General features: G+C 33.3%; 59 protein-coding genes (2 of these 59 only partly in view). 34 read left to right on the forward strand and 25 right to left on the reverse strand.

Features of this window, described 5'->3' with window-relative positions:
- Window positions 1–1,453: the 5' portion of a tetratricopeptide repeat-containing sensor histidine kinase gene (locus ACQ654_RS14675; protein WP_430411092.1), read on the reverse strand. Its footprint begins 521 nt before the window's first position; 1,453 of the gene's 1,974 nt are visible here — the first part of the coding sequence; its start codon is at window positions 1,451–1,453; its stop codon lies beyond the left edge, outside the window.
- 6 nt (window positions 1,454–1,459) lie between these two features.
- Window positions 1,460–2,050, reverse strand: coding sequence for a carboxymuconolactone decarboxylase family protein (locus tag ACQ654_RS14680; RefSeq protein ID WP_430411093.1), 591 nt, complete (start codon window positions 2,048–2,050; stop codon window positions 1,460–1,462).
- Between the two features lie 216 nt (window positions 2,051–2,266).
- Between ACQ654_RS14680 and ACQ654_RS14685 the strand changes: the two genes are divergently transcribed.
- The 6 genes from ACQ654_RS14685 to ACQ654_RS14710 all read left to right on the forward strand — a co-directional run bounded on the left by ACQ654_RS14685 (window position 2,267) and on the right by ACQ654_RS14710 (window position 9,747).
- Window positions 2,267–2,689 (forward strand): OsmC family protein, encoded by a 423-nt coding sequence (locus tag ACQ654_RS14685; protein ID WP_430411094.1) that lies wholly within the window; start codon window positions 2,267–2,269, stop codon window positions 2,687–2,689.
- 144 nt (window positions 2,690–2,833) lie between these two features.
- On the forward strand, window positions 2,834–4,522 hold the full coding sequence (gene recJ / locus ACQ654_RS14690) for a single-stranded-DNA-specific exonuclease RecJ (RefSeq protein WP_430411095.1): 1,689 nt from the start codon (window positions 2,834–2,836) through the stop codon (window positions 4,520–4,522).
- 140 nt (window positions 4,523–4,662) lie between these two features.
- Window positions 4,663–5,769 (forward strand): OmpA family protein, encoded by a 1,107-nt coding sequence (locus ACQ654_RS14695; RefSeq protein ID WP_430411096.1) that lies wholly within the window; start codon window positions 4,663–4,665, stop codon window positions 5,767–5,769.
- Window positions 5,770–5,915: 146 nt separating this feature from the next.
- Window positions 5,916–7,973: a glycoside hydrolase family 97 protein gene (locus ACQ654_RS14700; RefSeq protein ID WP_430411097.1), complete on the forward strand. Its 2,058-nt coding sequence runs from the start codon at window positions 5,916–5,918 to the stop codon at window positions 7,971–7,973.
- A 79-nt stretch (window positions 7,974–8,052) separates the two neighbouring features.
- On the forward strand, window positions 8,053–9,321 hold the full coding sequence (locus ACQ654_RS14705; protein WP_430411098.1) for an MFS transporter: 1,269 nt from the start codon (window positions 8,053–8,055) through the stop codon (window positions 9,319–9,321).
- Between the two features lie 72 nt (window positions 9,322–9,393).
- Window positions 9,394–9,747: a DUF6686 family protein gene (locus ACQ654_RS14710; protein ID WP_430411099.1), complete on the forward strand. Its 354-nt coding sequence runs from the start codon at window positions 9,394–9,396 to the stop codon at window positions 9,745–9,747.
- 220 nt (window positions 9,748–9,967) lie between these two features.
- On the opposite strand, the gene ACQ654_RS14715 is transcribed toward ACQ654_RS14710, so the two are convergent.
- Complete coding sequence (locus tag ACQ654_RS14715) at window positions 9,968–10,732, reverse strand: UDP-2,3-diacylglucosamine diphosphatase (protein ID WP_430411100.1); 765 nt, start codon at window positions 10,730–10,732, stop codon at window positions 9,968–9,970.
- 202 nt (window positions 10,733–10,934) lie between these two features.
- Between ACQ654_RS14715 and ACQ654_RS14720 the strand changes: the two genes are divergently transcribed.
- Window positions 10,935–11,123 (forward strand): hypothetical protein, encoded by a 189-nt coding sequence (locus tag ACQ654_RS14720; protein ID WP_430411101.1) that lies wholly within the window; start codon window positions 10,935–10,937, stop codon window positions 11,121–11,123.
- Window positions 11,124–11,223: 100 nt separating this feature from the next.
- Here the strand turns inward: ACQ654_RS14720 and ACQ654_RS14725 are convergent, their stop codons facing one another.
- The 4 genes from ACQ654_RS14725 to ACQ654_RS14740 all read right to left on the reverse strand — a co-directional run bounded on the left by ACQ654_RS14725 (window position 11,224) and on the right by ACQ654_RS14740 (window position 14,889).
- On the reverse strand, window positions 11,224–11,673 hold the full coding sequence (locus ACQ654_RS14725; RefSeq protein ID WP_430411102.1) for a 6-pyruvoyl trahydropterin synthase family protein: 450 nt from the start codon (window positions 11,671–11,673) through the stop codon (window positions 11,224–11,226).
- A 269-nt stretch (window positions 11,674–11,942) separates the two neighbouring features.
- Window positions 11,943–12,710 carry an enoyl-CoA hydratase/isomerase family protein gene (locus tag ACQ654_RS14730; RefSeq protein WP_430411103.1) on the reverse strand — a complete coding sequence of 256 codons (768 nt, stop codon included), beginning with the start codon at window positions 12,708–12,710 and terminating at the stop codon, window positions 11,943–11,945.
- 341 nt (window positions 12,711–13,051) lie between these two features.
- Complete coding sequence (locus tag ACQ654_RS14735; protein WP_430411104.1) at window positions 13,052–14,383, reverse strand: MATE family efflux transporter; 1,332 nt, start codon at window positions 14,381–14,383, stop codon at window positions 13,052–13,054.
- Window positions 14,380–14,889, reverse strand: a complete 510-nt coding sequence (locus ACQ654_RS14740) for a GNAT family N-acetyltransferase (RefSeq protein WP_430411105.1) — start codon at window positions 14,887–14,889, stop codon at window positions 14,380–14,382. Before ACQ654_RS14740 ends, ACQ654_RS14735 begins: the two co-directional genes overlap by 4 nt.
- Window positions 14,890–14,989: 100 nt before the next feature.
- On the opposite strand from ACQ654_RS14740, the gene ACQ654_RS14745 reads away from it, so the two are divergent.
- Both ACQ654_RS14745 and ACQ654_RS14750 read left to right on the forward strand, forming a co-directional pair.
- Entirely contained in the window at window positions 14,990–15,784 is a 795-nt protein-coding gene (locus tag ACQ654_RS14745; protein WP_430411106.1) for a universal stress protein, read from the forward strand.
- A 138-nt stretch (window positions 15,785–15,922) separates the two neighbouring features.
- Complete coding sequence (locus ACQ654_RS14750) at window positions 15,923–16,102, forward strand: hypothetical protein (protein WP_430411107.1); 180 nt, start codon at window positions 15,923–15,925, stop codon at window positions 16,100–16,102.
- A 263-nt stretch (window positions 16,103–16,365) separates the two neighbouring features.
- On the opposite strand, the gene ACQ654_RS14755 is transcribed toward ACQ654_RS14750, so the two are convergent.
- The 7 genes from ACQ654_RS14755 to ACQ654_RS14785 all read right to left on the reverse strand — a co-directional run bounded on the left by ACQ654_RS14755 (window position 16,366) and on the right by ACQ654_RS14785 (window position 26,886).
- Window positions 16,366–17,214: an alpha/beta hydrolase family protein gene (locus ACQ654_RS14755; RefSeq protein WP_430411108.1), complete on the reverse strand. Its 849-nt coding sequence runs from the start codon at window positions 17,212–17,214 to the stop codon at window positions 16,366–16,368.
- A gap of 2 nt (window positions 17,215–17,216) precedes the next feature.
- The gene (locus ACQ654_RS14760) at window positions 17,217–19,982 is read right to left on the reverse strand and encodes a PD-(D/E)XK nuclease family protein (protein WP_430411109.1); all 2,766 of its coding nucleotides are present in this window, start codon (window positions 19,980–19,982) and stop codon (window positions 17,217–17,219) included.
- Window positions 19,983–20,055: 73 nt separating this feature from the next.
- Window positions 20,056–21,423 carry an OmpA family protein gene (locus ACQ654_RS14765; RefSeq protein WP_430411110.1) on the reverse strand — a complete coding sequence of 456 codons (1,368 nt, stop codon included), beginning with the start codon at window positions 21,421–21,423 and terminating at the stop codon, window positions 20,056–20,058.
- A gap of 121 nt (window positions 21,424–21,544) precedes the next feature.
- The gene (gene kbl, locus ACQ654_RS14770; protein ID WP_430411111.1) at window positions 21,545–22,738 is read right to left on the reverse strand and encodes a glycine C-acetyltransferase; all 1,194 of its coding nucleotides are present in this window, start codon (window positions 22,736–22,738) and stop codon (window positions 21,545–21,547) included.
- Window positions 22,739–22,864: 126 nt separating this feature from the next.
- Entirely contained in the window at window positions 22,865–26,011 is a 3,147-nt protein-coding gene (locus ACQ654_RS14775; RefSeq protein WP_430411112.1) for a UvrD-helicase domain-containing protein, read from the reverse strand.
- 109 nt (window positions 26,012–26,120) lie between these two features.
- On the reverse strand, window positions 26,121–26,417 hold the full coding sequence (locus ACQ654_RS14780; RefSeq protein WP_430411113.1) for a hypothetical protein: 297 nt from the start codon (window positions 26,415–26,417) through the stop codon (window positions 26,121–26,123).
- A gap of 229 nt (window positions 26,418–26,646) precedes the next feature.
- Window positions 26,647–26,886: a hypothetical protein gene (locus tag ACQ654_RS14785; protein ID WP_430411114.1), complete on the reverse strand. Its 240-nt coding sequence runs from the start codon at window positions 26,884–26,886 to the stop codon at window positions 26,647–26,649.
- 326 nt (window positions 26,887–27,212) lie between these two features.
- On the opposite strand from ACQ654_RS14785, the gene ACQ654_RS14790 reads away from it, so the two are divergent.
- The gene (locus tag ACQ654_RS14790; RefSeq protein ID WP_430411115.1) at window positions 27,213–27,821 is read left to right on the forward strand and encodes a superoxide dismutase; all 609 of its coding nucleotides are present in this window, start codon (window positions 27,213–27,215) and stop codon (window positions 27,819–27,821) included.
- Window positions 27,822–28,397: 576 nt separating this feature from the next.
- Here ACQ654_RS14790 and ACQ654_RS14795 read toward each other — a convergent pair.
- The 5 genes from ACQ654_RS14795 to ACQ654_RS14815 all read right to left on the reverse strand — a co-directional run bounded on the left by ACQ654_RS14795 (window position 28,398) and on the right by ACQ654_RS14815 (window position 33,110).
- Window positions 28,398–30,296, reverse strand: coding sequence for an amidophosphoribosyltransferase (locus ACQ654_RS14795; protein WP_430413029.1), 1,899 nt, complete (start codon window positions 30,294–30,296; stop codon window positions 28,398–28,400).
- A gap of 69 nt (window positions 30,297–30,365) precedes the next feature.
- Window positions 30,366–31,292: a PfkB family carbohydrate kinase gene (locus ACQ654_RS14800; RefSeq protein WP_430411116.1), complete on the reverse strand. Its 927-nt coding sequence runs from the start codon at window positions 31,290–31,292 to the stop codon at window positions 30,366–30,368.
- Between the two features lie 112 nt (window positions 31,293–31,404).
- Window positions 31,405–31,995, reverse strand: coding sequence for an START domain-containing protein (locus ACQ654_RS14805; RefSeq protein ID WP_430411117.1), 591 nt, complete (start codon window positions 31,993–31,995; stop codon window positions 31,405–31,407).
- A gap of 57 nt (window positions 31,996–32,052) precedes the next feature.
- A complete protein-coding gene (gene rnhA, locus ACQ654_RS14810; RefSeq protein WP_430411118.1) occupies window positions 32,053–32,529 on the reverse strand; it encodes a ribonuclease HI in 477 nt (158 codons plus the stop codon).
- The gene (locus tag ACQ654_RS14815; protein WP_430411119.1) at window positions 32,529–33,110 is read right to left on the reverse strand and encodes a phosphoribosylglycinamide formyltransferase; all 582 of its coding nucleotides are present in this window, start codon (window positions 33,108–33,110) and stop codon (window positions 32,529–32,531) included. The genes rnhA and ACQ654_RS14815 overlap by 1 nt, the downstream gene beginning before the upstream one ends.
- Before the next feature lie 188 nt (window positions 33,111–33,298).
- Between ACQ654_RS14815 and ACQ654_RS14820 the strand changes: the two genes are divergently transcribed.
- The 13 genes from ACQ654_RS14820 to ACQ654_RS14880 all read left to right on the forward strand — a co-directional run bounded on the left by ACQ654_RS14820 (window position 33,299) and on the right by ACQ654_RS14880 (window position 42,677).
- A complete protein-coding gene (locus ACQ654_RS14820; RefSeq protein WP_114901751.1) occupies window positions 33,299–33,535 on the forward strand; it encodes an acyl carrier protein in 237 nt (78 codons plus the stop codon).
- Between the two features lie 105 nt (window positions 33,536–33,640).
- Window positions 33,641–34,891 carry a beta-ketoacyl-ACP synthase II gene (fabF, locus tag ACQ654_RS14825; RefSeq protein WP_430411120.1) on the forward strand — a complete coding sequence of 417 codons (1,251 nt, stop codon included), beginning with the start codon at window positions 33,641–33,643 and terminating at the stop codon, window positions 34,889–34,891.
- 10 nt (window positions 34,892–34,901) lie between these two features.
- Window positions 34,902–35,636 carry a ribonuclease III gene (gene rnc, locus ACQ654_RS14830; RefSeq protein ID WP_430411121.1) on the forward strand — a complete coding sequence of 245 codons (735 nt, stop codon included), beginning with the start codon at window positions 34,902–34,904 and terminating at the stop codon, window positions 35,634–35,636.
- 184 nt (window positions 35,637–35,820) lie between these two features.
- Window positions 35,821–36,306: an IPExxxVDY family protein gene (locus tag ACQ654_RS14835; protein WP_430411122.1), complete on the forward strand. Its 486-nt coding sequence runs from the start codon at window positions 35,821–35,823 to the stop codon at window positions 36,304–36,306.
- On the forward strand, window positions 36,306–37,736 hold the full coding sequence (gene pyk / locus ACQ654_RS14840) for a pyruvate kinase (RefSeq protein ID WP_430411123.1): 1,431 nt from the start codon (window positions 36,306–36,308) through the stop codon (window positions 37,734–37,736). The genes ACQ654_RS14835 and pyk overlap by 1 nt, the downstream gene beginning before the upstream one ends.
- Before the next feature lie 93 nt (window positions 37,737–37,829).
- A complete protein-coding gene (locus ACQ654_RS14845; RefSeq protein ID WP_430411124.1) occupies window positions 37,830–38,453 on the forward strand; it encodes a hypothetical protein in 624 nt (207 codons plus the stop codon).
- A 202-nt stretch (window positions 38,454–38,655) separates the two neighbouring features.
- Window positions 38,656–38,871, forward strand: coding sequence for a hypothetical protein (locus ACQ654_RS14850; RefSeq protein ID WP_430411125.1), 216 nt, complete (start codon window positions 38,656–38,658; stop codon window positions 38,869–38,871).
- A 220-nt stretch (window positions 38,872–39,091) separates the two neighbouring features.
- A complete protein-coding gene (locus ACQ654_RS14855) occupies window positions 39,092–39,331 on the forward strand; it encodes a hypothetical protein (protein ID WP_430411126.1) in 240 nt (79 codons plus the stop codon).
- Window positions 39,332–39,363: 32 nt separating this feature from the next.
- A complete protein-coding gene (locus tag ACQ654_RS14860) occupies window positions 39,364–39,573 on the forward strand; it encodes a hypothetical protein (RefSeq protein WP_430411127.1) in 210 nt (69 codons plus the stop codon).
- A 6-nt stretch (window positions 39,574–39,579) separates the two neighbouring features.
- Window positions 39,580–40,509 carry a hypothetical protein gene (locus tag ACQ654_RS14865; protein WP_430411128.1) on the forward strand — a complete coding sequence of 310 codons (930 nt, stop codon included), beginning with the start codon at window positions 39,580–39,582 and terminating at the stop codon, window positions 40,507–40,509.
- Window positions 40,499–40,666 carry a hypothetical protein gene (locus ACQ654_RS14870; RefSeq protein WP_430411129.1) on the forward strand — a complete coding sequence of 56 codons (168 nt, stop codon included), beginning with the start codon at window positions 40,499–40,501 and terminating at the stop codon, window positions 40,664–40,666. The genes ACQ654_RS14865 and ACQ654_RS14870 overlap by 11 nt, the downstream gene beginning before the upstream one ends.
- 2 nt (window positions 40,667–40,668) lie before the next feature.
- Window positions 40,669–41,760, forward strand: a complete 1,092-nt coding sequence (gene gwsS / locus ACQ654_RS14875) for a grasp-with-spasm system SPASM domain peptide maturase (protein ID WP_430411130.1) — start codon at window positions 40,669–40,671, stop codon at window positions 41,758–41,760.
- A 401-nt stretch (window positions 41,761–42,161) separates the two neighbouring features.
- On the forward strand, window positions 42,162–42,677 hold the full coding sequence (locus tag ACQ654_RS14880) for a DinB family protein (protein ID WP_430411131.1): 516 nt from the start codon (window positions 42,162–42,164) through the stop codon (window positions 42,675–42,677).
- Between the two features lie 129 nt (window positions 42,678–42,806).
- On the opposite strand, the gene dinB is transcribed toward ACQ654_RS14880, so the two are convergent.
- Window positions 42,807–43,919, reverse strand: coding sequence for a DNA polymerase IV (dinB, locus tag ACQ654_RS14885; RefSeq protein WP_430411132.1), 1,113 nt, complete (start codon window positions 43,917–43,919; stop codon window positions 42,807–42,809).
- A 274-nt stretch (window positions 43,920–44,193) separates the two neighbouring features.
- Between dinB and ACQ654_RS14890 the strand changes: the two genes are divergently transcribed.
- The 8 genes from ACQ654_RS14890 to prfH all read left to right on the forward strand — a co-directional run bounded on the left by ACQ654_RS14890 (window position 44,194) and on the right by prfH (window position 51,608).
- The gene (locus ACQ654_RS14890) at window positions 44,194–44,670 is read left to right on the forward strand and encodes a CYTH domain-containing protein (protein ID WP_430411133.1); all 477 of its coding nucleotides are present in this window, start codon (window positions 44,194–44,196) and stop codon (window positions 44,668–44,670) included.
- Window positions 44,663–45,151: a YciI family protein gene (locus ACQ654_RS14895; RefSeq protein WP_430411134.1), complete on the forward strand. Its 489-nt coding sequence runs from the start codon at window positions 44,663–44,665 to the stop codon at window positions 45,149–45,151. Before ACQ654_RS14890 ends, ACQ654_RS14895 begins: the two co-directional genes overlap by 8 nt.
- Window positions 45,152–45,193: 42 nt before the next feature.
- Window positions 45,194–45,772, forward strand: a complete 579-nt coding sequence (locus ACQ654_RS14900) for a hypothetical protein (RefSeq protein WP_430411135.1) — start codon at window positions 45,194–45,196, stop codon at window positions 45,770–45,772.
- A 28-nt stretch (window positions 45,773–45,800) separates the two neighbouring features.
- Window positions 45,801–46,661, forward strand: a complete 861-nt coding sequence (locus tag ACQ654_RS14905; protein ID WP_430411136.1) for an endonuclease/exonuclease/phosphatase family protein — start codon at window positions 45,801–45,803, stop codon at window positions 46,659–46,661.
- 775 nt (window positions 46,662–47,436) lie between these two features.
- Window positions 47,437–48,744 (forward strand): PcfJ domain-containing protein, encoded by a 1,308-nt coding sequence (locus ACQ654_RS14910; protein WP_430411137.1) that lies wholly within the window; start codon window positions 47,437–47,439, stop codon window positions 48,742–48,744.
- Window positions 48,745–48,754: 10 nt separating this feature from the next.
- The gene (locus ACQ654_RS14915) at window positions 48,755–50,152 is read left to right on the forward strand and encodes an RtcB family protein (protein ID WP_430411138.1); all 1,398 of its coding nucleotides are present in this window, start codon (window positions 48,755–48,757) and stop codon (window positions 50,150–50,152) included.
- A 291-nt stretch (window positions 50,153–50,443) separates the two neighbouring features.
- A complete protein-coding gene (locus ACQ654_RS14920; RefSeq protein ID WP_430411139.1) occupies window positions 50,444–50,998 on the forward strand; it encodes a tetratricopeptide repeat protein in 555 nt (184 codons plus the stop codon).
- Window positions 50,999–51,011: 13 nt separating this feature from the next.
- Window positions 51,012–51,608, forward strand: a complete 597-nt coding sequence (gene prfH / locus ACQ654_RS14925) for a peptide chain release factor H (protein WP_430411140.1) — start codon at window positions 51,012–51,014, stop codon at window positions 51,606–51,608.
- A gap of 44 nt (window positions 51,609–51,652) precedes the next feature.
- On the opposite strand, the gene ACQ654_RS14930 is transcribed toward prfH, so the two are convergent.
- Together ACQ654_RS14930 and ACQ654_RS14935 are read right to left on the reverse strand one after the other, a co-directional pair.
- The gene (locus ACQ654_RS14930; protein ID WP_430411141.1) at window positions 51,653–51,820 is read right to left on the reverse strand and encodes a hypothetical protein; all 168 of its coding nucleotides are present in this window, start codon (window positions 51,818–51,820) and stop codon (window positions 51,653–51,655) included.
- 229 nt (window positions 51,821–52,049) lie between these two features.
- Complete coding sequence (locus ACQ654_RS14935; RefSeq protein ID WP_430411142.1) at window positions 52,050–53,162, reverse strand: TolB family protein; 1,113 nt, start codon at window positions 53,160–53,162, stop codon at window positions 52,050–52,052.
- 44 nt (window positions 53,163–53,206) lie between these two features.
- On the opposite strand from ACQ654_RS14935, the gene ACQ654_RS14940 reads away from it, so the two are divergent.
- The 3 genes from ACQ654_RS14940 to ACQ654_RS14950 all read left to right on the forward strand — a co-directional run bounded on the left by ACQ654_RS14940 (window position 53,207) and on the right by ACQ654_RS14950 (window position 55,211).
- A complete protein-coding gene (locus tag ACQ654_RS14940) occupies window positions 53,207–54,460 on the forward strand; it encodes a M28 family peptidase (RefSeq protein WP_430411143.1) in 1,254 nt (417 codons plus the stop codon).
- 107 nt (window positions 54,461–54,567) lie between these two features.
- Window positions 54,568–54,813, forward strand: a complete 246-nt coding sequence (locus ACQ654_RS14945; protein WP_430411144.1) for a hypothetical protein — start codon at window positions 54,568–54,570, stop codon at window positions 54,811–54,813.
- A gap of 203 nt (window positions 54,814–55,016) precedes the next feature.
- On the forward strand, window positions 55,017–55,211 hold the full coding sequence (locus ACQ654_RS14950) for a hypothetical protein (RefSeq protein ID WP_430411145.1): 195 nt from the start codon (window positions 55,017–55,019) through the stop codon (window positions 55,209–55,211).
- Window positions 55,212–55,413: 202 nt separating this feature from the next.
- Here the strand turns inward: ACQ654_RS14950 and ACQ654_RS14955 are convergent, their stop codons facing one another.
- The 3 genes from ACQ654_RS14955 to pbpC form a co-directional block, all read right to left on the reverse strand.
- Window positions 55,414–55,653 carry a hypothetical protein gene (locus ACQ654_RS14955; protein WP_430411146.1) on the reverse strand — a complete coding sequence of 80 codons (240 nt, stop codon included), beginning with the start codon at window positions 55,651–55,653 and terminating at the stop codon, window positions 55,414–55,416.
- 76 nt (window positions 55,654–55,729) lie between these two features.
- The gene (locus ACQ654_RS14960) at window positions 55,730–57,436 is read right to left on the reverse strand and encodes a helix-turn-helix domain-containing protein (RefSeq protein ID WP_430411147.1); all 1,707 of its coding nucleotides are present in this window, start codon (window positions 57,434–57,436) and stop codon (window positions 55,730–55,732) included.
- A gap of 77 nt (window positions 57,437–57,513) precedes the next feature.
- Window positions 57,514–57,671, reverse strand: partial view of a penicillin-binding protein 1C gene (gene pbpC / locus ACQ654_RS14965; protein WP_430411148.1) — the end only. The gene runs 2,197 nt beyond the window's last position; the window shows 158 of its 2,355 coding nt (coding positions 2,198–2,355); the start codon falls outside the window, past its right edge; its stop codon occupies window positions 57,514–57,516.

Consider the following 57,671-nt stretch of genomic DNA (forward strand, 5'->3'; position numbering starts at 1 on the left):
CTTCATCTCGATCTCCTTTTAAAATTAATGATTGAATAGAATTCATAGCATTAAACATAAAATGAGGATTCATTTGTGCTTTTAACGCTTTTAATTCACTATTGCGATACAACTTTTCTAACTCCAACTTTTTGTTTGCTTGATGCAATTCTAAGGCAATAATCTGTTGTTTCTTTTTCGCTTTAAAGAAGATAATATATAAACTTAAAGAAACCAGAATTAAACCTGCAATCGTAATTCCATAAAAAAGATAGTTTTTGTTTGTTGCAGCATTAATCTGCGCAATTTCTTTTTCTTTTAGTGCATTTTTAGTGCGCAATTCGTTTTTTTCAACTTCATACTTTACTTCGATTTCAGAAACTGCTTTCTGTTGTTCCAATCCAAGAATACTGTCTTTTAAACGGTGTAATTTTTTAGAAACTTCAAACGCTTTTTCAAACCGATTCGATTGTACATAAAGTTCAGAAAGCATGCTATAATTATGTTCTAACGAATAGCTATTTTTTGTAGATTGAAGCAACGCATTCGCTTTCAATAAATGATATTCTGCTTGTGTAAAATTTCCTAGTTTGGTAAAAACATTTCCGATATTATTATGACTTTTAATAATACCTGATGGTTTTTTTAATGCTTCAAATAATTGCAATGCTTTTGTGAAATATGCTTTTGCTTTGGTAAAATCGTTGTTTTGTTCGTGCAAAGCACCAATATTAATATAGGTATTTGCCAAACTACTTTTTCTGTTCGACCCTTTTAGAAACTTCTCTGATTTTTCAGCATAAAAAAGTGCAGAATCTAGTTTTTTAATTTTCGTGTAAGAAGCAGACAAGTTGGTATAAGCCGCATTTACAATACTTTTATTTTTATATGATAACGAATCGTTTAAAACCTGTCTGTAAATAGTAATTCCTTTCTCATATTCTTTAATAGACGTGTATAATGCGCCCAAATTTATTTTTCCAACAATAGCATTTAACTGCATTCTTGGAGATTTTCGCTTTTCATAAAAAGCAATTCCATCTACAAAAAACTGTATGGCGTTTTCATAACTACCTTGCGCTTTTTTCAGGTTTCCCATACTATAAGAAACACCATGAAAATTGATAGAATCTTGAATTGATAAAAAAAGCGTGCGTGATTTTTCATAATAAAAGAGCGCAGAATCTAAGTTTCCTTTATTCTTATAATACAACCCTAATTCTTTAAAAAAAATCCCTTGATTTTGAGGTCTAGCTAGTTTCTCAGACAATGTAAGTCCTTGCGAAATATACTTAAAATGTTGTTCGGCACTACTGCGTCTGTATTGCACCATAATCTTCTGAAGCAACGCTATTTTTAACGTATCAACAGTGGTTTGTTGTAGTTCATTTTGAAGACTGTCCAATTGTTTTTGTGCATACAAATTGGGTATGCACAAAACAACTAGGATGATAATTTTCAATACAGATTTCATAAAAACTTACACGTGTTTTCCTTTTTCCCAACCGTGTTTTCCTAAATATTGATCTCCACTTTCTACAGCGCCTTCTTCAATAGAAGTTCCCATACTGTCGTTCCAACGGTTTAAGTATCCAAACAATGAAATAACACCTAACATTTCTACAATTTCACCTTCGTTCCAGTGTTTGTATAATTCTGCTTTAATGTCTTCATTCACAGCATTAGGAATGATAGAAGCTGCTAATGAAAAATCTAATGCGGCACGTTCAGCATCCGAAAATGCAGGATGTGTTTTATATTCCCAAATATTATCTAACTGTTCTTGCTCTGCTCCATAACGTTCGGCGGCTCTAATAGCGTGTGCTTGGCAATAACGACAACCTGTTGCGTTACTACTTACCCAAGCAATCATTCGTTTTAAAGCAGACGTTACACGACCTTCATTTGCCATTACGGCTTTATTTAAGTTGATAAATGCTTTTGAAATGGCGGGTCTGCGTTGCATTGTCAAAACAGAGTTTGGGCAAAACCCAAGTGTTTCATTAAAAAATTCTGCTAATTCTTTGGTTTCCGAATCATGATCAGGATTCAATGGCGTTACTAATGGCATAATCGTATATTTTTAAATTAATTACTTGTATTTTTGAATTCTGTAATCGTTTTTAATTACAGCATACGAATTTAAGCAAATAAAAATAGTAAATAAACTAAAGATTCCGCTTTTCAGCAGGATTAGTTCAACGTACAATTTTGAATGCACTTTAGATACTGAATCAAGTTCAGCAAAAGCTTCTCAAAATTGAGTTTCACTAAAAAACCTTCAAATATGGCACATAAAATAACGACACAATGGAAAGGAAATATGTTGTTCGAATCGGACAATCCAACTGGACAAACACTCTTAATGGACACTTCACCTGAAAATGGTGGAAATAACGAAGGATTAGGTCCAAAAGCAATGATGTTATCGTCGTTGGCTGGTTGTTCTGGTTTGGATGTGGTTTCTATTATGAATAAAATGAAAGTTACAGTTGACGAATTTAAAATGGAAGTTGCTGGCGAACTCACAGACGAACATCCAAAATATTACCATACTGTAACGGTTGAATATCATTTTTATGGTAACGATTTAGAAGAAAAAAAGATTCAAAAAGCAGTAGATTTATCTGTTGAGAAATATTGTGGTGTGATGGAAATGTTCCGTCGTTTTGCAAAAGTGGAAACCAATACGTATTTTCACAGTTCTTAATTCGTAGTATAATTTTCCTCAGTTAGTTTAGAAAAAACATCACACATTTTGATTCTCGCACATTGAGCGAAGCCGAAATGTAAGGAATAATACTTCTTGAAACTTAATAAACACTAAAGAAGTAACCAGTTAATTATACACACCATGCGTTGGACATTAAAACCAAAACCAGAAGCACACAAAATAAAACACTTAATGGAAGTGTTGCAAGTAAATGAAGTAGTAGCAACACTTTTATTGCAACGTGGAATAGAAACCTATGAAGACGCCAAAACCTTTTTTCGTCCTTCATTAAAAGATATTCACGATCCGTTTTTAATGAAAGATATGGAGCTCGCTGTCGCGCGAATTGACAAAGCAATCACCAATGATGAAAATATTATGGTGTATGGCGATTATGATGTGGACGGAACAACTTCGGTGGCGTTGGTTTCTTCGTATCTAAAAACGATTTACCCAAACGTAGCAACCTACATTCCAGATCGATATGAAGAAGGATATGGATTGTCATTTCAAGGAATTGATTATGCGGAAGACAATGATATTTCATTAATAATTACGCTCGATTGTGGAATAAAAGCCATTGATAAAGTTGAATATGCTTCCGAAAAACAAATAGACATCATCATTTGCGATCATCACCGACCTGGAAACGAATTGCCAAAAGCAGTCGCGGTTTTAGATCCGAAACGAAATGATTGCAACTATCCATATGACGAATTGTGCGGTTGCGGAGTTGGTTTCAAATTAATTCAAGCATTAAGTTCCAAAAGAGGTCAAACAGTAACAGATTTATTTCCATATTTAGATTTAGTGGCGACGGCAATTGCGGCAGATATTGTTCCAGTAACAGGAGAAAATAGAACCTTGGCACATTTTGGAATGCAAGTCATCAACTCGGCACCAAGAGCTGGAATCAAAGCGATCATCAATCAACTAAAAAAAGATGTATTAACCATTACAGATGTCGTTTTTGTCATTGCACCACGAATAAATGCAGCTGGAAGAATCAGTCAAGGATTGCATGCTGTTGAATTATTGACGGAAGAAAACTTAGACATTGCCACACAATATGCGGCTTCCATTGAAGCGTTCAACATGGAACGCCGTGAATTGGATCAAGAAATTACCAAAGAAGCATTTCAACAAATAGAAAAATTAGAAGAGCAAGAACGTTTTACAACGGTTGTGTACGATGAAAAGTGGCACAAAGGCGTTATTGGAATTGTCGCTTCCCGATTGATAGAAACCTATTATCGTCCAACGTTGGTATTTACCAAAAGTGGCGAAAAACTAGCCGCTTCTGCGCGATCTGTAAAAGGTTTTGATGTGTACAATGCTTTAGAACAATGCAAAGAACATATTACGCAATTTGGCGGACATAAATATGCAGCAGGATTAACGTTGAAAGAAGAAAACTATCAAGCATTTAAAGATGCGTTTGAAGAAGTAGTAAAAAGTACCATTGATAAAAATTTGTTGACGCCAGAAATTCTAATCGATAAAGAAATCACCCTCAAAGAAATCACCCCAAAATTCTATAGAATCTTAAAGCAGTTTTCACCATTTGGTCCGCAAAACATGAGCCCAATTTTTATGAGTACACAATTAAAGGACACAGGTTGGGCAAAATGTGTCGGCGCTGAAAAAGATCATATACGCTTGAATGCTGTTCAAAAACGCTCAAAACCAATTGCTGGAATCGGATTCAATTTAGGAGACAAACTTCCAATGATTCAAAACAAACAGCTTTTTGATGCTGTGTATTCTGTAGATGAAAATATATGGAACGGAAATGTAACCTTACAATTGCGACTTAGAGATATTAAGTAGTATATAATTATCTTCTAACAATCTCTTGCGCTTTCGTAGTCATTCTGAACTTGATTCAGAATCTCAATTACGTATGGTGAAACCCTGAATCAAGTTTAAGGCGATAAATACTAAGTTCATTTTAACAACGTTTAATTGAAATGAAAACCATCGTCCAACTGTTTATTCTTCTTGCATCATCAATCCTGTTTTCACAAAATTTAGTGCTGAATCCAAGTTTTGAAGACTGTTCACATTGCGAACGATCGATGGGACAATTTGACAAAAATGTAACCAATTGGAGTACGCCAAATGGCGGAACAACAGATTATTTCAATTATAAAGGCAAAAAAAGCTACAATCATTACAACGGTTATCAGAAATCACGAACGGGAATTGCGCATGCGGGAATTTATGTGTTTACAGATAAAAATTATCGAGAATACGTTCAAGGAACACTAAAACAAACACTTGAAAAAGGGAAGAAATACACGGTTACTTTTTATGTGAGTTTAGCTGAAAAATCTACAAAAGCCACTACAGATATAAACATTCTATTTACAGAAGAAAAACTGATAAAATGTTATCGTTACAACTATTGTGAGAAACAAATTAGACCTAAAAAAGCAACCGATAAAAAGTACAAGAAAGTTGAAATTAACACCGAACGTTACTATCAGGAAAAACTTGGTTGGACAGAAATCACCTTTGTGTATGAAGCTTCAGGTTTTGAAAATTATTTTTCGATTGGAAACTTCAATTCAAATTGGAAAACGAATAAAATACAAATGCAACGCGCACAAGAATACGAGTTTGCCTATTACTACATAGATGATATTTCTATTGAATCGTTAGAGAAAAAAATAATACAGGAAGAAGCTGAAAATGAAGTAGATATAGCAATTGAAGAAACACTTGAAGAAGCTGAAATTTACACATTCAAAAATGTACTTTTCGAATTTGACAAAGCAATTTTAGTAGAAACATCAGTTAAAGAACTTGATGAACTCTATGCATATTTAGAAAAAAGACCATTGTTAACCGTCGAAATTTACGGACATACAGACGCTATCGGAACTTTAAAAAGAAATAAAGAACTGTCTTTTGAACGTGCAAAAGCAGTAGCTGACTATCTAGTTTTAAAAGGGTTAAACGTTTCGCGAATCAATTGGTTCGGCTTTGGAAGTACAAAACCGCTAATGCCAAATGATACCGAAGCGCAACGAAAGAAAAACAGACGCGTAGAATTCAAATTAAGTTCACAATAATATATTTTTAACTTCTTCATTTATAGCTAAAATTTAAACTAGGCTATAACTTATCAACACGAAAACGGTTTCGTAATTTTTTTTACACTGAAAACAGTACTTTTAAAAAGAAATCAATCGTAATAACCATGAAAACCGTTTTTAAAATGTTCCTTTTAGTAGGAATTTGTTGTGTATATTCTTGTGCAAAAGAAGTGAAAAATGTTACTATTTCTTCTCCAAATGAAGAACTGAATGTTGCTTTTTTCTTATTACACGATGGAACTCCATGTTACAAAGTGCTTCACAATACCAAAACCGTCATTGATACTTCTACTTTAGGTTTCGAATTGAAAGCTGTTTCTCCGTTAGATAGAAATTTTAAAATACTAAAAACAACTACAAATTCGGTTGATGAAACGTGGAATATGCCTTGGGGCGAACAAGAAAATGTACGAAATCAGTATAACGAACTCAAAATTGAACTTCAAGAAAAAGAGGCATTACAACGAAAGTTGAATCTTGTCTTTAAAGTATATGATGATGGAATTGGGTTTCGCTATGAATTTCCTGAACAAGAACACTTAAAAGAAGTAATCATTACCGATGAAAACACTGAATTTCAATTGACTGGCGATCATACTTCTTGGTGGATTCCTGGCGATTGGGATATTTATGAACACTTATATACAACATCAAAAATTTCTAAAATTGATGCGTTAAGCAAAGCAAATCATGGAAGTTTAGCACAAACCTATATTCCTGAAAATGCTGTAAACACACCATTTACCATGCGAACAGCAGACGGTTTGCACATCAGTATTCATGAAGCGGCATTGCTCGATTATTCAGGTATGACGTTAAAAGTAGATACAGAAAACTTATCATTACAAAGCGAATTGGTAGGTTCGGAACGTACAACATATAAAGTAAAACGAACCACGCCATTTACAACTCCTTGGCGAACGATTCAAATTACAGAAAAAGCAACAGAATTAATTGATTCTAAACTAATTGTAAACTTAAATGAACCTTCTAAAATTGAGGATATTTCTTGGTTCAAACCAATGAAATACACAGGGATTTGGTGGGAAATGCACTTAGGAAAATCCTCTTGGGACAAAGCGGCTGGGAAACATGGAGCAACTACCGAAAACGCAAAAGCATTCATAGACTTTTCAGCTAAAAACAATATCGGCGGCGTGTTGATTGAAGGTTGGAATACAGGTTGGGAACATTGGATTGGATTTGAAGATCGTGAAGGAGTTTTTGATTTTATCACTCCATACGACGATTATGATTTAGAAGAAGTTGTGCGTTATGCCAACGAAAAAGGTGTAGAAATTATTATGCATCACGAAACTTCTGCGGCAATTGGAACGTATGATAAACAAATGGATAAAGCATACAAACTCATGCAAGATTTAGGAATTCATTCGGTAAAATCGGGCTATGTTGGAAAAATTATCCCGAAAGGAGAATATCATCACGGACAATGGATGGTAAACCATTACAACAATGCAGTTATGAAAGCAGTTGATTATGAAGTTGCCGTGAATGCGCATGAGCCAATTAAAGCAACAGGTTTGCGCAGAACGTATCCAAATATTATTTCGCGTGAAGGTTTGCGTGGACAAGAATTTAATGCTTGGGCGGCCGATGGCGGAAATCCATCAGAACACTTACCAATTGTAGCATTTACCCGAATGTTAGCTGGCCCGGTAGATTATACACCAGGAATTTTTAATATAAAATTGACTCCGTACAAAGAGAACAATCAAGTAAATACAACCATTTCGCAACAATTAGCATTATACGTGGTGATTTACAGTCCAATACAAATGGCGGCAGATTTGATAGAAAATTATGAAGGAAATCCTGCATTGCAATTCATCAAAGATGTTGGTGTCGATTGGAAACAGACGAAAGTATTGAATGGTGAAGTTGGTGATTTTGTTACGATTGCTCGTGAAGAACGCAATACAGGAAACTGGTTTTTAGGAAGCATTACGGATGAAAATTCACGTGAATTAAACGTTTCGTTAGATTTTCTAGCACCAAATACAACCTACACAGCAACCATTTATAAAGATGCTGCAGACGCACATTGGAATGATAATCCGACGGCAATTACTATTGAAACGATGGAAGTAACTTCCGAAAACACAGTAAAATTAAAACTTGCCGCTGGTGGCGGAACAGCAATCAGTTTTATCAAAAAATAAATTTACAAAACATAGAATACTTTACATTCGTGTGAAGGATTGTTTTTTATAGCTTATTTTTGAAAGGAAATTAAACTACGTGCAAAAACAAGATCCATACGCCGCATTGCGATTTAAAGAATTCAACATCTTTTTATTAGTCAGATTTTTTCTAGTATTTGCATGGTCTATGCAGTTTATTGTGATCGAATGGGAAGTATATTCCATTACCAAAGATCCTTGGTCTTTGGGTTTAATTGGTTTAATGGAAGTCATTCCAGCAGTTTCCATGGCATTATTTGCAGGACACATTGTAGATCAGCGTGAAAAACGAACGTTGCTATCAACCTGTATTGCATTTTTCTCAATAATTAGTTTTGCATTATTTCTATTAACATCACCTGAAATTACTGCCGAATGGTCACAAAATTCTGTCTTGTACAGTATTTATGCGCTGGTCTTTTTTGGTGGTTTTTTACGTTCGTTTTTTGGACCAACCATCTTTTCACTGATCGCGTTAATTGTTCCGAAAAAAATATATCCTAATGCGGCTACCTGGAGTAGTTCAACATGGCAAACGGCTACGATTTTAGGGCCAGCTTTCGCTGGATTTACCATCAATTGGATTGGCGTTCATTGGTCGTTATGTATCATTTTTGCATTGGTTACCTTATCGTTTATGATCCTTTTCTTAATTCCGAAGAAACCAATATTGAATCCAAAAATTGGAGAAAATGTATGGAAAAGTTTAGGAGAAGGAATTGATTTTGTACGCAATGAAAAAGCTGTTTTGGGTGCGCTTACGCTAGATATGATTGCCGTTTTGTTTGGTGGCGCAGTAGCTTTATTACCAATATTTGCACAAGATATCTTAAAAGTCGGGTCAGAAGGTTTTGGAATGTTGCGTGCCGCGCCAGCAGTTGGAGCGGTATTAACAATGTTGATTACGGCATATATTCCCATTAGTAAAAAAGCTGGACTCAAGTTATTAGGTGCGATTTTCGGATTTGGAATTTGTATCATCATCTTTGGACTCTCAACAATATTCTGGGTTTCATTAGTTGCGCTCTTCTTTAGTGGTGTATTTGATGGTGTTTCCATGGTTATCCGTCAAACTATTTTACAACTAAAAACACCTGATGAAATGCGTGGACGTGTTGCTTCGGTAAACTCAATGTTTGTAGGTTCGTCCAACGAATTGGGTGCGTTTGAAAGCGGTTTAACAGCAAAACTCATGGGAACAGTTACCGCAGTGGTTTTTGGCGGAACAATGACGTTAATAACTGTGATTACAACTGGATTGGTTTCACCGTCATTTAGAAACTTAGATTTAACAAAAGATGTGGAAGCGCATCAAGAAGAATCTTAACATAAATTCAATCTAAATTTATTTAGACTAATTATAAATAATTGTATATTTGATTTTTCAAATGCAAAAATCATGAGCGATATACATAAAATTTATCACAACGATATTGGAATTTCTTTTCAGTGGAAGCAAGATGTACAAAAAAACAATCCGAAGTTTCAAGTTATTTTTAGAGATACAGGCTTTTATTTGACAATTGAAGAGATTGAAAAATTTTCCAAGTTTGTAACACAAGCTGTCAATCGTGGTTGTTGTAAGGATTGCAAAGCAAAAAACAATTGCCGTTCTATTCTATTAAAAACGCCTGCAAAAACCGTCGATTTAGCCGTTTCCGAAAAGGAATTAGAAACTATTTCTGATTTGATGAAAGGAACATTATTTCAAATAAAACTCGATGATTATTTGAATGATGTATGTCGGAATTAATTTGTTGGACTTCTTCGGTTTTTAGAACTTTTCTTATGATGTTAACTATTGACTCTTTAATACGTCATTACGAGGAAATATGATGAAGTAATCTTCTAGTTTGAAGGTGAATAGCTTCACTTTGCTTGCTGTGACGGTTTGAGAAACAGCGTTAACCTTAAGTATAAAAAAAAGTTCTAAAAGGCAAAGCCGAATCTAATAGCAAAGCAATCTAAGAAGTCTAAAAATCCAATTCATATTTCTTCAGCGAAAGCGTTTTTCCGTCAAATTCAGCATACGTGTAATACTGAATCCAATCTCCTAAGTTTACATATTTACTTTGCTCATTGAGGTCAATTTCTAACGGTAAGTGACGATGTCCAAATATAAAATAATTGTAGTGTTTGGTTTCTAGCTTTCGTTTGCAATATTGTACCAACCACTCGTTTTCTTCTCCTAAAAATGTGGCATCATCATCACCAGAAATTAGTTTGTTTTTGACAGATAAATATTGTGCAATTCGCACACCAATATCAGGATGCAACCAACGAAAACACCATTTGAAGAAAGGATTGGTAAACACTTTTTTCATGCGTTTGTAACCTTTGTCTCCAGGACCTAATCCGTCACCGTGACCAATAAAAAAAGTAGTATTGTTAAATGTGAATTCTTTTGGTTTGTGATAAACAGGAATGTTAAGTTCTTTCTCAAAATAATCATCCATCCATAAATCGTGATTTCCCACAAAAAAATAAATTGGAATGCCTTTATCGCGCAATTCTGCAAGTTTCCCAAGCGTACGCACAAATCCTTTTGGAACAACCGTTTTGTATTCAAACCAAAAATCAAACAAATCTCCAAGAAGGAAAATAGCGGCTGCATCATGCTCAATTTCATTTAGCCAAGCAACAAATTTTTTTTCTCTTGGAAAACTAGTTTCCGCCGTTGGCGCGCCTAAGTGATTGTCAGAAGAGAAGTATATTTTTTTTCCTTCGGGAATGTTCATGGTGTAAATATAAGAATTCTGTTATTCTTGCAATTCACATTCAGCATTATTCAAATTAAAATTTAGTTTGATGAAAAATAGACCATGTATCAAATGGAATAAAATAGCAGTTTTCTATCGTTTAAATGTTAATTAAGGTATTACCGTAAACAGTTGAGGATTAGTTTTTATAATTTCTTATTTAAACAAAATATTTTATATCATGAAAAAAAGAAATTTAAAATCGCTAAAGCTGAACAAAAAGTCTGTTTCTAACCTTTCTTTATCCAATGTAAAAGGTGGACTTCCATATGTTACATTTGGAGTGCCTTGCAATACTGACGAATACTGGTGTCACTCAAATCTTTGGGCATGTCCAACATATCCTTTGGTTTGTGGACCAGAACTATAAATTATAGTAAAACAGCGAACCTTGGTTCGCTGTTTTTATGCTTTTCAATAAATATTAGTGTCAATGTGAGATACTCAATCAAGTTCAATACTTCGTTGCGCTAGTTATCACTTGCAAACCATTCTGCGCAAGACGAATCGGTTTCTTGTAAACGCAATGAAAATAGTTGAATATTTTCTGGAAGTCTATTTTTTATTTTTGCCGCAAAATCAATCACCATATTTTCGCTCGTTGGTTGATAATCTGCTAATATTACATTGTGTCCTTCACTACGCATTACTAAAGCTAACGATTTGTGTGGCGTATTTTGGTTAAATACAATGGCATGATCAAATACATCAACAACTTCTTCTTTTACAATCTTTTTCAGATCGCTAAAGTCAATTACCATTCCCCATTTTACATTGGTATTGTCTGTAATAGGTGTTCCAATTACGGTTACCGAAAGTTTATAACTGTGTCCGTGTACGTTTTTACATTTCCCGTCATAGCCATATAAAGCATGACCAGTTTCAAAATTAAATTGCTTTGTGATGCGAATTTTGCTCATTTTCATTTTCAATTAATGCGCAAAGATAGGGTATTTTAGCTTTTTTAATTCCTGTGTAGGCAGGAATCTACAATCTTGTCTTAAAAATCTAAAAATTAGGCTTTTCTGTTTAATTAAACATTAAATTTCGTTGAACATAATGTGTGTTTGGTATTGAAAAATTGAAAGATTGAAGGATTTTGTCATGAATTCAGGAATGTTTTTCTGAAGTTTTGAATAACAAATTCAATACGCTAACAATCTAAGTTAGTCCAAGAAGTCTAACGAATCTAATTTTTAAACTTCGCTAATGCCTTTTTAGTAAAGTCTGATAAAACGAGTGTTCCTGAAAGTTCAGCACGTTCGGCTAAAAGTTTGTCCCAGTTTTCGGTGTCTTCCCACAATATTTTTTTCATGCCAGCCAATGCATCCGGATTGTACGAAGCGAGTTTTGCTGCAAAAATTTCGAGTTCTTTGTCGAGTTCTTGTTGGGTTTCAAATACTTTGGCAAACAACCCTTTTTCTTTTGCCCAATAGGCAGTTTTCCATTCGCTTGGCGCGAGACTTAACTCTGAGAAACCAGCTTTTCCAATTCGGTTTTGAACCGCAGGCGCAATGACAAACGGACCAATTCCAATAGTTAATTCTGAAAGTTTTATAGAAGCCGCTTCTGTTGCAAAAGCGTAATCACAGGCAGAAATTAACCCAACACCGCCACCAACAGCTTTTCCTTGTACACGACCAACAATTAACTTTCCGCATGTCCGCATGGCGTTGATTACGTTGGCAAAACCACTGAAAAATGTTTTTCCATCTTCCAAGTTATCAATAGCGACCAATTCATCAAAAGAAGCGCCAGCACAAAATGCACGATCGCCTTCACTTTTAAGAATAATTACATTAACAGTATCATTTTCTGCTAAAGAATGCAACTCTTTCGTTAATCGATCTAAGAGTTCGCTTGGAAAAGAATTACTTGCAGGATGTCCAAATTCTATCGTTGCAATATTGTTTTGAATATTTGTGTAGAGACTTCCGTTGGTTCTGGTTGTGGTCATGATGATGAGGTTTTGTGTGCTACAAAAGTAGGCTATTTGTTCATTTTTTTATAAAAATAATTTCAAAGAGTATTCTTGAAATTCTTAAGCAAGTTTTTGATAAAGAAGATAATTTTTTTACTTCTAATTTTCATTTTCTTTGCTCGCACAAAGAAAACGAAACAAAAGAAAGTGCGCCTTTTTCAGAGGTATTTTTAGCCGAAAAGGCTAAAACCACAACTATTTTTCTAAATTTTTTCCAAGGCTTCAAAAATTCTTAACGAAAAATAATTGTTATACTTCGGAAAAGGATAGGTTTCAAAGTACATTTTGAGAAAGTAGACCTAACAGTCTAAATAAGTTTATTTTCTAATCTTAGGAATGAATTCTTTTCGGAATACAAATATTAAAGGAAATCCGCGTGCTACAATCCAAAGTGTGAAGGCAATCCAAACTGCGTAGAGTTTTAAATTTAAATAGTCAAGAATAAGAATGGTTGGAATAAACACCAGAAATGTAGCTACTAATAATACGTTCCGTAAGGTTGCCATTTTCCCCAACCCTTTGAAGATTCCGTCAAATACAAAAGCGATTGCACAAAGTGGTTGCATGGCAAGAATTAAACCAAAAATGGTATAAAATTCATCTAAAACGGCTTGTTCTTTTGTAAATAATCGTCCAATAGGATAATATAATATTCCGCCAATAATTAGCATTCCAACACCAACAATAATGGCATATTTGGTCAACTTTGTACTGAGTTTTACGAGTTCTTCATAGTTTTTTTCTCCATAAAGTTTTCCAGATAAAATGTTTCCAGCACTGGAATATCCGTCAATAAAAAACGCACCAAAGAACCAAATATTTAACAGTATTGTATATGCCGCACTATATTTTGCACCATAGGCCGCCGCAAACGAAGTTCCAAAGTATAAAGCAACATTGAGTGCAATAGTTCTGATAATTAGATTCAGAATCATGATTGCCATTTTGGGTAATTCTTTGTGTAATGGTAAGTGTATTTTTAGTGGAATTTGTGTTTTTTTCAACAGAAATATAACCGCTAATATTGCCATAATTAGTTGCGAAAGTAAACTCGCATAGGCCGCACCATCAACATACATAGCCGGAATGTAACCTTTTACACCATATACAAATGCAATGTCTAACACAACATTTAGTAATGCGCCAGTAATGGCAATTATCATTGGTATAAGTGTGTTTTGCAAACCTCTAAATATACCAAAAATGGCAAAGGTTAAGAGTGTAAACGGCAATCCAAAAATTCGAATTCGGTAATACGAACTACTGTACTCTAAAATGATGCCTTTTGCGTTGTAAAAGTTGAGAATGTGTTCCGCAAACGGATAGGTAATAAGTATTAATATAAAACTAATAGCTAAAATGATAGCAATAGCTTGTGCTGGCAACGTTTTGATTTCGTCTAGCTTGTTGGCACCTAAATATTGTGAAATTAACGCAGAAATTGCACTTCGTGTTTGTCCAAAAACCCACACTAACATCGAAATAAATGCACCTGCAATTCCGACAGCACTTAAGGCTTCGGTAGCATTTACGTCAATATTTCCAACAATAGCGGTGTCGGTAATTGATAACAAAGGTTCGGCAATTCCGGCAATGAGTGCAGGAACGGCGAGTTTATTAATGTCTGAGTTGGTTATCTGTGTTTTCAAAGGATGCGTTCGTAACAGTAAAAAGGATATACACTTTGTTTTGGAAAGTATATATTCTCTAATTTTTTATAACCGCGAAGTTCGTAAAACTTTTGATTTCTATGGTTCTTACTAAACGTATCTAATCTTATGGAACGATAATTATTTTCTATGGCATAGTTTTCTGCAAAGTCCATTAAGCATTGCGCGTATCCTTTTCCTTGGTGTTTTGGATCAACTGCCAACCGATGAATGTATAGGTTTGTACCATCTGGCGAAAGCCAATTAACAGTTTTATATTCTTCGTCCATTAGATTGGAAATCACCACACAACCGACAATTTCATTGATATACACTAACACATATAATTCGTTTCTATGAATATCATTTTCAAAAGCGGCACAATTGGGATAGTTTTCATTCCATTGAAATATATTATTCTTAATCATGTGTTTTGCGCATGCTTTGGTAATGTTGAGTAATGCGTCAATATCAGTTAAAGTTGCTGTGCGAATTTGTAAGCTCATAGCAGTTTGTGATGTAATTTGTAGTTTTTAAAGATATTTTAAAATAATGAAAAACGACCTTTGAATTAAAAAATGATTATTTTTGCAGAAATTTAAGATAATGAAAAATATATTAGTTCCTATCGGAGATTCTAGCAATGCGAAGAATACATTGCAGTATGCAATTGATTTTGCAACAGCTATTGACGCAAAAGTATTTGTGTTTAGAGCCTTTAAAGTGCTTTCGAAAGCAGGAACAATTTTGAATGTTGATGAAATTGTCGGACGTGAAACGGCAAGTAATGTAAAGGAAGTTGTAGCAAGTGTTGATTTGAAAAATGTAGATGTTTCTATTATTTCTGCAAAAGGAAACGTAGTTGATAGCATCAATTCTATTGATAAAGAATTGGGAATTGATTTGATTATTGTTGGTCCTCGAAGCAATTCTATTAAAGAAGAAGTATTTTTAGGAAGTACTACAGGAAGTATTATAAAGAAAACGAATATTTCGGTGTTGGTTGTGCCAGAAGGGTATGTTTTTAGACCAATTAAAAGAGTATTGACAGCAATAAAATCTGGAGTGATAAAACACAAAGATATTTTGGTGCCTTTAGAAAAAATCTTAGTTGCTTTTGATGCTAAAATGCGTTTGTTGCAAATTAAAACACTCGAATTTTTACCAGAAGATTTAGAGTTTCACTCTGAATTAGCCGCAATAACTTCAAGTTACAAGAGTTCTGAAAATGCAACGTTGTTTCAAGGTGTTTTAGAGCATTTGAATGAAAATAATCCTGATTTAATTTGTGTTTTTAGACGTAAACGTGGATTTTTCAAGAAATTGTGGGAACAAAGTTCTATAAAGAAAATAGATTTTGAAAGTCGTTTGCCTTTGTTAGTTTTAAAAGGAACAAACTAGAAAAACGATTGTATTCAATATATAAAGTCATTCAGCATCAGTTGAATGGCTTTTTTTGTAATATCTGATATTATGGGAATACCGTATAACTTCCATTAATAATTTTGTATTTTTAGATTGTAACTAAAATACTTTATTATGAAAAAAAGAACACTAAAGAGTTTACACTTAAACAAAAAAGTCATCAGTAATCTAAAGGTTGAAACTGTAAAAGGGCAACTGAGAAGAGGTTCGGACAATCCCGATTGTAGCGGTGATACAGCAATGGTATATACATGTCACCCAGAAACGTGTAATCCACAAGAACAAGAACGCTAAAGTATTAATTAAACTCTTTTATTATGCTAGAAAAATTAACACAATATGAAGTTCAGCACACTAATGAGATTAGTGGCGGACTCACTACGGTAGAATATATTATTATTTTGTAAACTTGGAAATAGGTTCTCTAAGAAATTAAATTTTCGTCAAACCGAACTTGATTCGGTTTCTCATTATCATTGAAAATCAATTGTATGAGATTCTGGATCAAGTCCAGAATGACGCTTTTAAAGCTTTTTAGAGAACTTTTTTATGCTTTTTTAGTTTGAAATAAAGTTGATAGTAGTTTGTACAACTTCCTGCAAATCTTTTGGTAATGTTGCATGTTCCCAAGGATGTCGCGCACCAAAAACATGATCGGCATGTTCAATAAGATACAATTTACTATTCGGACTCCATTGATGTACAAGTTTTGCTTCTTCTACGGAAACCGCAGGATCAGTTGTTCCATGAATGATTAAGTGCGGAATTTTTACATTTTTTGTTGCTCGCTCTATATCTAAACGTGTTTTATTTGCTTGAAAGTCTTCAAAAAACTGATAATAATGCGGCATTTCTTGCTTCGTTCGTCCATTAATTACATAATACACTCCTGAGTTTTTCCAATCGTCTAATTTTTCCCCTTTCGGGAAACGTGATGCGTAATCTGAAACGCCAGCCCAAGATATGACGTTGCTTATTTTAGAAGATTCTTCTGCTTTTATTGTAGCAATTCCGCCGCCACGTGAATGTCCAATAAGCGAAATATTGTGCAGTGTACATTCTCCACGAAAGTGGAAATCATCTTTTGATAAATGTAAAATGATATCTTCTAAATCGATTAATTCTTTGGTATAATTGTTTTCACCAAACGCTTTTAAATCTGGAAAATCAATTGGTTGTTCCATCGTTCCGCCATTGTGTGAGAAGTTGAATTTTACAAAAAAGTATCCAGCTGCTGCAAATGTTTCTGCAACTAAATCCCAAGCGCCCCAATCTTTAAAACCTTTATAACCATGACAAAAAACAACAATAGGCTTTTGTGTGTTGTCTTTCTTAAAAAAGTAATCGACAAGTATATCTTTTTCATGTTCACGCGTTAAAACGTTGTTTTTGAGCTTTTGTATCATGTTTAGACTTCTTTTTCGGTAAATGGAATGGTTTGATTGCAAATTTCAAAAATCAGTCGTTTGAGTTCTACTATAAAATCGTCCAACGTTTCCGAAGTTACCAATTGATTTTTGGTGCGACTTCCAGGTTTGTCTTTGGTCCCAAATTTTAGAAATCCGCTTTGTAAATTTTTAAACGAGATGATTCCTGCTTCCGTATCTTGCTGAAATGCCTGTTTTTGATAAATCATGTACGCATATGCTAAAACTTGAAAACTTTTGCTGAATTTGTAATCTTGCGTAAGCAAATCCCAATCAACAATTTCCACATCACTTTGCGATACTTTTCCAGTTTTGTAATCAATAATGCGCAACACGCCATCGAGTTCGTCCACACGATCTACTTTTCCACCAATATATACTGGAAAATCAAGTTCTGGAATGTCAATTTTAGCTTGTAATGTTTGCTCTATTTGTAGAATCCGTAAAGTTTTGCCTGTTTTTAAAGTTTGTAATTCTTGATTTAAAAAGTTGGTTACATAGCGTTTGGCAACATTAAAAATGATGAGGTTTTTTCCCCGATGAATATTTCCTTCACCATAGGTTTTTTTAAAGTTATCCGAAACCAATTGTTCAACGCTTGCAAACATTGCTTTGATGTCTTCCACAACTATAATTTTGCCTTCAAACGGTTTGTATAAAAGCTCTAAAGTATCATGCACAACCGTTCCAAGTGTGTTTGCGGCAACGGTTTCTTCTACAGCTTCGTATTCTTGAATTCCAAGAATTTTTTGATAGTAAAAGTCTATCGGATTTCGAATGTATGAAGTTAACGCAGAAGGCGAAAATCCTTTGTTTGCAATGTCTTTGATACGTTTTAGAATGTGTGCTTCTTTTTGAACTATTTGAAGTTTAGGTGTAATTTTTGGCACATTTGGAATAACTACATGTTGCGAAATCGTATGATTTGGCATTGCATAGGTTTCTAATTGCATTAAAAAACGACTTTTTTCGCCACCATTTAAGCCGTCAGCTTCTGTATTGTATAGTAAATAGACGTTTTCAGCTCTGTGCAATAGACGGTAGAAGTGATAGGTGTAAATTGCGTCTTTTTCTTTGTATGTTGGGAGATTGAATTGTTTTTTTAGATCGAACGGAATAAACGAATTGTTGCTTTTTCCTGATGGAAGAATTCCTTCATTTACGGATGAAAGAATCACGGTTTTGAAATCGAGCACACGTGTTTCTAACATTCCCATTAATTGCAAACCTTGAAGCGGTTCACCTTTAAAATCAAGTGTTTCTGTGCTAATTACTTCTTTATACAACGCCAATAACGACTTGATGTCTGTGATGTAATTGTGTTGTTTGGTCAATAATTGCAATTGATTGAATACTTCATTAAAACGATATAAATATTCTAGCGCGAGTAAATGTTTTTCGCGTTCATCAATTAGGCTAGTTTTTAATCGTCTAATAAGCGTAATACAGTTTTGAATTGCAGTTTTTGGCTTGTTATTCCAATAGGTAAATAAAATTGATGCAACATCTTGAATATCTTTCGGAAAGCGTTCTACAACTGTTTCCGTAGGTACATAAATAATATTATTTGATTGAATATAATGAATGATATCTGTTGCTACATTTTTATTTTTTTGCTGAAATAAAGGGCGCAAGTTGGTATCTGAAAGTACATTAATGACACTTTTATAGTAAAAAGCATTATTTCGATGATGTTCTTGTAAGATGTATAAATTATTGAACGTAGTTGCTAACGGGATGTCTTTTAGCGGAAAACCCATCGTAATATTGAGTTTTTCTATTTCCTTTGGCAACGAATTTAAACATGGAATTAGTAATTGTTCGTCCCCTAAAACGACTGCAACATCTTGTAAATTTTCATCATGTTGTTGTATTTTTTGAAGAATTTCGCCAATGTGTTTCGCTTGTGTTACATTTTTCGGCGCACCAATGATTTCAATATTCTTTTTATTAGAAAAATTATTGGCAATCCAAGAGAAAGCATTTTTCTTAAAATAATTCCAATCGTATCGATGACGTCGTAAAAACAAGCTTGCATCGTGTTCAGGATCTTCAAAAAAGATATGATCAGTATCCCATAAAATTTCTGCTAAACCAACTTCTAAAAATTCTTGAATAATTTTTTCTTCGGCAGTATTCAGTGCATTGAAACCAATGAAATAGTGTTTTTTGTTTTCGTTTTTCTGTAGATAAAATTCTAAACTATCAACTGCTTCTCGGTATACCAAACCTTGATAGGCAATTCCTTTTTGAGTTATTTTTTCGGTTAAGCCATCATAATATTCTTGGAGCTTGTTCCAAAAAGTTAAATAGTTTTTGACTAGAGTTGTGGGTTCTTTTTCTAACGACCAATGATTAATTTCTTGAATCGCACCTAAATAATTGAAGATATCCTTTTGCGGAATTAAATACCGATCAATTTCATTAAAATCTTGTAATAGTATTTGTGCCCATTTGGAAAAAGAATCAAAAGGCTCTTGCGCATCTTTTGGTGTAAGTTCTTTGTATACCGTGTAAAATTCAAAAAGTAATTCGGTATTACTTACGGAAGTATATCCTGAAATTTCTTCTACTAATTCTTCAATACTAAGAATTTCGGGAGCAAAAGAGGTTTTTTTAATTTGTTGTGAGAGTTCGTGTTTTAGGAAGACACCTGCTCTTTTGCTAGGTAATACCAAGGTAAGATTGCTAATGTTGGTATTATTTTCTAAAATGTAACTAACAACATGCGAAAGGAATGACTTCATGTTGTAAAAATAAAAAAACGCCTCGATATATCGAGGCGTTTTCTATGAAGTTATTTTTTTGAACTTAAATTAATTATCTAACTAATTTAATTTCTACTCTTCTGTTTTGTGCTCTACCTTTTCTTGTTCTGTTAGAAGCGATAGGCTTATCTTCTCCGTATCCTGTAGCTGTAAACTTGTTACCTACTTTACTTCTTAGGTAAGTTACAACTGCATTAGCTCTAGCTTCAGATAATTTTTGGTTTAAAGCGTCAGAACCAACACTATCAGTATGACCACCGATTGTAAATTCTTCTTTCGGGAAACCTTTGATTAAATTAGCAATTCTATCTAAGATAGCATACGTTTCAGCTTTGAAAGAATCTTTTCCTGAGTTGAAGTATACAGTTCTAGCTAAGTTGTCTAATTCTGTAATTTCAGTAACAGTCATTCTAGCTATTGGAGGACATCCTTGGTTTTCAGCAACACCTGCTACGTCTGGACATCTATCATCTTTGTCTAATACTCCGTCACCGTCTCTATCAGTCCATGGGCATCCTTTGTTTGCAGATGGGCCAGCTTCTGTTGGGCAGTTATCTTTAGCATCAGTGATTCCGTCACCGTCAGTATCAGGGCATCCGTTCATTGCAGCAGAACCTGCAACAGTTGGACAATCATCCTTTGCATCAGCGATTCCGTCACCGTCAGTATCAGGACATCCGTTTAATGCAGCTAAACCTGCAGTATCAGGACAGTCATCTTTACTGTCTTCGATTCCGTCACCGTCAGTATCAGGACATCCGTTGAATTCTGGTAAACCTTTAACATCTGGACAAGCGTCGTCTTTGTCAAAAATTCCATCTTCATCAGTATCTTTTCCACCAAACTTGATAGCAACTCCAACTGAATGTTGGAAATGTGGATTTAAGTAATCTTCGAAAGCGTGCTTATACGTAGATTGTACGTTTAAAGCTAAATTATCGGTAAACCAGTAGTTAAAACCAATTCCACCATTTAATGTTCCAGCTCCGATATCATCAATCCAAGTGTAACCACCACCAACTTCTAAATACGGGTCAAAATTCCCCATGTTGTAAAGTTCATTAAGGTTATACTTAATCGTTCCATCGAATCCGTAGTATGTTAAATCATCTCTCGACTGATCTCCATAATTTTCGATCTTGTTAACTGACCCTCTAACTCCTACTGAGAATCCGTCACCTACATATTTAGAAACGCTAATTGTTGATAATGTAGGTAAAATGTTGTAATGATTTACATTGAAGTATTCATCAAACCATTTCCCTGTAAGCCCTGCAGCTTCCATATCGTTTGTAGGAAAGAAATCTACAGCATTAATACCGACATTGATCTGCCAAGGGTTATTACTGTCTTGCGCTTTTACGTTGCTGAATCCTACTACAAGCAACAAAGCAACTAAAAATCTGCTAAGATGTTTCATGTTTTAATTATTTAATTTTAAGTGTTAATTAAAGGACAAATGTAAGTTGTTAATACTTATTAACAAAGACAAATATATTAATTTTTTTAAAATCGTTAACATTTAAATCGATTTTAAATATTTAAATTACTTTTAACTCTTTCCCAATTTCTGTAAAAGCGGCAATTGCTTTGTCCAAATGTGCTTTGGTATGCGCGGCTGATAATTGCACTCTAATTCTTGCTTTTCCTCTTGGAACTACTGGGAAAAAGAACCCTATTACATAGATTCCTTTTTCTAATAATTTGTCCGCCATTATTTGCGAAAGCTTTGCATCATATAACATTACTGGTACAATTGCAGAATCTCCATCAACAATATCAAATCCAGCATCTTTGATTCCTTTTTTGAAATATTCAGTGTTAGCGGCTAGTTTGTCTCGTAAGGTTGTATCACTGTCTAACATTTCAAATACCTTGATAGAAGCACCAACTATTGCAGGCGCTAATGAGTTAGAAAATAAATATGGTCTTGAGCGTTGACGTAATATTTCAATGATTTCTTTTTTACCAGTTGTATATCCGCCCATAGCGCCACCCATAGCTTTTCCAAGCGTTCCTGTAATGATATCAATTTTCCCCATTACATTTTTTTCTTCAAGCGTTCCACGACCCGTTTCACCAATAAAACCTGTTGCATGACATTCATCAATCATTATCATAGCGTCATATTTTTCCGCTAAGATAGCAATTTCATCTAATGGCGCCACCAATCCGTCCATAGAGAAAACTCCGTCCGTAACAACAATTTTGAAACGTGCTCCATCAGCATTTGCTTGTTGCAACTGCTTTTCCAAATCGGCCATGTCATTATTTTGATAACGATAACGCGCCGCTTTACACAAACGAACACCATCAATTATAGAAGCATGGTTTAACGAATCTGAGATTATTGCATCTTCTTTTGTTAGTAATGGCTCAAAAACACCACCATTGGCGTCAAAAGCTGCGGCATATAGTATGGTATCTTCTGTTCCGTAATAATCCGCTATTTTTTGTTCTAGTTTTTTGTGAATATCCTGTGTTCCGCAAATAAAACGAACTGACGACATTCCAAAACCATGCGTGTCCATTGTATCTTTTGCCGCCTGAATTACATCTGGATGTGATGATAACCCTAAGTAATTGTTTGCACAAAAATTGATAACAGATTCGCCTGTATTTATAGTAATTTCAGCACCTTGCGCTGAAGTAATGATGCGTTCTTTTTTGTAAAGTCCGGCATCTTTAATTTCTTGAAGTTCTTTTTCTAAGTGTTGTTGTATACTTCCGTACATGGTTGTTTAATTTTTGACAAAAATAGTTACGATTTTTGAGTTATACCATTAATCTTTTGAATTTACTGCAATAAAACACCTTTTTCATCTTTACTTTTTAGCATAAATTCAAAAAAACATTCAGTATTATATATATTTCACAACGATTTCCTCGTTGATATATAGCAAAATTTTATGTGTAACATTGAAATCCATTTCTACCAACGTATCCGCATATTCATATACTTGTTCTGTATAAAACGGATTGTGCATTCCTGTTTTGTAATCAATTATAGTTGTTTCGTTGTTTGGATTGACTATAATTCTATCTGGACGCAATATTTTACCCGATTTTGAAATGATGTCTTTTTCATTGTAAATAGTAGCATCTTGATTAAAATAGTGTGATATTTCAGGATGATGCACTACTTGATGAATACTTTCCGATAGTTTTTCGCGCTGTTGCGCATCAATAATTCCTTTAGAAATATATTCGTCTAACACAAATTCAATGTCTGACGGATATTTTATTTGTGCCAACACATCATGAATTAAGTTTCCTTTTTCAATGGCTTGTTCTTGCGTTGTATCCCACAATAAACCTTGTTTTGTGAGTAAATGCAAGTTGTGATCTTCCTTTGCTGTGCTTATAAATTGTTTTTGTAATATGGTATTTATTTCCTCAGATGTGTTCGCTTTCGCTAGATTTTCCTCAGACGCACCAAATGTATAGGTTGTTAATTCATCATTCCAATGTTGATTTTCTTTTAAGTAATTGATAAATATGCCCGAAAACGTCTGTAAACGCTCATTTCCGTTGCGATCTACTTCTTTTTTCGTAATGATGTGCAATTGTTGCACGGCGCGCGTAAATGCTACGTATAAAATGTTGAAGTTGTCTAATTCCAATTGCGATTGACGGTTTTGATACAATTGCTCACCCAAATCTCCATATTCTTGAATGGTACTGTTAAAATTGAGATACGCTTCTTCAAAACCATTAAAATCATCTTTTGCAATAGGAAACCAGAGTTTTGGTTCAATTTCTTTGTAAATATCTGTGTTGGCAAACGGAAACAATACCACAGGAAATTCCAAACCTTTTGATTTGTGAATGGTCATAATCTGAACCGCATTTTCCGAACCTGAAGCTACAATGCTTAAATGATTTTTTTTCTTTTCCCAATGTTCTAAAAAACCAGCAAAACCAAGTTGTTTCTTTTGTGTGTATTCCAATACAAAATCTAAGAAAAATTGTAAATATGCATCTGATTTGTTTGTTAAATTAAACGCTCTGATACAATATTCTGCGGCTTCGTATAATGATAATTGCAAGAAATACGTAAAGTCAAAATTGAATTGTTTTAAACTTGAAAATAGAATTTCTGCGTCAAGCGCGACATGTTTTTTTAGGAACTCATGCGTATTTTCAATTTCGAGTTTTTCTGTTGCCAGGTAATTTAATAGATGCAGTTTTACTTCATTGTTTTTAGGTTGAATTGCCAAGCGAAGTATATCAATGATAAATTGAACTTCTCGCGAACGTTTTATGAGTAAAGTTTCCGATGAAATGATTGGTATTTGATGCGTTGATAAAATATCTGCAATGGCAATTCCTTCCGATTTTCTTCGCGTGAGCACACAAATATCTCTGTATGCAAATCCTTTTGTTTGTAGATCACGGATTTTTTCAATGATTTTTTCAGGAATAATCTCAAATTCTTCTTCGACTGTTTTGGCCTCTATAAAATTGAACGATATAAAACCACCTTTTTTATCGTTTGTCAATTGTGTACTTCCATTTTTGTAGATAGCCGCAAATTCCTCTTGATGAAAGAATTTTGCAATGTGTTGAAAGAAACTATTGTTAAAGTTGATGATTTCGTCGTAACTACGATAGTTTCTAGGCAAATTTTGCGGATCTTTTTCTACAAAAAACGGATTTACTTCTTTGTTCAATCCTATAAATTGTTCCGCTTTTCCACCACGCCAACGATAGATAGATTGTTTTGCATCACCAACAATGGTTAACGAACCACTTTTGTTGTCAGACGTTTCCGTTTGTAATTTGTTAGAAATTAACGGAATCAAGTTTTCCCATTGCATAATGGACGTATCTTGAAATTCGTCAATGAAGTAATGTTTGTATTTTTCACCCAACCGCTCATAAATAAATGGCGCAGGTTCATCTTTTATTGTTTCACTGATTAAGGTATTGAATTCAGAAATTAGCAATAAATTCTGTTCTTCTTTTATGATTTCCAATTCGTTTTGAATCGCGTTAAGTACAGAAAGTGGTGTTGCATTTTTATAGAAATTTTTCAGAAAACTCAATTCATAAATGTTTGCTTTACAACTGTGATACACTTCAGTAAGTTGTGGCAATAACGCATCAATTGTTGCGGCTTTTGTAGCATCTAATGCTTTTTTATAAATACTTCCATTTTCTAAATCTTCGGCAAGTTTGTTTCCGTACAATCGTTTTTCATCAAAATCCTTAGCTGCAATTTTCTGAAAATGATTTGGTAACGTTTTGCGTAAAAAGTCATTAAACTCCAATCCTGCACTTTGAATCAATTCCAACACAGCATTTCCAGCGTTGGATAATTCTTCAGAAGTTGCTTTTATTTTGGTTTTGAGTAGTTTTTTGAGTTCGCTAAAATCTTCGAGCGTTTTATGTTTTAGCCTGTAAAGGTGTGGTTTTTCGTTTTCATTCAGCAACAGCTTTGCAATTTTATTTAAATCGAATGCAATGTCCCAACTTTTATCATCATCCGCTTTTTCCAATGCATAAGCTATTAAAACCTCAGAAATCAGTTTGTCTTCACCAGCTTTTGAAATTAACTGATCAACGGCTTCATTTAGTAAAGAATCTGTGTCGAGTTCAACTTCAAAATTTAACGGAAGTTTCAAGTCGTATGCAAATGTTCGGATGACACTGTGCGTAAATTTATCAATCGTTGCAACTTCAAAAAAGGCATAATTGTGCAAAATACTTTTCAGTACTTCTTTTGCTTTTTGTTGTAGTTGAGCAGGATGCAATTTTAAATCGTTCACCAATTCCACAAACATTGGCGCATTCACGCTTTCTGCATCAAAGGCAAATGCATTTAAGTTTTCAATAATACGTGCTTTCATTTCGGCAACAGCCTTATTGGTAAACGTAACAGCCAAAATTTGTTTGTACGTATCTTTTTGTACAGAAGAAAGTAAGATGCGCAAATAATCTTTGACAAGTGTATATGTTTTTCCTGATCCGGCGGAAGCATTGTAAATGATGAATGGTGTAGACACAGAAAGAAGTTTAGTGATGCTTACAAATATAGTTTAAAAACAAAGTGGCTACAAAACAAAAATCCAGCTTCATGACAAAGCTGGATTTTTTTACAATTTCATTGTATGCTTAGCACACATATCCTGGGCAAGAAATTCCACCAGAAGGATCAGTTCCTCCAGTTCCTCCTGTGCCTCCAGTTCCGCAATTGTTTACTGTACAATTATTGAACGAAACGTTATTACATGTTCTGAATTGTGTACAGTTTTCTGTAAGTCCACAACCTGCATAGCAAGTTTCTAATAATGATAAGTCAATTGGCTCGCAGAAAAATCTAGATCCACCACCAACAACTAGGTCTTTTCCTAAGTTAGAAACTTGTGTTTTCTTCAATTGTAATTTTTTGATAAAATTCTTTTTTTTCATGATTTAAAAAGTTTTGATTAAACATTATATATAATAGAGTATCAGGTGATTAAATTGTTACCCTATGATAAAGAAACGGAAAGGTTTTTGAAAGGATATAATGTAATTTGTAGTATTTTTATAATTCAATGTATAGGTTTAATAAAACAAATAACACTATAAAACAAAAACCCAGCTTCATGACAAAGCTGGATTTTTTATTAATTATGTTCCACTAATATTTCCTTAATTAATCTATATGGCAAATAAAAGTACATACGTTCGAGCATCTATCACTACACGTTCTTGTTATGCATTCGTCAGTAAGACACGTGGCAATTGTAATTTCATTACAAGTTCTGAATTCTGTACATCTTGCTGTTAGTATGGGTTGTGTATCATTTAATCCTCCAATAATTTTATTTGTGGAAAGATTAGAGATTTGTGCTTTTTTTAATTGTAATTTTTTGTTTAGATTCTTTTTTTTCATGGTTTAAAAAGTTTTGTTTAATATATGTGTAATAATATCAAGTGGTTAAATTGACACTCAGTTATAAAGAAACAAAAACTATTTAATAAAACACGAGGTTTTTGTAGTATTTTTATTTTCTCAAACGTAAGGTTATCAAAATATAATAGACCAGTAATAGCTTTTCATTGAAGATTTTACAATCAGAAAATATGGATGATCTGTTTTTAGCATAGATTAATTTTATATGAATATTATCAGAATCTGTTTTAATCGTTTCATTATGTGGCAATAGATGGTTATTTTTGGGGAAATAAAACAATGTTTAATCAATAAATACAGATATAATGGCTTTTGAATTACCAAAATTATCATACGCATACGATGCTTTAGAACCAAATATTGACGCAAGAACAATGGAAATCCACCATTCAAAGCATCACAATGGATATACTACAAAATTAAATACAGCAATTGAAGGAACAGATTTAGAAGGAAAATCAATTGAAGATATTCTTACAAATCTTGACATGAGCAATGCTGGAGTTCGTAATAACGGAGGCGGATTTTACAATCACAGTCTTTTTTGGGAAGTAATGAATCCAGAAGATAGAGGTTATCTTTCAGGAGAATTAAAAGATGCTATTGAAGCGGCTTTTGGTTCAAAAGATGCTTTTATGGAAGCATTCAGTAAGGCAGCAGCAACACAGTTTGGTTCAGGTTGGGCTTGGTTATGTGTTCATAAAGGTGGAAAAGTAGAAGTATGTTCTACGCCAAATCAAGACAATCCATTAATGCCAGGCGTTGGTTGTGGAGGAACACCAATTTTAGGATTGGATGTTTGGGAACACGCATACTACTTAAACTATCAAAACAGACGTCCTGATTATATTAATGCATTTTTTAATGTAATTAACTGGAATGAAGTTGAAAAGCGTTACGCGGCTAGCAAATAAGAAGAATTTATTTCTTTTATACGATACAACACGAAAGGCGAACAGGAATGTTCGTCTTTTTTAGTTTTATAATTTTATGAAAAAAAATTATGAAACTATCCCGTTGCAGAACAGAATCTTACGAAAGAGTCAAGATTTTTAGAATTAGGAATCAGGAAGTTTTTCCGATGTCATTTTTGCAGAGGTAGAAATTTAGAGTGTTTCAAACTGAATCAAGTTCAGTTTCCCTCAAGAGTGAGAACTAATTTAAACTTCACAATTTAAACTTTTTAATGAATAAGATAGCTTCTAACTGCGTAGCGGTCTAACAGCAAAGCGATTTATTTAAAAAACTATTGCGCATAAAAAAAGGTGGAATAAACCACCTTTTTTTGCCCCAAATCTTACCATGAACTTAACCTACTTATGCTATGGCATTGCTAATGTAAGTAGAGTCGTTAAATCTTACCTAATAAATCAGACCAAATACCTCTTTTTTAGACCAAGTGTGTATTTTAACTTTTATTTATGATTTAATAATCAGTAAGATAAAATTTCTTACACAAAAACCATCTTTTTTTATTGGGTTTAAAAAGCTTAATATGCACGCTCTTTATTTCCTTCATAAAAATTAATAAAAGCACGATTTACAACACGATTTCCTCCATCCGTTGGATAGTTTCCTGTAAAGTACCAATCACCTAAATTATTTGGGCATGCTTTATTGAGATTGGCAACATTTTGGAAAATCACGTTTACTTCTGCATTTACAACATCTGTTTTGATCAGTTCACTTATTTTTTCTGAAATTTCTTCATCTGTAAAAGGATCATAAATCTCTTTCACAAAGTTTTTCACATCAATATCTTTTAAATTTTCTTGTGCTTTACACTTTTTATAAACTTCTTCGACCAAGTCATACTTGTTTTGGTCTTTTAAAAGTGATAAGGTAGCTCTAAAGGCAATCAAATCTTCCATTCGAGCCATATCAATACCGTAACAATCCGGATAGCGTATTTGTGGCGCAGAAGACACGACAACAATTTTCTTTGGATGCAAACGATCCATCATTTTAATGATACTTTTCTTAAGTGTTGTTCCGCGCACAATACTATCATCAATAATAACTAAGTTATCTTCAGGTTGTATCACACCATACGTTACATCGTATACGTGTGCAACCAAATCATCACGACTGCTATCTTCGGTAATAAATGTTCGAAGTTTTACATCTTTAATCGCAATTTTTTCAACTCTTGGTCGTTCCGAAAGAATTTCACGTACTTTTTCTGCAGATAACGAACGTTGTCCATTTAAGATTTCGTTGGTTTTTCGCTCGTTTAAATATTCTTCTACAGCTTCTGTAAGGCCAAAAAAGGACGTCTCGGCTGTGTTTGGAATAAACGAGAATACAGTATTTCTTATATCGTCATCAATTGCTTTTAACACATTTGGCAACAATAATTTTCCTAACATTTTTCGCTCTTTATAAATTTCTGCGTCGCTTCCGCGCGAAAAATAAATACGTTCAAAAGAGCAAGCTTTGCGTTCTAAAGGTGCTAAAATTTCTTTGGTTTGAACCGTTCCATCTTTTTTGATAATTAATGCATTTCCAGGATCAATTTCTTTAACATCATCAAATTCCACATTAAAAACGGTTTGAATCACAGGACGTTCCGAAGTTACTACAACAATTTCATCATCTTGATAGTAATATGCTGGACGAATTCCTGCTGGATCTCTTAATACAAACGAATCTCCATGACCTAACAATCCTGCCATTGCATAACCACCATCCCAATTTTTAGCAGATTTTCTTAAAATTTTCGCAATATTTAATCGTGCCGCAATTTGTGGAGAAGCTTCTTGTTTGTTGTAACCTTCTTCTTTTAGTTTTTTGTATAATTTTGCAACAGCATCATCTAAAAAGTGACCAATTTTTTCCATAATAGTAATGGTATCGGCTTTTTCTTTTGGGTGTTGCCCAATTTTGATTAGGTTGTCAAAAAGCTCATTTACGTTGGTCATGTTGAAGTTTCCGGCAACAATCAAATTACGATGCATCCAATTGTTTTGTCTTAAAAACGGATGTACACTTTCAATACTATTTTTACCAAAAGTACCATAGCGTACATGTCCTAAAAACAATTCGCCAACATATGGCAATTCTGCTTTTTGACGTGCAACATCATCATTTAATTCAGGTTTTTCCTCTAAAATATCGTTGATGCGTTCGTTTACTTGTGCAAAAATATCTTGAATTGGTTGTTGTTGGTTAGAGCGTACTCTACTAATGTAGCGTTCTCCTGGGTTCATATCGAGCTTTATTGTTGCCAATCCAGCACCATCTTGCCCTCTATTGTGTTGTTTTTCCATTAGTAAATACATTTTATTAATTCCATAAAATGCTGTACCATATTTTTCTTTATAGTACTCTAATGGCTTTAACAGCCTTAAAAGTGCAATACCGCACTCGTGTTTCAAAGCGTCACTCATTGTTGTAGTTTGTTGTGTTGTTGTTTCGTATTGTAACAAAAAAAAGCGCTCAGTTATGAGCGCGTTTTTTTAGTTTACTTCTATTTCAAACTGAGTCAGTTGTTTAAACTGCTTCAGGCGTTCTGTGATTTCTTTTTTGGTGAGCGATTCCATTCGTTGTGTTCCAAATTTTTCTACGCAAAAGGAAGCTAAGTTTGAACCATATATAATGGCGTTCTTCATACTTTCAAACGAAATATCTTCGTGTTTAGCAATGTAGCCCGAAAAACCTCCTGCAAATGTATCTCCAGCTCCAGTAGGATCAAAAACTTCTTCTAGTGGTAATGCTGGAGCAAAGAAGATGTCTCCATCATTAAAAATTAAAGCACCGTGCTCTCCTTTTTTAATCACTACATATTTAGGACCCATTTCATGAATCTTCTGTGCAGCTTTTACCAAAGAGTATTCGCCAGATAATTGACGCGCTTCTTCATCATTAATTGTAATAACGTCTACTTTTTTGATAACGGCTAATAAGTCGTCCCATGCGCAATCCATCCAAAAGTTCATTGTATCCAATACAATTAATTTTGGTTTCGTTGTCATTTGATTAATTACGCTCATTTGAACACCAGGATGTAAGTTTCCTAACATTACAATTTCGGCATCTTTATAATTTTCTGGAACAACTGGATTGAAATCTGCCAATACATTTAACTCTGTAGCCAACGTATCTCTTGAATTCATATCATTGTGATATTTTCCACTCCAAAAGAATGTTTTTCCTCCTTTTACAATTTCTATTCCTGAAATATCAATATTTCTAGCGGCTAACATGTCTAAGTATTCTTGTGGAAAATCTTCTCCAACAACAGAAACAATAGCTGCATCTACATCAAAATTTGCAGCAGATAGTCCAATATAAGTAGCCGCGCCACCTAAGATTTTATCTGTTTTTCCAAATGGTGTTTCAATAGCATCAAAAGCAACCGTTCCAACAATTAATAATTTGCTCATTTCTCTAATTAAAATTTTTGCAAACTTACATAAAATTTTCCCAAGAAAATAGTGTAAAGAAGCAGATATGAGTTTTCGAGTTTTTTTTAGTCTAACACATTGAAATAGAATGCTATTGTAGACGCTCGCGTAAGGCAACAAAGTTGTTGTAAGGTGCTTTTGCTATGGTACTATTTATAAACCAACTAGGTAAGTTTCCGCTAGGGTCGCCATGCATTTGGTGTGTAATTTTTACCATCGTATCTTTTTGTTCAAGCAACCAATAGCCTTCAAAAGTGGTAATGCGTAAATAATCTTCTTGAATTTCATACTGATCAGAAGCTGCTATAATATCAATACGCAGCACATCTTTAGAAATTCTATGTAGTGAAAGCGAAATTACAACATCTCTGTTGCGTAAAGGCCAAGGAAGATCGAGTGCCATCCAAATAAGATATTCACTTTCCGAAGTTTTTTTAAGAAGTTTGCTGTCAATAGCTTTGTAATTCCATACATGTAGTTGATCGCCGTCAGTAATAATACTTTTTACTTTATCTAAAGAGGTTTCGACAACCATTTCAACTTTATATGCTTTTATCTTGCTAGAATCTATAGATTTTGTGTAAATCTGTATATCATCTTTATCTTTTTTTAGCGACCATTCTTTTTGGGCAAAAAGTGGTGTAAAAAATAAGAAGCTAAAAATAGCAATGTAGATTTTCATGTTTGATTTTGAGGGAATTATAATGCAAAAATACAAATATGGTACCAAAAAAGCTATTTATAATAATTTATTGCGTTCATTTTCAAAAAACGAATCAATTTTCAACTTTTCTTTTTTGGAAGCATCTACAGCCAAAAAGTCGCAACGTTCGTTTTGCATATGGTTGTTGTGTCCTTTAATCCATTGGAAACTTACAATATGTCTTCGGTATATTTTAAGGAAACGAATCCATAAATCTGTATTTTTCTTTCCAGAAAATCCTTTTTTCTCCCAACCAAAAACCCATTTTTTCTCCACAGAATCTACAACATATTTAGAATCGGTAAATACTTTTGCGTCGGTATGCATGTATTTTAGTTTTTCTAAGGCTACAATAACGGCTAGCAATTCCATTCGATTGTTGGTTGTCATTCTATAACCTTCAGAAAATTCTTTTCGGTATGGTTTTCCAACCCATTCCATTACAATTCCGTAGCCGCCAGGTCCTGGGTTTCCTCTAGAAGAACCGTCTGTATATATATGTACGTCTGCCATTATTCAGCATTTAAATTTGAAGTTAACACCTTTTCAATGATAGCTGGAAAGTGTTTATATTCTAGCTGATGCACCTTTTTCGCAACGGTTTCTGGTGTGTCAATTTCGTTTAAATTGGTCTTCGCTTGAAAAATAATAGCACCTTCATCATAATTTTCATTGACAAAATGTATGGTAATGCCACTTTCTTTTTCTTTATTTGCAACGACAGCATCATGTACATGTGATCCGTACATTCCTTTTCCTCCATATTTTGGTAGTAAGGCTGGATGGATATTAACGACTCTATTGGGGAATGCAGCAAGGATATGTTCAGGAAATTTCCATAGAAACCCAGCAAGGACAATTAAATCAATATGTGCACTTTGCAATAGATTTAGCACATCATTACTGTGATATAGCGCAGTTCTGTTAAAGCTAAAAGCGCTGATTTTCAGTTTTTTAGCTCGGTCTAAAACTTTGGCATGCTGATTGTTAGTCAGAACTTGAACAACGGAAGCGTTATTTCGTTCTTGAAAATATTGAATAATATTTTCTGCATTAGTTCCGGAACCCGAAGCAAAAATTGCAATACGCTTCATAAAAAGAATGGAATTTTAGTGACTGTTGTTTCGACAAAAAAAAGAATAATTATTAACAAAATGAAGGTAAAAGCAAATTACTTATTCTAAAATTTTAGTAAATTAGATCACATTTTTCAAACAAAATGTTGTTTTAAATTAAAGTTTTTTATTTTTGCCAACAATTAAATTTTAAAAACTATAAGATTATGTCAGACATTGCATCAAGAGTAAAAGCGATTATCGTAGACAAATTAGGTGTAGATGAGAACGAAGTAGTTCCAGAAGGAAGCTTTACTAACGACTTAGGAGCAGATTCACTAGACACAGTAGAATTGATTATGGAATTCGAAAAAGAATTTGATATTCAAATTCCGGATGATCAAGCAGAAAACATTGCTACTGTTGGTCAAGCTATCTCTTACATTGAAGAAGCAAAAAAGTAAGGAAAGAATAAAATTTCATATTTAAAAGACATTAGAATGCATATTTTGCATTCTAATGTTTTGTTAAAGAGATTTCTTCTTAATTTTTAAACTAACTTATTAAAGATGGAATTAAAGCGAGTTGTAGTTACAGGTTTGGGAGCATTGACTCCAATCGGAAATACTATAGATGAATATTGGAATGCGCTTCTTGCAGGTAAAAGCGGAGCCGCTCCAGTTACACATTTTGATGCCGAAAAATTTAAAACAAAATTCGCTTGTGAGGTAAAGAACTTTACGGTTACAGATTTCATTGATAGAAAGAGTGCCAGAAAAATGGACAAGTTTTCGCAATATGCAATGGTAGCTTCTGATGAAGCAATTGCAGATTCAAAACTTGATCTAGATCGTATTAATAAGCTTAGAGTAGGAGTTATTTGGGGAGCCGGAATTGGAGGTTTAGAAACATTCCAAGAAGAAGTTATCAATTTTGCTAACGGTGACGGAACTCCAAAATTTAATCCTTTCTTTATTCCAAAAATGATTGCAGATATTGCGCCTGGTAATATTTCCATTAAATATGGATTTATGGGACCAAACTATACAACTGTATCTGCTTGTGCATCATCAGCAAACGCTATGATTGATGCTCTAAACAATATTCGATTAGGACATTGTGATGTTATTGTAACTGGTGGAAGTGAAGCTGCTGTTACTATTGCTGGAATGGGCGGATTTAACGCCATGCATGCCATGTCAACTCGCAATGACGATCCGCAAAGTGCCTCAAGACCATTTGACGCAACCAGAGATGGTTTTGTACTTGGAGAAGGTGCTGGCGCTATTGTTCTTGAAGAATACGAACATGCAAAAGCAAGAGGCGCAAAAATATATGCAGAAGTTGTTGGAGGAGGATTATCTTCAGATGCTTATCACATGACAGCGCCACATCCGGAAGGAATAGGTGTTGTAGCCGTTATGAAAAACTGTCTTGAAAATGCAGGAATGCAACCAGAAGACGTACATCATATCAATACACACGGAACATCAACTCCTTTAGGAGATGTAGCAGAGCTGAAAGCGATTACTGAAGTTTTTGGAACGCATGCTAAAAACATAAACATAAACTCTACGAAGTCTATGACAGGACATTTGTTGGGAGCGGCTGGAGCCATTGAAGCAATAGCATCCATACTTTCCATAGAACACGGAATTGTACCGCCAACAATAAATCATTCTACAGTAGATGAAAATATAGATCCGAGTTTGAACCTAACACTAAACGAACCTCAAAAACGAGATGTACAAGTTGCCATGAGTAACACATTTGGCTTTGGAGGACACAATGCTTGTGTATTGTTTAAAAAATTAGACTAAATCAAACTCAATGAACTTCGTTCGAAAAATATTAAATTCCCGATCTAATAAAGACGGGAATTTTTTTGTTGAACTCGAAGATATTATAGGATTTAAAACCCGCAGAAAGAAATTTTATAAGAAAGCCTTTACACATCGTTCGATGAATCAGAAAGATGCGAAAGGAAATTCGGTAAATTACGAACGACTTGAGTTTTTAGGTGATGCTATGTTGAGTAGTGTTATTTCTGCATATCTATTTACAGAAGTTCCATCTGGAAACGAAGGATACTTAACCAAAATGCGTTCAAAAATTGTAAGTCGCGAACATTTAAATGAACTTGGACGCGATTTAAAATTAATAGAACTCGTACTATCACGTATTCCAAAAGATAATTTTGGCGAAAATATTCACGGAAACTTATTTGAAGCGTTAGTTGGTGCCATATTTTTAGACAAAGGGTACAAATATTGCGAACGATTTATTCATTACCGTGTTATTTCTCCATATGTAGATATTGAACGTTTGGAAGGAAAAGTAATCAGCTACAAAAGTTTACTTATTGAATGGTGTCAGAAAGAGAAGAAAAACTTCAAATTTGACGTATATGAAGATACTGGAAATGACGAATTAAAACACTTTGCTGTAAAGCTTTTTATAGACAATAGAGTTGCAGGAAAAGCACGCGCAACTTCTAAAAAGAAAGCAGAAGAAAAAGCTTCAAAACGTGCTTATTTTGCTTTTCAAAAGCAAATTTCTACCTAAATTCTACTAAAAAAGCAATCCCGTTTTCATAAATTTTACAATAATTTATGCCTATTTCTAAGATTTCAAAAAAAGAATGCACTAGCTATAACGTTTTCGTTGTGAAATCTTTATAAACATTACCTAAAATTAACTTCTATCTTATCATTAAATTATATATTTACATTTGTTAATTGTAAGATTTATGGCAATTCATAAACTCTTTGAGGATGATTTTGAAGAAGATAAATACACGCTGATAGCAATTCATTGCTCAACAGAAGATTATCGATTGGCGTATCTTTTAAATACAAACTTAAATCTGAAATTAGCACGAAAATCGGAAGATTTAGATTATAATTACATGGAAGCTTCTTTCTCAATTTACGAATGGAACGATGAAGAAAATTGCATCAAATGGAGTTTGGTTGCAAATACAAGTAAAAAAGAAGTAGAACGTGTAGCAAGTGCAGGATCATTATTTTCAGATCAACAAGGAAAACAACTGGTTTCTAAATATTTGATTTCTGAACGAAAACAAGTAGATTATTTCATTAAAATTGAAAGTGATAACTACTTAAAATCTTCCAAACTTACAGTGTCAAAAGTAAATGCTATTGCAGAAGTAATTACTGCATATACGATAAACCCCAATCAACTAAAATCTAAAAACAATTTAATTTTTGAGTAATGCCAAAAAGAAAAAAGACGAAAATAGTAGCTACGTTAGGACCTGCAACAAGTTCGAAGGAAATCCTTAAAAAAATGATTGAGCAAGGAGTAGATGTATTTCGCATCAACTTTTCGCATGCCAATTATGACGACGTACAAGAGCGTATTAAAATGATTCGCGAATTAAGTGAAGAATACGGATACAATACATCAATATTAGCCGATTTACAAGGTCCAAAACTGAGAGTTGGAGTCATGTCGGAAGATGTCATTGTAGAGCCAGGAGACGAAATTACATTCTGTACAGGAAAAGAATTCAAAGGAACCTCTAAAAAGGTGTACATGAATTACGCAAACTTTCCTAGAGATGTAAAAGCAGGAGAACGTATTTTGTTAGATGACGGAAAACTCATGTTTGAAGTTGTGGATACCGATGGAAAACAAGAAGTAAAAACAAAAGTAATTCAAGGTGGACCTTTAAAATCTAAAAAAGGAGTCAATCTTCCAAATACAAATATTTCATTGCCTGCATTGACAGAAAAAGATATTAATGATGCCATTTTTGCTATCGGACAAGAAGTAGATTGGTTGGCTTTATCGTTTGTTCGTCACAGTCAAGATTTAATGGATTTACAAGCAATTATCAATGAGCATTCAGAACATAAAATTCCAATTATTGCAAAAATTGAAAAACCTGAAGCCGTTGAAAATATAGACAAAATTGTTGCCTATTGTGATGGTTTAATGGTTGCGCGTGGTGATTTAGGTGTTGAAGTTCCTGCACAAGAAGTACCTTTAATTCAAAAACAATTGGTATTACGTGCCAAAAAAGCTAGAATTCCTGTAATTATTGCTACCCAAATGATGGAAACAATGATTACAAGTTTAACGCCAACAAGAGCTGAAGTAAATGATGTTGCAAATTCTGTAATGGATGGAGCTGATGCCGTAATGCTATCAGGAGAAACTTCGGTTGGTAAATATCCAGTACAAGTAATTGAGCAAATGACGAAAATCATTAAAAGTGTTGAAGACTCGCCACTAATTAATGTGCCACATTCGCCACCACACATTCGTACCAAACGTTACATTACAAAATCGATATGTTACCACGCTTCACACATGGCAAACGAAATCAAAGCAAAAGCTATCTGTACACTCACCAATAGTGGATATACAGCATTTCAAATTTCGGCTTGGCGACCAGATTCGCACATTTTAGTATTTACATCAAACTATAGAATCCTTTCACAATTAAACCTACTTTGGGGCGTAAAAGCATTCTTCTATGACAAATTTGTAAGTACTGATGATACTGTTGAAGATGTCAACCGAATTGCAAAAGCGAAAGGATTTGTAAAGAAAAATGACATGTTAATCAACTTAGCAGCCATGCCAATTACCGACAAAGGAATGGTAAACACGTTGCGTGTTTCGTTGATAGAATAATCTTGAAACTTTCAGAAAAATAGATACTATATGCTTCAATACACAACACGTATTGAAGCATATTTTTTATAAAGAATACTTAAAAAAACAATCATGATCTTTCAAGAATTATTACAAAATATTGAAAAACAGACACAACAGTTTGACACAATTTCAGGAGATAGAAAGTTACAACTAGAACAACTATCTGGATACATTCAACAAAAATATGCAGACGGAGAAACGCCAAAACTCATTGTTATCTGTACACATAACTCTAGGAGAAGTCACTTAGGACAATTATGGCTTGCCGCTGCTGCAGATTACTATCAATTGCCGAAACTAGAAACATTTTCAGGCGGAACCGAAGCAACAGCTTTTCATCCAAATGCAATTGCTGCCGTACGGCGAATTGGCTTCAAAGCAAACATTGCGGAGCAGGCTAAAAATCCTGTATATCATATTCAATGGCATTCAGGACAAGAAGCCTATCAAGCATTTTCAAAACGATTTGAAGACAATCCAAACCCTACAGAAGCATTTGCAGCCATCATGGTATGTTCGGAAGCAGATGAAGGCTGTCCTTTTGTTCCAGGAACAGATTTTAGAATTGCGTTGCCTTTTGACGATCCAAAAGCATTTGATGGAACATCACAAGAAGCCGCAAAATATGACGAACGTTGCAAACAAATCGGAACTGAAATGTTGTATGTATTATCAAAGGTTTCTAAAGTCTAACTTTCTAATTCTGCATTTGAAAGTAATTAATGAATTTATGAAACAATATCCAGTTTTATAAAGAGCTTCAAAGAAATTAAATTACGCTGGATTTATAAGTTTTAAGAACCCTCAATTCGATAATTACGGCTTACAATGTTTTTAAAATATTTTTTTTTGCAATTGTTTTGTCTTGCAATTATTAATTTATAAAAACATTATTATGAGAAAAAACAATTTCAAACTAAACTTAAAGAAGCAAGTTGTTTCCAAATTGAACGAAAGAAAAATCATAGGAGGTCGTCAAGATATTTCAGAAATTGAAACATGCCTATGGTCTGACTTGATTTGCATTAAAACAGATAAATGTTTTTCAGCTGACAATAACTGTCCTTCAGCTGATTATCAATGTCCTTGGTCTGGACCAAATTCGCAATAGCATCTGAAACTTTAGAAAAAGACTAATTTATTGTGAGCATTGAAAATATACGCTCAATATTCATGTGCTTATCTTTTTTGATAAGATAGAGATGCTTTGGATTGTTTTTCTCGTAAGATCAATTTTGTGAATTTATGAAAGAACGTCCACAACGATTTTAGGCGGAATCCGAAAAGCCTTTAAAATAGAGTAGGTACTATTAATTAAATAATTTAATATTATGAAATTAGAAAGTTTAGAATTAAACAAATTTAAAAATGATGCACTTAAAAAAGGAGTGATGTCTAAATTAAATGGAGGGAAAGCACAAGTTGGAACCGTAACTCCTGGCGGATGTAGAGCTGATGCAGGTGACCCTAGAGGTCATTATACTTATGGTTATGATTCTAATAGAGGTGGTGGAGTAATTACCTACCATAATAGAACATATATGGACGGACCTTCATGTCCATCAATCTAATACAAGTAGAAGTTTAGCAATAAAAACTGGTTATGGTATTCTACCATACCGGTTTTTTAATTAAAAAACAATTAATGCTAATTGATTTTAGCTTTAATAATAAACATGGGTTTCTTGTAGATGAAGGCAAATTTGTAGCTTTAGGATATAGCAAAGCTAATGAAAAAGAGGATTTAAAGTTTTTTGAAGAACGTTTTAATTTTGTGAAAAAAGTAACTGACGATTGGATTGAGGATGATTAAAAAAATATGATTTTAATATATAGTAAAGATATAGACGATTTTGTAAATCAGGTAATAGACTGTTTACATACAAATTTTATAAGAATAGGAGGCGAAAATGATGCCCTTGTAATTGAAGATTTTAGTATAAACAAATCACAAAACGAACTTAATGTTAGCAATACCTATTTTAAAGCAACAGACTTTGATACTGTAACGTCTATTTGGTTTAACGGTGGTTTTGCTAACACTGTTGGTAGTAGTTATGAAAATAGTTGTTTATCTATGGTTATAGATTCTTTTGTAAACTACAAAACTGGGCTTAAAATAGGACGGTTAAGAAGTGATTTTGAAGTTAATAAACTAGATGTGCCACTAGAAGCAAAAAAACAAGGTTTTAAAGTTCCTGAAACACTAATAACAGGAAACAAAAACACATTATTAACATTTTATAACAAGCATATTACTAAAAATGGCATTATTAGTAAAAGAATAACAGACCAATATATTTATGAAACAGATGACTTTTGGTACGATTTTAACTTAACGTTTTCAATTGACTCAGAAATTTTAGATAAAATACCTAATCAATTCGCAATCTCTTTATTTCAAGAGAAAATAGTAGCAGATTTTGAGATTAGAGTTGTATATATTAAAGGTTTTTTTTATGCCATGAGTATACACACGTTTGACAACGAAATTGATTATAGAACAAAATTTGGCTCTTTGAAAAACATACGAACAACATCTTTCAAACTGCCAACAGACATAGAGAATAAACTAGAAAAAGTATTTGAAAAATTCAATTTAAACTATGGTTCAGCAGACTTAATGTATAAAAATGGTGATTTCTATTTTTTAGAAATAAACCCTACAGGACAAGTTAGTTTTTTTAATAATGCTTGTAATTATTACATAGAAAACAAATTAGCAAACCTATTACAAAATGAAGCATAAAGACCCAGTAAATATATATAATGGTTTAAAATTTAAGCATGAAAGTTCTAAGCCTAAAGAACAATCCATTCCATCACATTTAGTAGCAATGAAAGCTTATAAAAACTCATCAAACCTTTCGAAGCCATTTGTTAAACCTATTACAAAAATTTTCTAAAATTGAACAAAAAAAACTTCATTCTTTTTTCAAATATAATACCTGTAAAAGGTGCAAGCAGAAGCACTTTGTGTGACCTTCAAAACAATAAATATTTCTTTATACCAAATGGATTATGTGATATTTTAGAAAACTATAATGGTAAGTCTATTGACTTTATTAAGCAAGAGTTTAAGAATAAATATAATGGTATTATAGATGAGTATTTTAACTTTCTTACTTTAAATAATTTTATTTTCTTTGATGAAAATCCTGAATTTTTTCCTAGAATGAATTTAAAATGGGATTCTCCATCTCAAATCACTAATATGGTTATAGATTATGACACAATAAACCATGATTTTGAGTCTATAATTTTACAGTTAGAAAAACTTAAATGTTCCTATTTACAAATACGTTTTTTTAAAGAAACGACCATAGAAAATGTTTCACGAATGGCTCAGTTTATAAAGGAGCAAAAATCAAGAATAGCGTCTGTAAATTTTATAATGCCTTCAAGCGTAAAGTTTACTAAATTAGAATTAGAAGATCTTTTAAAACAAAACCCAAGAATACATTCAATTATTATATATAATGCTTTAGAGAATAAAAATTTCGATCCAATTAGAAGAGAAATGGGGTATTTAATTTACGTCACTAAAAATATATTAAATGAAAAACACTGTGGTATTATAAACGAGGATTATTTTTATTCTAATATTAAACTTTTTACCGAATCTCAACAATTTAATACTTGTCTTAATCGAAAAATTTCAGTTGATAAACAGGGTAGTATTAAAAATTGTCCATCAATGCCTCAAAGCTATGGTAATATTAAGAATACTAAGTTAGAAGAAGCACTTAATCATCCCAATTTTAAGAAGTTTTGGAACATTAAAAAAGATGATATAAAGGTATGTCAAGATTGTGAGTTTAGACATATTTGTACAGATTGTCGCGCTTATGTTGAAAACCCAAAAGACAACTATTCTAAACCTTTAAAATGTGGTTATAGTCCTTATACTAATGAATGGGAAGAATGGAGTGAAAACCCATTAAAGCAAAAAGCGATCGAGTATTATGGAATGCAAGAATTAGTAAAAAAGAATGATTAAATTTCCCCCTTTTTATAAACAAAAAAATCATAAATCTAAAGAACCTTTTACATGATTTGAACTTAAAATTATGTATTATTATTAACTTAAAAATTATTTAAATTATGAGTAAAAACAATTTTAAACTAAACTTAAACAAGCAAGTTGTTTCCAAATTGAACGAAAAGAAAATCGTAGGAGGTCAAAATCATCTAGGTCTACCTATTTCAGAAGATCCTACATGTCCTTACTCTGATTGGATTTGCTTTAAGTCAGATCTTTCAGGGCAATGTGGATGGTCTTATCATACGAATTCTAATGATTCACCTCGTTAAGATTTAAGAATTTAATCAAAATTACCTTATAGTAGTGGAAAATAATGCTGCTATTTTAGAAAACAAATCATTTTAACGAAAACAGTTATGATCAATAACGAAATAAACTCTCATAAAGATTATAGTCCTCATTTAGGATATATAGTCTCAGAAATGATATCAATAAGAAATGAAACTTTTCGATTAGCTAAAGATTTATCTGTTAAATCTCTAGATTATAATTTTGATGATCAAAGTAATAGTATCGGTACTTTGCTTCTTCACATTGCCGCCTTAGAACTCAAATTTCAATTGGATTATTTTTTTGACAGATCTTTTTCTGAAAAAGAAATCAAAAAATTCGGAGGAGCCTTTCCTTTTAATATGGATGAAAGGCTTGTTGATAGTAATCCCTTAGAATATTATTTAGATACGTTGAAGGAAGTTAGAAGCAACACGCTAAATGAAATGAAAAAACTAAGTGATCAATGGTTAGAAAAAAAGATCGTCTTATCTAATCAACAGATTTTAGTGAATCATCACTACGAGCTTAGACACATTATTCATGATGAACTCTGTCATCAAGGTCAAATAAAATTGATCTTGAAGAGATTACCTCAGTAAATAAACAATCGAATATTAATTGTTTCTTTTTCTCGGAAAAGTGATATATTTTTTTGAATTTTTCAAGAACTATTACAAGGAAAATTCTTGGTATTTAAATCCTTACTAAAAGCGAATCGAATCTAAACATCAAAACTCAAACTTTAACTGTACAGAAATACTCTTTTTCTGTTCAGGTTTTTCTTTTTTCTTGTCTTTTTTGTCAGTGTTTAAATTGCTCAACGAAATTCCTAACAAGCGTACGGAATCTTTCAATTTTTCTTGATATAACAAATTTTTTACAGTTTCTAAAATCAAGCTTTTATCTGAAATAAAATAAGGAATTGTTTTGCTTCGTGTTTGTGTGGTAAAATCGCTGTACTTTATTTTTAACGTGACTGTTTTTCCAGAAATTGTATACTTTTTTAAGCGTCTTTCGAGTTCATTAGCAATATTTTCAAGCTTTTCCAGCATAAAAATTTCACTTGTCAAATTGTCTGAAAACGTACGTTCTGCGGCAACTGACTTTGCAATTCTATTTGGTTTTACTTCACTTAAGTGAATTCCTCTCACCACATTGTAATAGAAACTTCCCGATTTGCCAAAATGTTCCGTTAAGAAGTCAACATCTTTCGTTTTTAAATCTTTTCCAGTAAAAATTCCAAGTTGATACATGCGTTCAGCGGTCACTTTTCCAACACCGTAAAACTTCCGAATATCTAAAGCTTCCAAAAAGGTCAACACTTCCTCAGGCGGAACGGTTTTTTGTCCGTTTGGCTTGTTATAATCACTGGCAACTTTGGCAATAAACTTATTAATGGAAATTCCAGCGGAAGCTGTTAAACCCACATCTTTCAAAATTTTAGCTCTAATTTCCTCAGCAATCATTGACGCACTCGGATTTCCTTTTTTATTCTGCGTAACGTCCAAATACGCTTCGTCAAGTGACAACGGCTCTACCAAATCAGTATATTCATAAAAAATTGCGCGAACCTGCTTAGAAATTTCTTTATAACGATCAAATCGTGGTGGCACAAAAATTAAATCAGGACAACGTTTCCTAGCCAAAAAACCACTAATAGCACTTCGCACACCAAACTTTCGAGCTTCGTAACTTGCCGCACTTACAACACCGCGTTTCGATCCGCCGCCGACAGCCAATGGTTTCCCTTTCAATTCAGGATTATCTAACTGCTCCACAGACGCGTAAAAAGCGTCCATATCCACATGAATAATTTTTCGTAAAGGGAAATCGAAGTCCATATTCAAAATTATAATATCTTTAGCATAAAATAACGCGAGTTTAATATAAAAGTAAAATGTTTAGCGTTCTTTTTCCGAAGTGTAGTAACTATTTTTCGTTGAAAATTTTTAAAGCCTTGGAAAAAAATTAGAAAAATAATTACGATTTTAGCTTTTTCAGCTAAAAACATCTCTGGGAAAATTCCCTTTCTTTTGTTTCTTTGGGAAAGCAAAGAAAACGAAAATAACAAACTGAAAAAGTTATATCTAACAATACGTTAATCTATTAGTATTCATGCAAGAAATAGAACGAAAGTTTCTCGTAAACAGCGTACAATTTAAAGAAGAAGCCGTTAATTCCTTCGAAATAGCACAAGGTTTTCTGAATACGCACGCCGAACGTACGGTGCGAGTTCGTATCAAAGGTGAGGAAGGATTTTTAACCATCAAAGGAAAATCGAACGAAAGTGGCACAAGTCGTTTTGAATGGGAAAAAGCAATTTCTATCGCGGAAGCAAAACAATTATTAGCACTCTGTGAAGAAGGAATCATTGAAAAAATTAGATACAATATTCCAAAGGGAAATCATGTATTTGAAGTAGATGAATTTTTTGGTGAAAACGAAGGGTTAATTGTTGCGGAAGTAGAATTACAGCATGAAAACGAAGTATTTGAAACACCAACGTGGCTTGCTAAAGAAGTTACAGGCCAAACGAAATATTACAACTCTCAACTCAGTAAAAAACCTTATAAAACCTGGCATCATGAATAAATATATCTGTATATTTTTTATTGCAATCTTTTGTTTTTCATGCAATCAGACACAAGAAAACACACAAGACAAGGAAACTACAACTATAAAAAAACCAACGCTACAAGTTAAAAGAGAATTAGTAGCCAAAGGCTTCAAAATTATTGATTATGTAGATCAAAACACAAAGGACACGGTGTTAATGCAACAATACTTTATGGCTTTCTTGAAAAAAGGAAAAAACCGTACACAACCAAAACATGTAGCAGATAGTTTGCAACGTTTGCATTTGGATCATTTAGGAAAAATGTATAATCTTGGATACGCGGATATTTCAGGACCTTTCGGCGATTTGGGCGATATTAGAGGCGTTACAATTTACAATGTGCCAACAATTGAAATGGCAGACAGCTTGGCAAATTCTGATCCGATGGTAAAAGCTGGCCGATTGGAAATTGAAATCCATCCTTGGTGGGCGGCAAAAGGATTTCCGTTGCGTTAGATGTCGTTCGTAAATAGTATCAATAATTCTAAAAAATAAATATTGAACCTAAAAAGTCAAATCAGTCTATTTGAGCAGAAATTAAAACGGCACAAAATTAATTTCACAAAACAAGACGAGCGTATTATTATAAAAAAAGCGAGTATTGATGTGCAACAATTACTTATATACTTCACAATTCCGTTAATTTTAGGTGTTGGTATTACAATAGGAATTTTGTTATTTATCATTTTCTATGGCATATATCTTCCTAAAATTCGAATAGTGTATGGATTGGCTTTTCTAAGTGGTTTCGCATTAATTGGTTTTGCGTATGCTAGCTTGCATCGTATTCGAAAAAAGAAAAAAGAAAATCATGCTTCAAAAATTCTTTTCAATAGAAAATTAACAATCGAAACCAAAACAAAGGAGACAACCTATAACGCTGAAAATGTAGCAACCATAAAAAATACTATTAAAATTCATGGAGACAATATTTTAACGGGAACTGTCTTTTTGATAGATAAAGAAGGAAATAAAATTACGATCATAAGCATAGAAGGATTTAAAAGTAATCACTTACGAGACGATTTGGTATGGTTTGAAAATTTCTTTAAAAACTACTTAGAATTAACATCATAACTGCTTGAAAATTAAAATTTTATTATACATGAAAAAACTGTTGCAATTGCTGTTGCTTATTGCAATTGTAATTCACTTTACACTCAAAGATACCTTCTACATATCGTCGTTACTATTTTATGCAACACCGCTTCCGTTACTTGTCCTCGGATTGTTGTTTATGCTACTATTTATAAAGGCTTCCGCCAGAAAGTACTATGTAATACTAATTGTTGTTTTGTCTATAATTTGGGTAAAAAATAGTTACCTATACACATCAAAAGTTGAAACATCAAATGCGCTTGAAATTGTATTATGGAACGCCTATCGAATACAAAATTTTGAAGAAGCATTTCAAGAAAACAAAACGATTCCGGATGTAATGGTTTTAATTGAAAGTGACATTGACAAATTTGAAAAAGCTAAAAAAGCGTTCCCAAATTACCATTTCTATTTTAATGATCATGCAATTGGAATTTTCTCAAAAACACCATTAAAAATTTATTCGAGTGCGACAAAAGAACATGTAACGATGGTTCATTTTAACACAAATGAGATCGATTTTTATGCAGTTGATGTCTACGCAAATGTGAAATTTTTTAGAAAACCAATGCTGAAAAATATCCTTTCCAGAATAAAAATGGATGACAAAACCATCATTTTAGGTGATTTTAACACGCCATATGAGTCGTTATTTTTTAAAAATTTCAAAAAAAAATATAAGCATGCATTTACCGAAAAAGGAAACGGATTTCGGGAAACTTGGTTTTGGAATATTCCGTTGCTCTCGTTAGATCATATCTGGGTTTCTCCAGATTTAGAAATTCTAAAAACGGAAAAAATTGCAACATGGAAATCGGATCATTCTATGTTGAAAATGTACCTGAAAAATGACGTTGAGAAAAAATAAATTTGGAAATTAGAATAATGATCTTCTATATTTGCAACCATCAAAACGAAACAAAAAAACAAGTATTAACAAAAAAATATAAAGTGCAAAACGTAAAACTTACATATCGAAATGGTGCCGGAAATATTCCGACATACGACTTGGGTTTTACCAGTTGTATCTTTACATAACATAGATATCACATAAAACAAACCCGAGTCCATAAAAGGCTCGGGTTTTTTTATGCATTATTTTCAACATATGATCAAAACAGGACAAAAACATATTGTAACAACACTTGGGAATACCAAGCTATTGTTCGGATTAGAACCAAATTATTCTTTGGAATAAAGAATATATATACAGCAGTATAAAAGCTCGGTTCTACCTAAGAATCGGGCTTTTTTAGTGAAACTCAGTTTTGAGAAGCCTGAAAGGCGCACACAAAACTGTAAGTTGAACTAATCCCAATGAAAATTGGGATCTGTTGAAAATTTAAGAAAAGGTAAATAAATATATAGTTTTCAATTCCAGAGGATAGTTTTGAGAAGCCTGAAAAGATGTAAAAAATTAGAATTAGAAAATAACAACACAACACAACAAAACCTAGAAATCGTGTAGCAATACAAAAAGAAGAAAGATGAATTTAATCAAACAAATGGAACGACTGTAAACTCGGGAGTGTGTTTTCAGTACCAAAAAAAGAATTTTTTAACGCATTAAAAAAAATAGAAATGCAACAACAAACACAAGTATTGAAAATTTTTACTGAAAATAACATTCAACAGCGACAGTCATGGAAACATCACACATACACAAAAAACACAAGTCGAAGTCCAGAAGATTAAAGGAAAAGCTTGAAGCGAAAGCCAAAGAAGTAGCAATACAAAAAAGCTTAAAAGCACATAATAAAGCTAAAAAATTATTGTTTCCAAAAATGGTGGAAACGATATATGAAGGCAAAAAACAGCTACATTTTGAGTTCAATACATTAGCATACACTTTAGACGATCTGTTTAGGTCATTAAACAAAAAAAGACAATCAAGAAGACGTACGGCATTCAAGGAAATCTTAGACCATTTATACAAACAACGTTGTACAAAACTATTGCGAAATCATGAATATTTACATGCAATTTATAACATTGTTTGGTTCTGTTCATCCTACGTAAGAGATATAAAAACTTGGAAACGAAACAGTCATAATCCGGACAAACAACTCAAGGATTTGGCGCGACATTGCTTTGCAAAATACGACGTTCCAGCATTTATGTTCGAAGCGTGGTCAGACAGCAATCGTAAATACATGATGTGGTTTATAGATTTAGGATGCGGTTTAAGTGTCAAAAATCTTTCAAAAGTTCCTGTTCGATTAACAAAAAAAGGTGCGCATTATTTTTTACAAGCTCCAGCAAATTACACTATTGAAATGGCATTGCGTAGGGCACAAGCATTAGCTTTTGGAACAGATGAAATCGTAGCAGATCGTATTGCATGTTCAGCGTTGAGTAGAAACAACTTTGCCAATGAAGGATTTTGGGAAACTGTAATTCAGTTTTTTATGAGACAGAGCATGTTAGATTTTAATAAAATGGGCGAAATCATAGATTATTTAACCTTTAGCATTCAACAAGATCGCGAATACACTATCAAAGGAAGAACCATTACTTCGCTTACACGACAATCAGACGAATGGCATGTAGCACAAGCAATTCATGAAGTAAATACAAGAGAATTGTATACGTGGGAACCTTCTATAAGCAGTTCATTAATTGCAAAAACGAAGGAAAAAACAAATGTCAAACGCTATCGCTTATTCGAACTCTGTTCTTCAAAAGAATTGATTGCTGAAGGTAGAAAAATGAATCACTGTGTGGCTTCATATGCACGTTCATGCTGTGTAAAAGTAACAAGTATTTTCACATTACGATGCGCAAGCTTCTTAAAAACAGAAGAAACCTTAGCAACGATTGAAGTGGATTTACGATCAAAAACTATAGTGCAAGCAAAAGCACGATATAACAAGCCAATTTCGGCAGTAGCCAAAAAAATCATGAAAGATTGGGCAACGCACCACGATTTAAACATCGGGAAATGGCTTTAAAATGTAAGTTATGGCAAAATTAAAATTACGAGGGAAAGACCTCATCGCAATAGGATACCCGCAAAAGGGAAAAGTAATTAGTATCGCAATTGATGCGATGTTGAAACATTACAAACGCGAACGAAAAGACAAAGTAGTACAGCGTTTACAAACGGTACTTAAGAATCCTGAAAAATATTTAGGAGATGGAATTTTTGGTAAAATCGCCGAAGAATTGACAACTCCTGTACATATTGAAGCAAAACAATTAGAAACGAAACGAGCGCCGTTTACCATATTTGGCGAAAACGGAATTCAAGAAGAAGCAAAACATCAACTATACACAGCGTTAAAATTACCTGTGGCAAAAGCAGGCGCATTAATGCCTGACGGGCATGCAGGTTATGGCTTGCCAATTGGCGGTGTATTGGCAACAAAAGATTCCGTAATTCCGTATGGAGTTGGTGTCGATATCGGTTGCAGAATGTGTTTGTCTATCTATGATATTCCAGCTTCGTACTTGGATGGTCACAAAGATAAATATGTGAATATGTTGCAAGAACACACCAAATTTGGTGGATATGAAACACACAAACGTATCAATGATCATGAAATTTTTGAACGAACGGAATTTAAAGATATTCCAACGGTGAAAAAATTATTTAAAAAGGCGTATCGACAATTAGGATCTTCAGGTGGTGGAAATCATTTTGTAGAATTTGGAATTGTAGACGTTTCGGATGTAAATAACGAATTCAATGTTCCTATCGGGAAGTATTTAGGAGTGCTGTCACATAGTGGATCGCGTGGTTTAGGTGCCAATATTGCAAAACATTATACAAAATTAGCAATACAACAAACACCATTACCAGGAGAAGCGAAAAACCTAGCGTGGCTCGATTTGAATACACACGATGGACAAGAATATTGGTTGGCAATGAATTTAGCAGGCGATTACGCCTCGGCGTGTCACCACGATATTCATAAGCGTTTAGGGAAAGCGTTAGGTGCAAGACCGCTAGCAATGGTTGAAAATCATCACAATTTCGCTTGGAAAGAAATCGTAAATGGAGAAGAATTAATTGTACATCGAAAAGGTGCTACACCAGCACAAAAGGGCGTATTAGGAATTATTCCAGGATCGATGACAGCGCCAGGATTCATCGTTCGTGGAACGGGAAATGTGCATTCGTTGCAATCGGCTTCGCATGGTGCAGGACGTCAATTATCAAGACGAAAAGCAAAGCAAACTATCACGCAAAGTGATATTAAAAAGCAATTAAAAGATCACGGAGTCACCTTGATTGGTGGTGGAATTGACGAAGCGCCAATGGCATACAAAAACATTCATCATGTCATGGCAAACCAAACCGAATTGGTAGAAGTTGTCGGAAGTTTTACACCAAAAATTGTTCGCATGGATAAATAGAATTATTTGTCATTCCTGCGTAGGCAGGAATCCATCAAAAGAGCTCAGACAGATCGTTCAATCTTTAATGCAAAAATGGGAATACTTCTATATAGCGTTAGAAGCAGAGTTGCGTCTTCACTAAAATACTAGGGAAACTAAGGTTCTCAAGGTTTCTCTAGTATTTAAAAAAAGACACAAAAAATAAAATAATAAACGTCATTACGAGAATTTTGAGAAAAATTCGCAACAATCTGTTACTGAGTAAAAGATTATTTCGTTGCACTTGTAATGACTAAACAAGAAAACAAAATGGCAACATATACAAACGATATATTATTCATTCAGGCATTAGACAGCTATTCGTATGATTTGGAACAATGTGTAGAAAAGTTACAATATGTTCTTGGAGGAAACGATCATGCTGGAGCCAATAATTTAATGGGAAGAATTTATCATGAGCAATTACACGATTATAAAAATGCGCGCGAATATTATCATCGTGCATTATGTATTGATCATGAATACGTAGAAACCTATTACTATTATCCGTTCTTATTAATTGATATCTGTGATTATAAGGAAGCATTGCACGTTTTAGAAGTTGGATTTACATTGCCACAAACAGACAAAGCACGTTTGAATTATGTAAAAGCAATTCTTTTGGAAAAGCAAGAGCAATTTAAAGACGCCAAAAAATGGTTAAAGAAATCAAAACAGTTAGCATTGAACGGCGAGCATAGATATTTTATCGACAATCAATTACATCGTGTAAACGAAAAATTGAAAGAAGAGAAAAAGGCAATTAAAAAGAAAAAAGTAAAAAAAATCAGAACTAACCTCACATTCAATACGATGTTAGACTAAAAAAATAGAAATTATGGACAATCAATTTTGGGTGCAGATTTCCTCAGGTTCAGGTCCTGAAGAATGTTGCCTCGCCGTAAAAAACTTAACGGAAAAGTTGACACGATTGCCAAACTATACATGCAATGTCATCGAATTAGTAGCTACAAAATACCAAAACTACACATCAGTTTGGTTGCGAGTTATTGGTGATGCTGGCGATTTTAAAAACAATTGGCAAGGAAGTATTCAATTTATTTTCAGAAGCCCGTATCGTGTACATCACCAACGTAAAAACTGGTTTGTAAACGTAGCAGTATATGCCGAACCGAAACACGTTTCTTGGTCTCCAAAAGAAATTCAAGTAAAAACGACACGAAGTTCAGGCGCAGGTGGACAGCATGTAAATAAAGTAGAAACGGCAGTAAGTATTACACATATTCCAACAGGAATTGTGGTACAAGCAAGTGAAGAACGCTCGCAATTTTTAAACAAAAAACTGGCATTGGCACGGCTGGATATTGCTATAAAGGCTCAAAATCAAAAAGAGCAAAAAGTGATACAACAACAAAAGTGGATGCAACACAAACAGTTGCAACGCGGAAATCCTGTGCAAGTTTTTAAAAAGTAAAACTATCTGGAAGGAGACCTTCTCGTTTCCTTCCAGATACATTCTTAACGTTGTTGTGGTTGCGTAAAACAAATGTCTTCTCCAACATGAATTTTAGTTACACATAGCACAGAAATTATAGATGTAGTTGTCAATCCACCTTTTACTTCGTGAGCGTTTAATACAGAAATTGAACGCTTTTTTAACTGCATTTTTTTAACACTTTTTTTCATAATCTTATAATTTAATGAGTTTTGATTAGTTCTTGAACCTTTATCGCTAGTCAAGATTCTAGCCACTTGCAACATACAAGCAACTCAAAGAAATAATAAAAGTGTAAGAAATCAAAAGAGTGTTTCTCTTGATTTATAAATTATGATATAGTAAACGTCACTCTTATGTAAATAGAGCAAACTATAAATTATTTAATCTTTTAATTTTTGAATTATTCAATCAAAAAAACTACTCTTGCCATTCTGCAATAAACAAATTGGTATCACGTCCGCCACCATTATTTCGGTTTGAAGAAAATGCTAATTTTTTTCCATCATTTGAAAATACAGGAAACGCATCAAATGTTTCTCCATGTGTAATTCGTTCTAAACCAGTTCCATCAATATTAATCATATATAAATTGAATGGAAATCCACGTTCACTTTCATGATTGGAAGAGAAAATGATTTTTTCTCCAGAAGGATGAAAAAACGGACTCCAATTGGCGTTTCCTAAATCTGTTAACTGACGTAAATCGCTTCCGTCCGCGTTGCAAATGTATAACTCCATTTGTGTTGGTTGTACCAAACCTTCTGCCAATAAATCTTTGTATTCTTTAATTTCTTCCTTTGTTCTTGGACGAGATGAACGGAAGATCAATTTTGTTCCGTCGGGTGAGAAAAAAGCACCACCATCATAACCCAATTCGTTTGTAATTTGCTTTACATCCGAACCATCAATATTCATGGTATACAATTCTAAATCGCCACTACGTGTTGAGGTAAATACAATTTTATCACCTTTCGGAGAAACTGTTGGTTCTGCATCATATCCTTTTTCGTTTGTCAATTGCTTTACAATATTTCCGTCCAAATCTGCTACAAAAATGTCAAACGAATCGTAAACTGGCCAAATATATTTTCCGTTTTTACGCAACGGAACTTCCGGACAGTTATCATCTACCAAATGTGTAGACGAATAAATAATATGTTTGTTATCAGGTAAAAAATAGGAACAGGTTGTACGTCCTTTTCCTGTACTTATCATTGGTGGAATATTGTCTTTAAACGTTTCATCAATATTCATTAAAAACATTTGATCACAGGAAACATTCCATTTTGTATTATTCGATTGAAAAATTAATTGCTTGTCATCAAAACTCCAATACGCTTCTGCATTATCACCGCCAAACGTAACTTGACGCATGTTTTTGAAATATTTTTCTTCAGGATAAATTAAAGGATTATCAGAAGCCGCTGTTACTTCTTTTTTAGGTTCAGGAGTAGTAGTCGTTTTTTCTTTTGGGTTTACTTTACATGAAAAAACAGTACAAAGTATGATTAAAACAAAAATACGTGTCATTGAGTGGTAATATTTTGATAATTTTACACAAAAATAACTTTCTTATGCGCAACAAACCATTATTTGGAATTCTTTTTTTAGTGTTGTTATCTTCTTGTAAAACAGAACGTACTATAGAAAATAGAATCAAAGAAGATATTGAAGTCTTAGCAGATGATAAATTAAAAGGAAGATCTACAGGAACGGAAGGTGAAATTTTGGCGGCATCACATATTGCAAATCGATTTAAAGATTTAGGAATAGCACCCAAAGGAACAAACGAGTATATTCAGACATTTACATTTACACCAAAAACAGATCCACATGCGGAAATTCAGTATGGTGAAAATGATAGTAAAAAAAGTTTAACAGGAAGAAATGTAGTAGGTTTTATAGATAACAATGCCGAAAATACAATTGTTATTGGCGCACATTATGATCATTTAGGAATGGGTGACGAAGGTTCATTACACAGAGGTGAACCAATGGTACACAATGGTGCAGATGACAACGCAAGTGGCGTTGCTGTAATGTTATATTTGGCTGATAAATTATTGGAAGGAAATACAAATAACAACTACTTATTTATTGCTTTTTCGGGAGAAGAAATGGGCTTATTAGGTTCTAATTACTTTGTGAAAAATCCAACAATCGATATTACAAAAGTAAATTACATGATTAATATGGACATGGTTGGTCGCTTAAAGAAAAACAAAACTTTAGCCATTTACGGAATAGGAACATCACCAATTTGGCAAGAAACCATTGAAAAAGCAAACAGCAAGCATACATTTGATTTAAAGACAAATACTTCAGGTGTTGGACCATCGGATCATACATCTTTTTACTTACAAGATATTCCTGTGTTGCATCTATTTACAGGACAGCATGTAGACTATCATAAACCTACAGACGATTTTGAAAAGTTGAATTATGATGGAATGCTTCAAATTTCGAATTATATTTTCAGAATTATAGCTGCAGTAAATTCACAAGGAAAAATCGCGTTTACAAAAACTGTAAACGAATCTGATGATGTTCCACGATTTAAAGTCACATTAGGTGTCATTCCTGATTATTTATTTGATGGAAAAGGCATGCGAATTGATGGTATTAGTGAAAATCGTCCAGCACAAAAGGCAGGATTACAAAAGGGTGACATTGTCATTCAATTAGGAGAACATGAAGTAACTGATATGAAAAGTTACATGCGTGCTTTATCAAAATTTGAAAACGGAAATAAAACGACCGTAAAAGTGAATAGAAATGGTAAAACGGTAGAAGCTGAGGTTACATTTTTTGATAATAAGAAAAAATAAACAACAACTAAAAAGAGTGTTAAAGCCTACTTTTTTTACCGCAAAAGGCTACATTGTATTTTTTCGTTTTTAGTATATTGGTTTATAAACCAAAATTTTACTAAATCATGAAAAGAAAAATTCTAAAAGTACAAGGAGCTATTGAGCTTACAAAAAAAGAACAAACACACATCAATGGAGCTGGCCCTATTGCCCTATGTGATATGTATGGCAACTGTCCTCCAGGATCAACGTGTATAGGAGATGTTTGCTATACAAATGACGATGGCGGAGGAAACCCAGGTGGTGGTTGCAATGAACCAAAACGAGTTTGTCAACCATGGGAAACAGGCTGTGGCTGTGTATATTTTTAAAATAAAGAAGAAAGAGGTTGTTCATCAACCTCTTTTTTTTGCACTAAAACTTTCAAAACACACACTTTATTTTTAGTAAAATGTAGGCGTGATAATTTATAAATAGTGGCATTATCAATTTATAAATGGCCACGAATCTTCCTTTTTTTTAACGCTAACATGCTTTTAATTAGCTTCATAATTAATCTTAAAATCAAAGAATTATGAAAAAAAAGGAAACAAGAAGTTTGTCTTTAAACAAAAAATCTATTTCAAATTTAGAAGATCAAATTAAAGGAAAAGGCGATTATTCGCAGCATACATGTTTTGCACATTCATGCATTGATTGTCAATCATCTGTATGTACTATGGGAAATCATCCAGAATGTCAGATTATTACATGTAGTAATAAAAAGTAGTAAGAATTGATAACTTTTAATTATTCAAGCAAAACATATAAAAAAAGAGGTTGTCTAAAAAGCTACTAATACTATTAGTACGAGGAATATTTAATTTCGAAGCAATCAGTTAATCAATGACTTCTATTTTTACAGATAGCTTCATTTGATTTGTAATGATGACTTTTTAGACAACCTCCATCTTATTCGTATATTTTAATCACTATAAAGAAGTAGTATCAGATCCTACTGGGTCTGACGTAAGTTCACTTGCAGAAGATGTAAGTGTGCATGGCATTGTGCCTCCAGTTGCACAATCATCTGTTACACAGTCAGTCGCTGTTGGTTGAGCACATTCTAAAATAGCTACAGAAGTTCTGTTAGGAGTAGCTAAGCCACCTCTAATAGTTTGAAGATTGGCTAGTTTAGCGATGCTAATTTTATTTAATGCAAAACGTTTCATAATTTCTGGGTTTTAATTAATATTACATCAAAGATTATACTTTTTTGACGGAAAGAAAGAAGGTGATGGAGACAATTTATGAATTATCACTACTATTTTTATCCTCTAAATCCAACTCTTTAATGTAGGAAGTAGGATCCATTCCAGTAGTGCTTTTAAAGACTTTTGAAAAGGTTTCTCTACGCTTATATCCAAATTCATTAGCAATTGCTTTCATAGAATACAGCCTAATTTTCCGATCATTTTTTAAAGCTACCAAAGCTGTATTAATTCGTAATTCGTTTAAATAAGCAGTAAACTTTTTTCCTTTATAGGTGTTAATTACATGCGAAAGATACGCGGTATTTGTCTTTAACTTTTTTGCTACATATGCCAATGTGCAATCAACATGTAAAAACTGTTGTTTTGTTTCAAATTTTTCTAAGTCTTTCAATATTTGTTCAACACCTTCATCATTAATTGCTAAATCTGTTTTGTGCGTACTTAATTTTGGTTTCTTTTTATTTGATTCTAGTTCTTTAATTTGAATCATCAATGTATTGAAACGTTTTTTGTGTACTTTTTTATTTCGTTTATATAATATCCAAAAGAAAATAGCACAAGCAACCAAAATGCCCGAAATCACATATAAATAATTTACTGTTTTTTTCTGTTGTAAGTTTTTGTCATTTGCAACCTTAAGTTTCTTTTCGAGTTGAGAAATATCATGATCTTTTATGTTGTGATAAATAAGTGTATTTGTACTATTATTTTGTTGGTTTAATTGTTTGAATAGCTTAAAATTAATAGTTGCACTTTTCACTTTTCCCTGTTCAAAATAGAGTGTAGCTAATTGATAATATACTTCTTCCAATTCTTGAAATGAAAAATTCTCCTGAGTAGCTAATTTTTTAATCTTTTCATATTGTATAATTGCTTTGTCATACATTTTTAAAGCATTATAATTTCTTGCTTGGTATAGATAAGAAGTTCTAAACTTTGTAGGTTGTCCTATATTTTTAATAATAGTATCAATAGCAATTGCCATGTTAAGGCTTTGTTGGTATTGCTTTTTTTGAAAATATATTATTATTTCTATCAACAATAAATCGGTATGAAGTGAAGGATACTTTTCCAATGATGTTTTTTGTAATCCTTGCTTCATATACACATACGCCGAATCGGGTTTTTGCATACGTAAAAAGGTATCAGCTATTCCTGAATAATTAATAATTTTTGCCCGATCTTGACTTTCAGAAGGCAACAAGCTTACTTTTTGTAGATTTTGTTTAAATGATTCCAACGCGCCTTCGTAATCACCAATTTGTTTTTTAACCAAACCAATATTGTGTGACATTGTTAAAATGTCTCTTAAATTTCCACGTTCTTCTGCGAGCAATTTTGCTTTCAAATAAAAATCAATAGTTTTTGTATAATCGCCTTTTGCTAAGTATATATTTCCTTTTAACACATCGTTTTGAAACACTAATGTTTTAGTGGTTAATTCCTCCGCCATTATACTTGAAGCTTCTGAAAAACCCAGTGCTTCCTCTAGTTTTCCTAAAGCGTTGTAGATATATCCTTTCCGATACAAGGCTTTTGCAATACGTTGTTTGTCAGTTCCATTTTGGGCAACAATGTATAAGGCATCCACATATTTTTTTGCCTTTACAGGAATTGTGTACGAAGCTAAAAACTGCTTTTCTAATTCTTCAAAAGATTTTGTCGTTAACGAGTCTGTTTGCGCAAGCATAGCATTGCAACTAACCAATAGGAAACAGGTTATGAAAAAAGGCAATTTCATATGTGATGAGGTATTATGTTTTGGGGGAATTCTACAAAGTATGAAAATACTAAATTCTATCCCGAATACGAACAAAATTACTCTTGAATTTCAACAGTTCGTGTGGCTTCGTTGCCAAATTCGTCTACAACCGTAATTTTATGAATTCCTTTTTGTGGTAGTATTTCCATTTCGTGTATGGTTTGCGTAGTACCAATAAAAGCTTCATCTACATACCAAAACACTTTTGTTTCAG

It is taken from the genome of Kordia sp. (assembly GCF_965283645.1).
In the GTDB taxonomy this organism is placed as follows: Bacteria; Bacteroidota; Bacteroidia; order Flavobacteriales; family Flavobacteriaceae; genus Kordia.

Bases quoted from the DNA above. Each gene is read 5' to 3' on its own strand.
- ACQ654_RS14680 (WP_430411093.1), bottom strand. From the start codon at position 2,050: ATGCCATTAGTAACGCCATTGAATCCTGATCATGATTCGGAAACCAAA.
- ACQ654_RS14685 (WP_430411094.1), top strand. From the start codon at position 2,267: ATGGCACATAAAATAACGACACAATGGAAAGGAAATATGTTGTTCGAA.
- recJ (WP_430411095.1), top strand. From the start codon at position 2,834: ATGCGTTGGACATTAAAACCAAAACCAGAAGCACACAAAATAAAACAC.
- ACQ654_RS14695 (WP_430411096.1), top strand. From the start codon at position 4,663: ATGAAAACCATCGTCCAACTGTTTATTCTTCTTGCATCATCAATCCTG.
- ACQ654_RS14700 (WP_430411097.1), top strand. From the start codon at position 5,916: ATGTTCCTTTTAGTAGGAATTTGTTGTGTATATTCTTGTGCAAAAGAA.
- ACQ654_RS14710 (WP_430411099.1), top strand. From the start codon at position 9,394: ATGAGCGATATACATAAAATTTATCACAACGATATTGGAATTTCTTTT.
- ACQ654_RS14715 (WP_430411100.1), bottom strand. From the start codon at position 10,732: ATGAACATTCCCGAAGGAAAAAAAATATACTTCTCTTCTGACAATCAC.
- ACQ654_RS14720 (WP_430411101.1), top strand. From the start codon at position 10,935: ATGAAAAAAAGAAATTTAAAATCGCTAAAGCTGAACAAAAAGTCTGTT.
- ACQ654_RS14725 (WP_430411102.1), bottom strand. From the start codon at position 11,673: ATGAGCAAAATTCGCATCACAAAGCAATTTAATTTTGAAACTGGTCAT.
- ACQ654_RS14730 (WP_430411103.1), bottom strand. From the start codon at position 12,710: ATGACCACAACCAGAACCAACGGAAGTCTCTACACAAATATTCAAAAC.
- ACQ654_RS14740 (WP_430411105.1), bottom strand. From the start codon at position 14,889: ATGAGCTTACAAATTCGCACAGCAACTTTAACTGATATTGACGCATTA.
- ACQ654_RS14745 (WP_430411106.1), top strand. From the start codon at position 14,990: ATGAAAAATATATTAGTTCCTATCGGAGATTCTAGCAATGCGAAGAAT.
- ACQ654_RS14750 (WP_430411107.1), top strand. From the start codon at position 15,923: ATGAAAAAAAGAACACTAAAGAGTTTACACTTAAACAAAAAAGTCATC.
- ACQ654_RS14755 (WP_430411108.1), bottom strand. From the start codon at position 17,214: ATGATACAAAAGCTCAAAAACAACGTTTTAACGCGTGAACATGAAAAA.
- ACQ654_RS14760 (WP_430411109.1), bottom strand. From the start codon at position 19,982: ATGAAGTCATTCCTTTCGCATGTTGTTAGTTACATTTTAGAAAATAAT.
- ACQ654_RS14765 (WP_430411110.1), bottom strand. From the start codon at position 21,423: ATGAAACATCTTAGCAGATTTTTAGTTGCTTTGTTGCTTGTAGTAGGA.
- kbl (WP_430411111.1), bottom strand. From the start codon at position 22,738: ATGTACGGAAGTATACAACAACACTTAGAAAAAGAACTTCAAGAAATT.
- ACQ654_RS14780 (WP_430411113.1), bottom strand. From the start codon at position 26,417: ATGAAAAAAAAGAATTTTATCAAAAAATTACAATTGAAGAAAACACAA.
- ACQ654_RS14785 (WP_430411114.1), bottom strand. From the start codon at position 26,886: ATGAAAAAAAAGAATCTAAACAAAAAATTACAATTAAAAAAAGCACAA.
- ACQ654_RS14790 (WP_430411115.1), top strand. From the start codon at position 27,213: ATGGCTTTTGAATTACCAAAATTATCATACGCATACGATGCTTTAGAA.
- ACQ654_RS14795 (WP_430413029.1), bottom strand. From the start codon at position 30,296: ATGAGTGACGCTTTGAAACACGAGTGCGGTATTGCACTTTTAAGGCTG.
- ACQ654_RS14800 (WP_430411116.1), bottom strand. From the start codon at position 31,292: ATGAGCAAATTATTAATTGTTGGAACGGTTGCTTTTGATGCTATTGAA.
- ACQ654_RS14805 (WP_430411117.1), bottom strand. From the start codon at position 31,995: ATGAAAATCTACATTGCTATTTTTAGCTTCTTATTTTTTACACCACTT.
- rnhA (WP_430411118.1), bottom strand. From the start codon at position 32,529: ATGGCAGACGTACATATATATACAGACGGTTCTTCTAGAGGAAACCCA.
- ACQ654_RS14815 (WP_430411119.1), bottom strand. From the start codon at position 33,110: ATGAAGCGTATTGCAATTTTTGCTTCGGGTTCCGGAACTAATGCAGAA.
- ACQ654_RS14820 (WP_114901751.1), top strand. From the start codon at position 33,299: ATGTCAGACATTGCATCAAGAGTAAAAGCGATTATCGTAGACAAATTA.
- fabF (WP_430411120.1), top strand. From the start codon at position 33,641: ATGGAATTAAAGCGAGTTGTAGTTACAGGTTTGGGAGCATTGACTCCA.
- rnc (WP_430411121.1), top strand. From the start codon at position 34,902: ATGAACTTCGTTCGAAAAATATTAAATTCCCGATCTAATAAAGACGGG.
- ACQ654_RS14835 (WP_430411122.1), top strand. From the start codon at position 35,821: ATGGCAATTCATAAACTCTTTGAGGATGATTTTGAAGAAGATAAATAC.
- pyk (WP_430411123.1), top strand. From the start codon at position 36,306: ATGCCAAAAAGAAAAAAGACGAAAATAGTAGCTACGTTAGGACCTGCA.
- ACQ654_RS14845 (WP_430411124.1), top strand. From the start codon at position 37,830: ATGATCTTTCAAGAATTATTACAAAATATTGAAAAACAGACACAACAG.
- ACQ654_RS14850 (WP_430411125.1), top strand. From the start codon at position 38,656: ATGAGAAAAAACAATTTCAAACTAAACTTAAAGAAGCAAGTTGTTTCC.
- ACQ654_RS14855 (WP_430411126.1), top strand. From the start codon at position 39,092: ATGAAATTAGAAAGTTTAGAATTAAACAAATTTAAAAATGATGCACTT.
- ACQ654_RS14860 (WP_430411127.1), top strand. From the start codon at position 39,364: ATGGTATTCTACCATACCGGTTTTTTAATTAAAAAACAATTAATGCTA.
- ACQ654_RS14865 (WP_430411128.1), top strand. From the start codon at position 39,580: ATGATTTTAATATATAGTAAAGATATAGACGATTTTGTAAATCAGGTA.
- ACQ654_RS14870 (WP_430411129.1), top strand. From the start codon at position 40,499: ATGAAGCATAAAGACCCAGTAAATATATATAATGGTTTAAAATTTAAG.
- ACQ654_RS14880 (WP_430411131.1), top strand. From the start codon at position 42,162: ATGATCAATAACGAAATAAACTCTCATAAAGATTATAGTCCTCATTTA.
- dinB (WP_430411132.1), bottom strand. From the start codon at position 43,919: ATGGACTTCGATTTCCCTTTACGAAAAATTATTCATGTGGATATGGAC.
- ACQ654_RS14890 (WP_430411133.1), top strand. From the start codon at position 44,194: ATGCAAGAAATAGAACGAAAGTTTCTCGTAAACAGCGTACAATTTAAA.
- ACQ654_RS14895 (WP_430411134.1), top strand. From the start codon at position 44,663: ATGAATAAATATATCTGTATATTTTTTATTGCAATCTTTTGTTTTTCA.
- ACQ654_RS14905 (WP_430411136.1), top strand. From the start codon at position 45,801: ATGAAAAAACTGTTGCAATTGCTGTTGCTTATTGCAATTGTAATTCAC.
- ACQ654_RS14910 (WP_430411137.1), top strand. From the start codon at position 47,437: ATGGAAACATCACACATACACAAAAAACACAAGTCGAAGTCCAGAAGA.
- ACQ654_RS14915 (WP_430411138.1), top strand. From the start codon at position 48,755: ATGGCAAAATTAAAATTACGAGGGAAAGACCTCATCGCAATAGGATAC.
- ACQ654_RS14920 (WP_430411139.1), top strand. From the start codon at position 50,444: ATGGCAACATATACAAACGATATATTATTCATTCAGGCATTAGACAGC.
- prfH (WP_430411140.1), top strand. From the start codon at position 51,012: ATGGACAATCAATTTTGGGTGCAGATTTCCTCAGGTTCAGGTCCTGAA.
- ACQ654_RS14930 (WP_430411141.1), bottom strand. From the start codon at position 51,820: ATGAAAAAAAGTGTTAAAAAAATGCAGTTAAAAAAGCGTTCAATTTCT.
- ACQ654_RS14935 (WP_430411142.1), bottom strand. From the start codon at position 53,162: ATGACACGTATTTTTGTTTTAATCATACTTTGTACTGTTTTTTCATGT.
- ACQ654_RS14940 (WP_430411143.1), top strand. From the start codon at position 53,207: ATGCGCAACAAACCATTATTTGGAATTCTTTTTTTAGTGTTGTTATCT.
- ACQ654_RS14945 (WP_430411144.1), top strand. From the start codon at position 54,568: ATGAAAAGAAAAATTCTAAAAGTACAAGGAGCTATTGAGCTTACAAAA.
- ACQ654_RS14950 (WP_430411145.1), top strand. From the start codon at position 55,017: ATGAAAAAAAAGGAAACAAGAAGTTTGTCTTTAAACAAAAAATCTATT.
- ACQ654_RS14955 (WP_430411146.1), bottom strand. From the start codon at position 55,653: ATGAAACGTTTTGCATTAAATAAAATTAGCATCGCTAAACTAGCCAAT.
- ACQ654_RS14960 (WP_430411147.1), bottom strand. From the start codon at position 57,436: ATGAAATTGCCTTTTTTCATAACCTGTTTCCTATTGGTTAGTTGCAAT.